We start from the raw sequence: 52,960 nt of genomic DNA, 5'->3' as shown, positions 1-52,960 counted from the left end.
CGGCCGGGAACACCGGGGCCCCGGTGTTCCCGGCCGGCGCTCGGCGGAACGGCGCACGGTCTCGCGCGGCACGCCCCCTCATGGCCCCGGCCTCACCGCGACCCGCCGGGCACCCGGGTCCGGACGACAGTGCTTCCGCGGGGCGAGGCGGCCGGTGCGGGCCGCCTACCGTACGGCGACGTGGTCCCCGGCCGACGACTTCGCCCCGGAGGTGGCGTTCCCGTAGTAGGTCCACCGCCATGTGCCCGGCACGGTGGCCTTCACCGTGGTCCTGAGCGCCCCCGTCCTGCCCGACGTCGCCTTCTTGACCGTCGTGTACGAGGAGGCGCCCGCCGCCTTGAACTGCAGGCTGACCGTCCGGCCCGCGTACCCCTGGTAGGTGTGAGTGTCCCAGTTCGCCCGGGTGACCCGCCCGGTCACGGTGATGGTCCTCCCCTTCGCGACCGGCTCCGGCGAGGCGTTGGCAGTGACGCGCGTTGCCCGCTTGAGCTGCAACGGAAGGTTCTTGTCATCGACGTCCTGGCCGTCACCGGCGAGGAAGAGCCGGGCGGCGGTCCGCCAGGTTCCGGCGTCCTCGTTCCCGAAGTCGCTGTTCCGCGGGTCGATGTAGATCCATTCCTCGAAGTCGCAGATGCCCTTGGAGCGGTCCACGACCTCGCAGTCGCTGGTGACGACCGCGGTGTGCATGGTGTCCATGTTGCTGAGCTTGCCCCGGTAGGGAAACACCGTCGGCCCGTACCCGTACTTCAGCCTGGTCGTCATCCGGAAGGTCGCATGCACCTCGACCTCCTCCTTGACTCCGACCACGATTGCCTTCCCGCCGTTCACCGAGACCCGGGAGAAGGCGACCCCGCCCTCCGCCGCCCCGGCCGGCACCGATGCCGCCATCCCGGTGAACACGGCCGTCGCCGCACCGGCCACCACCACTTTCCGCAACGTCTTTTCTGCCATCCGACCCGCCTCTTTCCCGCGCCTGGGCCGAACGCGCAGGCGCAAGTGCACCGGAGGTACGTCCTCGCGGCCGACTATGTGACAGGGGAGGGCTGTTCGCGGTTGTACGCGGGGCGGCAACGATCTGATCACCACGGCACCGGCCGGGTCCGGTTCCCGGAAGGGGACCCGACGGCGTTCCCCGACAGGTCCACACCGCCCCGGGCGCCGGCGCGGTACGCGGGCCTACGGCGCTGTGCGGAGTGTGCGGTTGCGGGCCAGCGGTGCCAGGCCGGCCATGAGGCCGACGGCCGCGAGCGGGATCAGGTCGAGGCTGACCGCGATCAGGGCGAAGGACACGAATACGAGCGCCGGGCTCCACACGGGCAGCCGCCTGGGCCGTACGGCTGCCAGCATGATCAGCAGGGTGAGCAGGCCGAGCTGGAAGGCGAGCGGGCCTGCCGACTCGAGGAGGTCGGGCAGCGGGGCGGAGTCGGCCAGGCCGGAGAACAGATCGCCGAGGATGACCCACACGAAACAGCCTGCGCCGAATACCCCGGCGACCACGGCGGCACCGGCGGCGGTCCGCATCCGGACGGTGGCCGCGGGAACGAGGCGGCGCAGTTCCACGACGAAGGCACCGAGCAGGAGAAAGGCGGTGAGGAAGAACGTGTGGCCGAGGTTCCAGGCCGGCCCCGGGCCGTGGTCGCCGTCCATGCCGTCGATCAGACGAAGCACGCCGTAGCACAGCAGCAGGAAGGGGATGAGGACGGAGAGCAGCCGGGTTCTGCGTGCCATTGAGGTCATGCCCATACAGTCCCTGTCCGGTCCGGCTGTGAGGTATCGGGAGGATCCCCCAGCGCACCCGGAGGGCTGCCTTAGGGGTTGGGCCGCTCAACGACCGGCGCTCTCGGGGTGCGGTGCTCCCACGGCGTGACGACGCAGCCGGGTCGGCGAGATCCGCGGTCGGGCGGAGCTGGTCAGAGGGCCGTGTCGCTTCGGGGCGATGCTTCTCGGAATTCCCAAATGGCATGGCATGAGCGGAAGTTGGGCTCGCCGTATAGCCGTACCTGTGGCTGGAGCGTGGAACGCGGTAGAGGGTTGCTGCGTTTCAGCGGTATGAGAAGCACTCTGCTTGTGGTGACAGTCGGCGTCGCTGCCGGTATCTGCCTGATCCTGGCGGATCGCGCTCTGCTGTGGGCGGAGCGCCACGGATGGATCTACTACCGCAGGACGAAGGGGCGTGGCGCGGCACTGGCGGAGGAGTTCTCTCCGGCAGCACAAGCGGTGAAGCGGGCGATGGAGCAGGAGAGGGTCCGCAAGAACGTCCGCCCCGCCGAGGGTCCGCCACTTGGCGTGGACCTGGACAACGGCGTCGTACGGATCCGTCACTCACGGCCCGGGCGGCAGGAATCCGCCGACCCGAATGAGATCGAGTGAGAGTCCGTCGGCCGCGATCCGACGGGTCACACTTCGCGGAGTGACCACGGTGGCGACCGGTCGCGCCGCAGGCTCTGACCGGGGCTCCGGAATCACCCGTCCAGGGCCCAGGCGACGTCCCGGAGCAGGGCGTGACGCCAGCCCGCCCGGTCGTGGGCCGAGGCCGAGCGGGAGACCCGCACTGTCGCCCCGGCCCGCGCGGTCAGGGTCTCGACCAGTTCGCAGTGCGGCAGCATCCGGGGCTCGTGCTCCCCGACGTCGAACGCGCACCGCAGCCCGGACAGCCCCGTCACCCCGCGCAGCCGCTCGGCGAGGGCGCCGCCGAGCGGCCCGCCCAACGGGTCCGGGAGCCCCGCAGCACCGGGGGACCACCACAGCGAGGCCGACTGGACGGCGATCCGCCGGACCAGGCCGGGGAACTCCAGCGCCGCGTACAGCGCGCTCAGCCCGCCCAGGCTCTGCCCGGCGACGACGAGCCGGTCGGGATCGGCCGGGACTCCGGACTTGGCCAGGAGCGGCAGCAGTTCGTCGCGGACCGCCTCCCAGAGAGCGGGACGGCAGGCGTACTCCGCCTCGCGGTCCCGGGCGGGCAGGAAGACCAGGGTGACGGGCGGCATCGCGCCCGCGGCGGCGGCCGACTCGAACGCGGTCATGGCGGGGTGCAGATACAGCCAGTCGTCCCCGTCGAGCAGCAGCACCACCGGCCCGCCACCGTTCACCGGATGCACCCGCACGGTGCGCCGCCCGCCGAGGCGCCCGCCGGTCCAGCGGAGCCGGGTCCCGGGGAGGGGCGGTACGTCCTCGGCGCCGACGACGGGCCAGTGCGGCTGCGCCGGGGCGTCCGGGGTGGTGGCGAGGGACCGGTCGGCCCCGGCCCCGGCCGGGTTGAGCGGGTCCGCGTGGGCGGCGCCGTCCGCGAGGACGCGGTAGGTGACCCGCAGCCGAGCGGGCATCCGGACCTCGGCGTACCAGCAGTCCGTTCCGGCCCAGCGGCGCAGCGGGAGAGGGGGTGACCAGCTCTCGAAGTCCACGACGGCCTCGTGGCCGCGCCACAGGAACAGCGTCCGCCAGCCGCCGTCGCCGTCCGGCACCGACACGGGCGTGCGCGCCGCCGCCCAGAACGCGTCGGTGCCGATGGGGCCGGGCAGCCCGAACGGGGCGAAGGGTGTGCACTCACCGGGGGCGCGAACTGCCGCTTGTGAGGGGGAGGGGGAGGAGTTAGGCTCATCCTGCATTAGGTGAGCCTAACCTAAGTAGATGTGATCGTTCCATCCCCGTACACCGTCCGACGCACCATCAGCAATCTGCCGTCGGCGGTCCGTTGGGCCCGAGGAGGCACCGACAGTATGAGCACCAACCCGTTCGACGACCCCGAAGGCCGCTTCCTGGTCCTGGTGAACGAGGAGGGTCAGCACTCGCTCTGGCCGTCCTTCGTCGAGGTCCCCGGAGGGTGGACGGTCGCCCTCGCCGAGTGCGACCGGGCGGCCTGTCTGGAGTACATCGAGGCCAACTGGACGGACCTGCGCCCCCGTTCGCTCTCCGCCTCCGCCGGCTGAGAGCGGTGGGGAGCGCCATGACCGCCGCGGGCACCTGCCCCGCCCCCCTGTCCGTACCGCTGCCGACGGTGCCCGGTGTGCGGCCGGCCCGCCGGGAGGACGCCGCCGAACTGGCCGCGCTGTCGGGTCCGTTCGCGCGCTCCGGTGCGCTGCGCGAGCGGCCCGTCTCGCTCTACGCGGCCCACGCCGACGAGTTCCTGGTGGTGCGGGCTTCCGGCGGCCCGGTCGAGGGCGCCGTGGGGTTGCGGGTGCACCCGGGCGGGTCGGGGCCGGTGGGCGTCGTCTACAACTTCTGCGTGGCCGGGCACCGTCAGGGGTTCGGGGTGGGCGCCGGACTGCTGCGCGCCGTGCTCGACCGGGCGCGCGACCGGTCGCTCGACGCCCTGTTCACGGCGACCATCGGCAGCGGCAGGCTGTTCCTCCGGCACGGCTTCGCGCCCACGGCCGCACACCTGGCGCCGCCGGCCTGGACGAGGTCCCTGGACCCCCGCCGCGGCGCCCGGATTCTCGCCCGGCCGCTCTGAACGCGACGGTGTCCGGCCCGTACCGTGCGCGGGCCGGACACCGTACCCGGGGCGGGTCAGGCGCCGTCGGGGATCACGGTGGTGCCGGAGCCGTCCCCGTCGAGAACGCTCCGCAGTACCGCGTGCGGCACCCGGCCGTCCAGCACCCGCGCCGCGCGCACCCCGCCGCGTACCGCGCGCAGACAGCCCTCCATCTTCGGCAGCATCCCGCTCGCCAGCCCCGGCAGCAGTCCGGCCAGGGTGTCGGCCGTCAGCCGCTCCACCACCTCGGTGCTGTGCGGCCAGTCGGCGTACAGCCCCGCCACGTCGGTGAGTATCACCAGCCGCTCGGCGTCCAGGGCCACCGCCAGCGCCGAGGCCGCGAGGTCCGCGTTGACGTTGTAGACCTGCCCGTCCGCGCCGCGCGCCACGGGGGAGACCACCGGGATGTGGCCCCGGTCCAGCAGTGCGCGCACCGTGCCGGGGTTCACGTCCACGACGTCACCGACCAGCCCGATGTCCACCGGCCGGCCGTCCACCCAGGCCGGTCGCCGCACCGCCGTCAGGGTGTGCGCGTCCTCGCCGGTCATCCCCACGGCGTAGGGGCCGTGTTCGTTGATGTGGCCGACCAGCTCCCGCTGGACGCGCCCGCTCAGCACCATCCGCACCACGTCCATGGCCTCCGGGGTCGTCACCCGGAGCCCCGCCTCGAAGCGGGACTCCAGGCCGAGCCGGCCGAGCATCGCGCTGATCTGCGGACCGCCCCCGTGCACCACGACCGGGCGCAGTCCGCCGCGCCGCAGTTCCACTACGTCCCGGGCGAACGCCCGCTGAAGGTCCGTGTCCACCATGGCGTTGCCGCCGAACTTGACGACGACCGCGCCGCCCCGCACCGAGTCCATGAAGTTAGCTTAGCCTCACCTAAGTCTCCTCGGGTGGGTGATGGTATGCCGGGCCGTCGGACGGTGCCGGGCGTCACTGAAAGGGTTCGGCGGCGCGCAGCAGATCCTGTGGCAGGTACGGGGATTCGACGCGGACGGCCCAGCCCCGACGGCGGGCCCGGCAGGCGAGGGCGAGGATGTCGAGATTCAGGTGGGCGTCCGGGCTGTCGGCCCGGTCGGCGACCCGGAAGTGGTCGCGGTGGGCTTCGAGCGCGTCGGCGAGAGCCAGATCGAAGCTCTCCTCGTCGCCCTCCACCAGCTGGGACAGCAGCACGGTCGGCGGCTTGGGGAAGCCCCAGTCCTTCGCCTTCTCGTCCAGCTCCAGCGCCTGTTGCACGGCCGGTACGGGATCGGCGCCCTTGAGATGGGCGTGAAGGGCTTCGTGGTACCAGCGGAAGGCCGAGCGGTCCGGCCGGGCGAAGGCGGGACCGGTGCGGATGAGCGGGGCGAGATCCTCGCGTACGCCGGATATGAGCGCGAAGGCGGTGGCCTTCCGCCACGAGATGGCGCCGGCCCGCTCGCCGCGTTCGGCCCGGTAGCGCAGGGTGCGGCCGTCGACGGTCACCTCGGTCTCGGTGCCCGGCTCCGCGAGGGCGATGCGGAACAGGGCCGCCCCGATCCGGGACGCCAGCCGGAGATGGGCGAGCTGGGCGGCCGACACCCGGCCGGAGTCCTTCGCACGCCACTTGAAGAGACGTTCCTGGTCGTCCATGACACCGCCGAGCCGCCGGAGGGAGAGGGGTTTTCCGCCCTCGGAGGCGAACGCCTCCCGGACGTGCCGCTCGCATGCGGCCGCCGCCTTCGGCGTCACCGTCCGTTCGCCGACCGGTCGATCCACCACCAGCGGGCCGGCGGCGAGCGCGGCGACCGCGTCCGGCCGCCGGTCCCGGCCGAACCCCGCGACCCGCGGGCCCGCGGTCTCGAAGCCGGTGACCAGCGCGTGCGGAAGATAGTCGGTGCGCACGGCCGGGACCCAGCCCAGCCTCCGGTACGCGAACGCGGCAAGGGCGTTCGGGACGAGAGGCAGCAGCGTGGCAGGGGAGGCGGAAGGGCCGTGCAGGGCGCGCTCCTCGGCCAGGAGCCCGGCCAGGGCGCCGTCGAAGGCGTCCCGGTCCTCGGCGGCCAGGGCGCGCAGCGCACGCAGCGCCGCACCGTCCCGCCGGTCCGGGAGGGGGTCGCCGGTCTCCTCGGCACGGACCCGGACGCGTTCCAGGGCCGCGTCGACGGCGGCGAGCCTGGCCCGCGCGCTCGGCGGGCACTCCTCGTCGTCGCCGGTGTGGTCGAGAACCACGGCCGTCAGCCCCGTGGCCAGCTCTCCGGCGGGTGTTCCCCGCGCCGCCCCGGCGAACTTCCGCCGGGCGAAGTGGAAGGCCACGCCGTGCCATTCGGTCTGGTCCGTGAGGACCGCCAGACAGAGCGCGCCGGTCCACTGCGCGGGCGTGACGCTCTCCGCGGGGGCATTCTCGCCCGGCTCGTAGTCCATGCCGAAGTTCACGTACTTCAGGAAGACCTGGAAGCCGCAGTGCGGGTGGTATCCGGCGTACGAGACGGCGCCCGCCGCGGCCTCGGCGGCGTCCTCCAGGACGGCCCTGGCCTCCGGAGTGGCCAGATCGGGCGACTCGACGGAGAGCGCGCCCAGGTAGTCGAGGAATTCCGCGGAGAGGATCCGCCACGCGTGGGTGGTCATCCGGTCGGCCCTCGACATGGTCCGAACCCGTCCCCCGATGCGGTTCGGGAAGTCCTCCAGCGCAGCCGACACGGCCGCCCCGTCCACCTGGTGACGCTCTGTCCGCACTGCTCTGCTCCTTGGTCGGTGTCCGCGCCACACACTAGGACCTTTCGTTCGGGCCGGGCCGGGGAGCGACGTGGGGGCGCCGGCCCGAGCGGAAGCCCTCGGCCGCGTTCGTCCTGCGGGCCGCCGCCCCGGCCGGACCCGGCTCATAAAACCTGGACTCGCGGCGGGAAACCATGAGTCCATGGGATCCGCGCGGGCCGGATCGGCTTGTCGGGGAAGCGGAGGAGGCCGTCCATGTCCAGGCGTCGCGTACGGGTTCCGAGTGGCCGGCTGTGCGCGGGCGTCGTGGTCGGGGTCGCTGTCGGGCTGCTGACGCTGTGGCTGCTCATGCTCCTCGGGCGCGCCCTCTACACCAGGAGCGGCGCGTGGGGGTTCTTCCTGATCGTGGGGGCCGGAATCGTCGTGGGCTGCGCCGTCGCGTTCGCGCGCAGGGGTGCCGAGATCGGGGTCTCCTGGGGGCTGCTGGCCGCGATCGCGGCCATGTTCTTCTGCTCGATACACATGGAGTACCTCACCTCCAACGCCCTGCACGACCGGGGCCGGGAGGTCTACGGCCTCATACAGAAGGAGACCGGCTCCGCCATGCCCACCCCGGGGGACGGCGGCCCCGCCGTGTACTCCTACGCCGTCTCCTGTCCGGGAGTCCCCCGACAGCGTGACCTGTCCACCACGGGAAGGGAGTTGGAGGTCGGCAAGGTGTACCTGATGACCATCGACCCGCAGAGCACAGTGCGCCCCGCCCTCGGCCCGAGGCCCGGCACGGACGTCGTTCACCTCGTCTGGCAGATCATCTGCGCGGTCTTCGTCATGTTCTTCTGGCTCGCCGCCGTCGTCGTGGGCTTCGATCCGGACGAAGTCGCCTGGTGACGCGCCCGGACGCGGGCGGCGGACGACCGCTCCGGCGGAGCCGGCCGTCCGGCGCGTGACCGGCACCTGCAGCACCGGCACGCAGAGGGCCGCGAGGTGTTCCGGTGCCGGAAGACGGCGCCGAGGCCGCGGAGGTGACCGGCGATCAGCCCGGCGCGCGGCGCGGACCCGGGACCGTGCGTACTGAGGGTCCCCTGCGGATGGTGTCCGGTGGAACGCCGGCCAGGGCCGATCGGCCCTAGTGGCGGAGCAGCCGCGCTGGGTTCACTGCGTTGCATCGCACGCCGCTGGTGCGCGCGGGAGGGAAGCATGGTGATCGCAGTCGTCGGGCACAGGGACCTCGGCAGCCGAACCCTGGAGCTGGTGGAAGCCGAACTGAGAACGCGGCTGGACCGATTGGCGGAGGGTGCCGCCGCCCTGGTGCGGGCTGGGGCGGGGCTGCCGCTGGTGTTCGGACGGGCCGCCCGGGAGGCGGGCCGGAAGCTGACGGTGCTGCTGCCGTCCCAGGGCACGGTGCCCGCTCCGCTGCCGGAGCCGGACCGCTCCGCCGCGGGTGAACTCCTGGTGCTGGCCGAGCAGGTACGGCTGCTCGCCTTCGACCCGGGCGACCGGGACGCGTGCGTCGGTGCGGACGAGCGGCTGGTGGCGACCTGCCGGACGGTGCTCGCGGTGTGGGACGGATCGCCGTCGGACGGCGGGGACGCCACCGCGCACCTGGTCGCCTTCGCGCGGGCCCGCGGCATCGCCGTGGAGGTCGTCTGGCCGGCCGGTTCGGTACGGGGGCGGCGGTGAAGCTGTCGGAACGCGACCCCCGGGCGCAACGGGCGGCGGGAGGCCTGTGCCGTGCCACCGCCGGTGAGGCCGGTCACGACGAAACCGGGCACGACGAAACCGGTCGCGACGACACCGGCCACGACCTGGCCGGACATCACGAGGCCGACCACGACCAGGCCGGACACGACCGGGAGTGCGCCGGAGCGCGGCGGGGATTGGGCTGGCTGCTGATCGTCACCGCCGCGCTCGGGCTGCTCGCCTCGTTCGTCATCACGGTCGACAAGATCGAACTTCTCGTCGACCCCGGCTTCGTCCCCGGCTGCTCGCTCAGCCCCGTGCTGTCCTGCACCAGCGTGATGACCAGCGACCAGGCGTCGGTCTTCGGCTTCCCCAACCCGCTCATCGGGCTGATCGGCTTCGCCGTGGTGCTGGGCACCGGCGCGGGGCTGCTCGCCGGTGCCCGCTACCGGCGCTGGTACTGGCTCGGGCTGAACCTCGGCACCCTGCTCGGCGTCGGCTTCTGCATGTGGCTGATGACGCAGGCCCTGTTCGAGATCGGCGCCCTGTGCCTGTGGTGCATGCTCGTATGGGCGGTCACGATCTTCATGTTCTGGCACATCACGATGCACAACCTGCGCCACGGGGTACTGCCCGCACCGCGCGCCCTGGTGGCGGCGGTGCTGGAGTTCCCGCTGGTGGTGCCGGTGACGTGGTGCCTGTGCGTCGTCATGCTGATAGCAGTCCGGTTCTGGTCGTACTGGCGGACCTTCCTGTGACCGTTCCCCGGCCGGCGGTGTCGAGATGAAGGTGCGTCTGCGGAATTCCGGCGGCGGCCAGCCGGGCGACGACCTCCTGCTCCGGTCCGGCCCCGGTGGTCCCGGCGGCCTCGGGGGAGAGGGCCACGAAGGCGTGCTGCCGGGCCGGGGACCGCGCCCCGGTGTCCTCGAACCGGGCGCCCCCGGCGTCCGCCGTGACGACGGTCAGCCAGGGCCGGTTGCGCCGGAAGGCCTCCAGGCCCGCCGCGTCGTACATCTCCTCGCCCGCACTTCCCGGACCGCCGTGCCCCAGCAGCAGCCGTACCCGGTGCACACCGGAGCGGTCGGCGTCGATCCGCTGGAGCAGCGCCTTCATCGGGGCCCAGCCCGTGCCGGAGGCGATCAGCAGCAGATCGGCCGAGAGCAGATGGTCCGGCAGGGCCAGCGCACCGCGCGGCGCACCGAGGCGCACAGTGCCGCCCGTCCGCGTCCCGTGCACCAGCGCGTCGCTCACCCCGCCGGCGCCCCGGGCCCGTACGTGGAACTCCAGCTCGCCGTCCGGGTGCGGTGCGCGGGCCAGGTAGTAGGGGCGCCAGGCCTGCTCCAGCAGCGGAGACTCCAGGGAGGCGTACTGCCCGGCCGCGAAGGTGTACGGCTGGTGCGGCCGTACCCGCAGCACCGCGAGGCCGGGGGCGCGCAGCTCGTGCGAGGTCACCGTCGCCTCCCAGCTGGGCGGCTCGGAGATCGCCTCGTCGGCGCCCCTGACCATCGCCGAGACCGCCAGGTGCAGCATCCGCAGCCAGGCGTCCTCCAGCGCACCGGTCCACCGGATCCCGGCCCGCAGCCGCAGCGCCTCGATGAGCGCCTCCTCGAACGCCCCGAACTGCGCCGGACGCACTCCGAGCTTGCGGTGGTCGCGGCCCAGCTGGCCGAAGACGCGGATCAGCTCGTCCGTGTGGTGCAGGTTGCCGATCAGGTAGTGGAAGATCGACGCGAGGTGGTCCTGCTGGAACGCCATCGACTCGGGGAACAGCGCCCTCAGATAGGGGTGCCGCTCGAAGAGGACCCGGTACAGGTCCGCGATCAGGTCCTCCATCGGGGCCACCAGCGGCAGCGCGTCGCTGATCAGCAACTGGTCGGCGGTGCCGTCGTAGGCCCGGGGGGCCTCGGCGGTCCACCGGTCCGTACGGGTGTCGGCCGGGGCCAGGATGCGTCGGCGCAGCCGCATCGCGTCGTGCCGCGCGAGCAGTGCGTGGTAGTCGTCGCCGGGGGTGTTCATGGGCCGGTTGCTCCTTGGTGCAGCGCAGTGGGGGTGGCCGGAAGAGAGACGTCCGTGAGCGCCCGGACGATCTTGGCGGCGTCAGTATGGCACCGGGCCCCACCCGCTGACCGGCCCCCGGCCACAGGGTCTTTCGGCCCTGTTCAGATGCTGTTCACCATGCCTTCGTACCCCGCCAGAACCGTCCCCGGAGCCGGGCACATACTGTTCCCGGCCCTCTCCCCGAACCGATCGAGCCTGATGTGAGTGAGTTCGCGAATACCGCACCGAGCACGACCCCGCAGCACCCGTCCGCGGCCCCGTCGCCGTCCACGGCCCCCGTACGCGTCTTCATCCTCGACGACCACGAGGTCGTACGGCGCGGTGTGCGCGACCTGCTGGAGGCCGAGGACGACATCGAGGTGGTCGGCGAGGCGTCCACCGCGCGGGAGGCGCTGGCCCGGGTGCCGGCCACCCGGCCGCAGGTCGCCGTGCTGGACGTACGCCTCGGCGACGACCAGGGCGGCGACCACGCCGGAATCGAGGTGTGCCGGGAACTGCGCGCCCTGATGCCCGAGTTGGCCTGCCTGATGCTGACGTCCTTCGACGACGACGAGGCGCTGTTCGACGCCATCATGGCGGGGGCGGCGGGCTATGTGCTCAAGCAGATCAACGGCGCCGATCTGATCACCGCCGTACGCCGGGTCGCCTCCGGCAGCTCCATGCTCGATCCGCGCACCACCGCCCGGGTGATGGAACGGCTGCGCGGCGCCGGGCAGCAGCCGCCGGCCGAGCCGTCCGAGGCGGCGCAGCTCGACGGACTCACCCCCCGGGAACGGCAGATCCTCGACCTGATCGGCGAGGGGCTCACCAACCGGGAGATAGCCGAGCGGCTCTTCCTGGCCGAGAAGACCGTGAAGAACCGCATCTCGTCGATCCTCGCCAAACTGGGCGTGGGCCGCCGCATCCAGGCCGCGATGCTCGTCGGCCGTGTCAAGGAGGGCAGGGGCTGACGGGCCCGCGCGTCCCGGCCGGGGCCGGCTGACCGGCCCCGGCGCTCCGCCCGTTCCGCTCCTGCCGCCCCGGCCATACGCGTCCCTCAGTCGTGCAGGGGGGCGCGCCAGACGATCCGGGTGCCGCCGTCCTCGGGCCGCTCGACCAGGAGCGAACCGCCGCACAGCTCCGCCCGGGTCCGCATGTTGGCCAGCCCGCCGGAGCGCCCGGCCCCCGCCAGCACGCCGTCCGGGATTCCGGCACCGTTGTCGGTGACGGTCAGGGCCACCGTGTCGTCCGCCGCGAGCTCGATGCCGATCCGGGTGGCGCGGGCGTGCCGGGAGGCGTTGGACACCGCCTCGGCGGCCACCGCCACCAGATGCTCGGCCAGCTCGTCGGGGACCGTGGTGTCCACCGGTCCGTCGATCCGCAGCGAGGGCTGGAATCCCAGGGCGGCCGCCGCGGTACGGGCGGTCTCGGCCATCCGGTGCCGCAGCCCGCCGCGCCCCGCCCGTTCCGCGGTCCGTAGGTCGAAGATGGTGGACCGGATGATCCGGATCGTGGTGTCCAGGTCGTCCACCGCCCGGCTGACCCGCTCCGCCGCGCCGGGCCGGTCCGCGATGGCCCGGGTGGTGCTCTGCAGCGTCATCCCGGTCGCGAAGAGCCGCTGGATCGCCAGGTCGTGCAGATCACGGGCGATCCGGTCCCGGTCGTGCATCACGGCCAGCTCCTCGGACTCGGCCCGCCTGCGGGCCAGCTCCAGGGCGATGGCCGCCTGGTCGGCGAAGCCCGAGACCAGCGCGATCTCGGTCTCGTCGAACGGCGGCCGACCCGCCGGCCGGCCCAGCCGCAGCGCGCCGCTCGCCCCCGTGTCCACCCGCAGCGGCACGGTCACCACCGGCCCCAGCCCGTCCTCGGCCCCGTCGCCGAACGGATGAGCCCGGGGGTCGGTCCGTACGTCGGCACAGTGCACCGGCGTCCCGGTGCGGGCCGCGAGGCCGGCCAGTGACCCGCGCGCCGGGACGGACAGCCCCGTCACCCGCCCGGCGTCCCGGCCGTGGGCGACCGCGACCGTCAGCCGCGCCCCGTCCCCGTCGTCCCCGGACGCGGAGACGGACGCGGCGGGCGGTGACGGCAGCAGGATCGCGGCCCGGTCGGCCCCCGCCACCTCCATCGCCCGCTCGGCGATCAGATGCAGTACCTCGTCGGCGTCCGTCCCCGACAGCAGACTGCGGGTGATCTCGCCGAGCGCCTCCAGCCGCCGTTCCCGGCGCCGGCTCTCGTCGTACATCCGGGCGTTGTCGATGGCGACCCCGGCCGCGATCGACAGCGTCGTGAGCACCGCCTCGTCGTCGGCGTCGAAGCCTGTCCCGTCCCGCTTCTCGGTGAGGTACAGATTGCCGAACACCTCGTCCCGTACCCGGACCGGCACCCCGAGGAAGGTACGCATCGGCGGATGGTGCGGCGGGAAGCCGAAGCTGCGCGGATGGCTGCTCAGATCGGTGAGCCGCAGCGGCTGCGGATGGTGGATCAGCTCACCGAGGATGCCGCGCCCGCATGGCGTCTGACCGATCTCGGCGGCCAGCTGCTCCGATATGCCGACCGGCAGGAACTCCAGCAGCGTCTGTCCGTCCCCGACGATGCCCAGCGCCCCGTACTGGGCGTCGGTCAGCGTCACCGCGGCCTCCACGATGCCGCGCAGCACCTCGGGCAGCTCCAGCCCCCGGCCCAGGCTCATCACCGCGTCCAGCAGGCCGCTCATCCGGTCCGGCCGGCTGGGCTGCGGCCAGGCGGCCGACACCGCAGAGGCGGGGCAGTGGGTCCCGTGCGGGGCGGTGGCGGAGGGGACTTCGCCGGGGGAGCCGGGCACGGTGGGTGCTGTCTTCGTCATCGGGGTGCTGCTCTCAGGTTCCGTGTGCCGTAGGCGTACGCCGGGGGTAATCGCTCACCGGATCACCGCGGGGCTGGGACCGGTCCACGGACGGTCAGCCTACGGCAGCCGCCCGGCCGGGGCCCGGGCCGCACCCGCGCACCGGGGCCGGCCGGTGGGGCCGGTCGGCCGTGCGGCGGCCCGGCGAGTAGGGCCGGTCGTCCCGGTGAACGGTACCCGTCGGTCCCTGGAGGCTCTCCGGCGGCACGGCCAGCATGGTGCGGCCGGGAAGGTCCGGCCCGTCCCCCCGTGAACCACCGGACCTTCCCGACCGCTCTCCCCGCCCCGCACGGCGGGGGAGCGCTCGAAGAACCGCAAGAGCTGGAGGACACGGTCCGGTGGACGCAATGGAAAAGCAGGGCAGTCTGGACGCCCCCGCGCAAGGGCCCCTGCCCCCCGGCCCCGACCGGCCCGGCCGCCCCTCCCGCGGCCGGATCGTCGTCTCGTGGCTCACCACGACCGACCACAAGCAGATCGGCACGCTGTACCTCGTCACCGCGTTCCTGTTCTTCCTCATCGGCGGCGTGATGGCGCTCGTGATGCGCGCCGAACTCGCCCGCCCCGGCACGCAGATCATCTCCAACGAGCAGTTCAACCAGGCGTTCACCATGCACGGCTCGGTGATGCTGCTGCTGTTCGCGATGCCGCTGTTCACCGGATTCGCCAACTGGCTCATGCCGCTCCAGATCGGCGCCCCCGACGTGGCGTTCCCGCGGCTGAACATGCTGGCGTACTGGCTGTTCCTCTTCGGCTCGCTGATCGCCGCCGGAGGGTTCCTCACCCCGCAGGGCGCCGCGGACTTCGGCTGGTTCGCCTACGCCCCGCTGTCCGACGCCGTCTATTCACCCGGAATAGGCGCCGATATGTGGATCATGGGCGTGGCGCTCTCCGGATTCGGGTCCATTCTCGGCGCGGTCAATTTCATAACCACGATCATCTGCATGCGGGCACCCGGAATGACCATGTTCCGGATGTCCATCTTCACCTGGAACGTGCTGCTGACCGCCGTACTCATCCTGCTGGTCTTCCCGGTCCTGGCGGCGGCGCTCTTCGCCCTGGAAATGGACCGGAAATTCGGTTCGCACATATTCGACGCGGCCAACGGCGGCGCACTGCTCTGGCAGCACCTCTTCTGGTTCTTCGGCCATCCCGAGGTCTACGTCCTGGCCCTGCCGTTCTTCGGGATCGTCTCCGAGATCATCCCGGTCTTCTCCCGCAAGCCGATGTTCGGCTACATCGGCCTGGTCGCCGCGACGATCGCGATCGCCGGACTCTCCGTCACCGTCTGGGCCCACCACATGTACGTGACCGGCGGTGTACTGCTCCCCTTCTTCTCCTTCATGACCTTCCTGATCGCCGTACCGACCGGGGTGAAGTTCTTCAACTGGATCGGCACGATGTGGAAGGGGTCGCTCTCCTTCGAGACACCGATGCTGTGGACCACCGGATTCCTCGTCACCTTCGTGTTCGGAGGGCTGACCGGCGTCATCCTGGCCTCACCGCCGCTCGACTTCCACGTCTCCGACACGTACTTCGTCGTCGCGCACTTCCACTACACGCTCTTCGGCACGGTCGTGTACGCGATGTTCGCCGGATTCCATTTCTGGTGGCCGAAATTCACCGGAAAAATGCTGGACGAGCGGCTCGGAAAGATCACTTTCTGGACGCTGACAGCCGGATTCCATCTCACCTTCCTGGTCCAGCACTGGCTCGGCGCCCAGGGAATGCCGCGCCGGTACGCCGACTATCTCGCCGCCGACGGCTTCACCGCCCTCAACACCCTCTCCACCATCGGATCGTTCCTGCTCGGACTCTCGTTCCTGCCCTTCTTCTACAACGTCTGGAAGACCAGCCAGTACGGCGAGAAGGTCACCGTCGACGACCCCTGGGGCTACGGCCGTTCCCTGGAATGGGCCACCTCCTGCCCGCCGCCCCGGCACAACTTCACCTCCCTGCCCCGCATCCGCAGCGAGTCCCCGGCCTTCGACCTGCACCACCCGGAGATCACCGCACTCGAATCCGCCGCATCGCACTGACCCGTACCCGTCCGCCCCGCGAACCGCTGCCCGAGGAGTTCCACCGATGTCCCACGGAGTACTGGCGGGAGGAGTCGTCGTGCTCCTCGCAGCCGGAAACGTCTGGTACCTGCCCGCCTACATCGACCTGCGGGCGGGCCAGGACCGGCCGCGCTCGCGGCGGCCCGCCGCGGCCGCCGTACTGACCGGGTGGGGCACGGTGCCCCTCACCCTGCTCCTGCTGCTCCTGCCCGTGGCCCCGGGCCTGGCCGTACTGCCCGCGGTGGCCGGTGTCACCGCGGTGATCTGCCTGTCCGTCCAGTCCCGGCTGCTGCGCGCCCAGGAGCAGCGCGAGGAGGAGGCCCGCTGGTCCACCCTCTTCCCGGTACGGCCGCGGGGAGGCGGGGCGGCCCAGGCGACCACCGAGCCCCCGGGCCGGTGACGCCCGGGGCCCCCGGGGCGCCGCGGACCACGGGAGACCGCCGCTGAGGCGGCCTTCGCCGCACGGCAGGCGGCCGGCACCGGTCACGGCGTCCGACGGTCAGGGCCGGGCCGCCGCGCTGCTGTCGTGCTCGCGGACGGCGATCCGGGCGAGCTTCGTCAGCATCATGCCGTTGCGGATGGAGACGAGGTAGTCGACGGGGAGCCCGTGCATACGGGTGCCCGGGCCCCGCAGGGGATGCCATTCGAGCAGGAAGAGGGTGTTGTCGCCCCACGGGATCAGGTTCATGGCGATACGGGCCGCGCCGAAGGGGTCGGCCCTCGCCTCCAGCTCCAGGCGGCGCCCGGGTTCGCAGATGCGGACGGTGCAGGTGTCGTCCAGGGTGACGGGACCGAGTCCCACCCGGAACCGCAGCCGGGCGCCCACGTCGGGCCAGTGCGGGTCGGCGGCGATGATCTGCTGCGTTCCCGAGACCCACTCCCCGTAGCGGCTGCTGTCGGCCAGCAGGCTCCACACCGTGGACGGCGGGCTCAGGATCAAGCGGCGATTCCGGGACACTGCGACCGCCTTCGTTCTTCCGTCGGGACAGCCCCCCGGCCGACGCTATCCGCAACGCGCCGCCCCGGCACGCGCAGTGCACCGCGTGTCGCCGGACCGGACCCCCTCCACACGGCCCGCCGCTCCGGACCCGCCCCGCCGGACGCCGACGCCCCGGCAGCGGACGCCATGCCGTCCGCGCTCCCGCACGACCGGCCCGGAACGGTGCGCCGGTCCAGGTGGTACGAGACCGTGGCCGATGCCGGCCCGGCGCTGTCCGAGCGGCTTCCCCGCCATGGGGGTGCGGGGACGGTCCGGCGCGGAGCCGAGACCGGACGCCGGACGGAGCGAGGCGAAGTCGCGGAGCCCTCCAGCGGTACGCCGACATCCGGGTGAAGGGTGTCGGGGAGATGACTTCCCCGTGTGCTTTCCGTCCCGCGCGGCGACGTCCGCTTCGAGGCGACGCGACGGATGAGGGTTCCGCTCGGTGACAGCGGCGAGAGTGCCCCTCGCATCGTGCGACAACCGGCTCGAAGGCCACCCGGACCCTGATCGGTCGTCGCGGAATGCCCGGCAGGTGTCAGCCCACGGTCCAGCGAATCATCCAGGCCTCGTTCTGGATCGAGATGACGTGCTCGCACTGCGACACGAAGGCGCTGTTGCTTTCGTCGGTGTGCGCGGACTGGGTCCCTCGCCGGTCGAGAAGGTGCTGCAGTTGCTCGGCCGTTCGTAGGAACTCGAGATGCTGGTAGGCATAGCGCTGGGCGATCGTGTGGGCGGACACCGCGATGGAGACGGAGGCGATCACGGCGGCCCAGGCGGCGAGTTGTTCTGCGGCGAAGACGCCGGCGACCGCGGCGAGCAGGGCGCTCAGCCCTCCGAAGGCGAGCTCGATCCTGCCGAGAGTCTCCACCCTGTTCTGCATCCAGACCGCCTTGGGGCGGTAGTACGTCTCCACCTGCTGCCGCAGCCGGTGTTCGGTATAGGTGTCGATGTCGGTCACGGGCGGCAGTGTGCGGGGCTCAGGGGCTATTCCCGCTGTATGGCGGACGAGGTCGACGGCGTCCAATCGGAATCGGTGTGCCCGCTCCGCGAGGAACCCGGCGGCGTTCGTGCGGTCCGCGTAGGGGCCGACACCGGAAAGGCAGGTGTAGATCTCCCCCTTCAGGGCCTCGGACACGGCTCGGGTCCGGATCCATTCGCTCATCTGGGCGGGGCCGCCACGGCGGGCGAGCAGGGGGGACATCCCGGCGGCGGCGGAAGCGACGAAGGCCAGCGCCGAGCCCAGCCAGGTGCTCGATTCCATCACCTGCGAGGCGGCTGTTCCGAGGAGTGCCGCTGCGACGGCGAGCATGAGTGCCCTCGACCGTGCCTTCTCCACCGACCTCTTGAGCCGATTCGCGCTCTGGGACCAGACGCTCTGCTGATCCCACACCTGCTGCAACGTCTCCTGCCCCTGCATCAATGTCACAGGGACGATTCTGATGGCTGCCACGATCCGGCGAAACCCCTTTCCGTGCGCGAGAGTTGACACGATCGGGGCGGCTGTGGCGTGTGGAGAGCTTCACCGCCGTGCGTGATTTATCTATCGTGAGGAACGAAGTGGCTCGTGGGGGACGGAGTCGAACATGCTGATACGCCGACGCCTTTGGTGGCTGTGCTCGTGCCTTCTTGCCTGGGGCCTGTGCTTTCTGTTCGTGGGCCCGCTGCCTGCTCTGGCCGGACTGATCCTCCCCGCCGTCATCTTTGTCCGCTTCGAGCCCCTGCGCGAGCGACGACTGCTGCGTGAGTACCGGGCGCGGAACGGCGGCACCGAACATCCGCGCCTGGTCGTCGTACGGAGGAACCTGGCGGATCCCGAGAGGCTCCTGTTCATCGCTGTCGCGGCCACCCTGCTCGGCGGGGGATCCTGGCTGGGGTACCCACCCACGGAACACGCTCTGTACTGGATCCCGCAGGCTGCCGTCCTTCTTTTGCTGCTGCGCTGGACGGGTGTGCTGGCCCTGCTTCCCCCGGGCGTCGGGCCGGATCCGGCGGAAGGGCCCGTCCCCGCGTCCCGCCCCGAGCTCTTCATCGCCTGGTGGGCCGCGTTCGGTGCCGCTCTTTACGGTGGGACGGCCTGGTACGTGCAGTACTGCACCGTGCCCCTCGGCCGGCGCACCAGATCGTTCGTCGACGAACTGCACATGCTGGAGGGCTTCTACCGGTTCCTGGGCGACCGGATCGCGGGCAGCCCGTTCGGGGTGTCCGCCGGCCGGCCGTACTGGCCGTTCCTCGCCGCCGGTGCCGGACTCGTCGTCGGAGCGGCGGCAGCCGCTGCCCATGAGACGGTGCTGCGCTCCGCGGCCGCCGGCCGGGTTTTCGACGAGCTGACCGAGGCCCAGCAGCAGGGCCCTCAGCGTGATACGAGCGGCAAGGTGTTCGTCAGCTACTCCCGTCGTGACGCAGAGCTCGCTCATCGTCTCCGCGAGGGGCTGACCCCGCTTCTGCGGGAGGTGTGGGTCGACTGGCTGCACATCGATCCGTCGACGCGGTGGCGCGAGAGCATCGACGAGGCGATCCGCAGTTCCGACGCACTGATCGTGCTGGTCAGCCAGGATTCGCTGCGCTCCAAGTACTGCTGGATGGAATGCGAGCGTGCGCTGGCACTGGGCAAGCGGATTCTTCCCGTCGTCATCGACCCGCAGCTGGAGAGGGGAGTCAGCGGCGCCCTCCGCGACAACGGATGGGGTCCGCTGGCCGAGTACCAGTTCTTGCGGATGACCCGCCCGGAGCAGTTCGCGGAGGGGGTGGAGGGCATTCACGCATTCGTGCGGAGCAGACACCGCTGGACCGCCTTCCACACCCGGATCGGACTGCGCGCGTACGAGTGGCACAGCAGCGGCCGCAGCGGAGCACTGCTGCTCCGCGGCCATGAACTGGTCGTCGCCGAGGCGTGGCGGCAGCAGCCGTCCGACGAAGAGGACGGCCGCGCGGCGTTCACGGACGAGCAACTGGAGTTCCTCCGGGCGAGCCGGGCGGCGGCACGCCGTCGTGGAGTCCGGTTCCGTGTGGGGGCGGTGGCTGTGAGCGTGGCTCTGGCAGCCCTCGCCGCCCTCGTCGTCTCCAGCGAAGTCGCGACCGTGGCCCAGCGCAGGGAAGCCGCCTCCCGCCGACTGGCTGCCGCAGCCGCCGAACGTACAGGGGGCGATGTCCGACAGGCCGCCCTGCTGAGCGCCGCCGCATACTCGCAGGCCGACACGGCCGAGGCCCGCGAGTCGCTGGTGCGGCAGCTCGGCCGCTTCGACAAGGTGCGAGGGGTCGTCCCGGCAGGACGAGCCCTTGTCTCCGGGGTGACGTTCAGCCTGGACGAGTCACTGCTCGTCATCTGGCGGAAGGATTCCACTGCCGAGGTCTGGGACACCGTCAGGATGCGCTCCCGCGGAATCGTGGAGGGAATCCCCATGGCGAGGACGGAGAGCGGCGACATGAGCGCCGACGGCAGGACCCTCGGGGTGCTGCGGAAAGGCGTCGCCGTTCTCATCGACACCCGGACGATGAAGGAAGTCGGGCGGGCGGACCTGCGGTCCTTCGGCGTGAGCGGCATTTTCAGCTGGGCGGATCTGAGCAGGGACGGGAAGACCCTGACAGTCGTACCCGAATATCGGTACGGAGTGGAACCGCGGGTCCTGGTATGGAACATCGCCTCCGGATCGGTCTCCGCCGAGGTACCGGGGAGCTTTATGGCGGGCGGCGCCTACGGCAGGGCGACGGACATTCCGGCAGCGGAGAAGGGCGACAGGCCGCCCGGCATGGGCAGCCTGACCGACCCGGGGAAGGCGCCGGTGAGACTTCCGGCCGGCAGGCTGCTCGGCGTGACGGAATCCGGGGCGCCCGTCATGATCGAGGGCGGGACCATTCGGGTGCTCACTGCCTCCGGACACACCGCCTGGACAGTGGGCAACGGACTGACCTTCGAGAAACTGACTCCCAACGGCCGCTATCTCGCGGCCAGGCACACCTCCGAGCCCGGTCGGTACGAGGTGTGGGACCTGCGCTCCCGCAAGCGGCTCGGTTCCATCGCCGTCCCACCCACCGGAGGGTACGGCCCACAGGTGTCCCTCAGCGGTGACGGGAGGTGGCTCGCCGTCGCCAACACGTCCTTCTCGATCTACCAGGAGACGGCGCAGTACACGCTCTACGACACCCGGTCCGGGCGCAAGAAGGCGGATCTGCCCGGTCACGAGATCGCCCTCGGCGCGCGGGGGCGGTCAGCGGCCGCGGTGGGGTCGAGCGGAACGGTCACCCTGTGGGACTACGGTCCGGTGGGACGACTGCTGACGCACTACGAGCCGGCGGGCAAACAGGTGGACCAGGCAACAGTCGCCTCGCACGGTGACACCGTGGCGGTCCTCGGGGCCGGAGGCCAGGTGCGCGTCCTCCGCAGATCGGACGGCCGGCTCCTGCGGACCCTCCGGCCCGGCGCGGAGACATCCCGCATCGCCCTCTCACCGGACGGGACCCGCATCGCCGTCGCCGAGGTACGCGGCGTCGAATGGGAACGACGCGCCCAGGTGGAGGTCTTCGACACGGGTACCGGGCGCAGTCTGGCCAAGCTGGAGACACAAGGCATCGGATCTCCCCAGATCCAGCCCACTGTCCTCAGGTTCGCTCCGGACGGGAAGCGCCTGTACCTCGCCGAAGCCCACGGAAGATCCGTGTACAGCTGGCACACGGACTCCTGGAGGCCGGGCCACCGGTTCGGCCCCGACTACGACGTCGGCATCGTCGAAGCGGTCGCCGTGAGCCAGGACGGCTCGCTGATCGCAGTGGGCGGCGGCCAGCAGACGGTGCAGGTCTGGAACACCAGGACGGGCAAGCGGGTCGGGAAGCCTGTCGCACATTCGGTCACCGTCGCGTTCACCCCTGACGGCCTCCTGGTCCTCGGTGGCGTGGGTGAGGGGAACCCGGCCCTCGTCCTGTGGAACCCGCTCACCCGCCGTGTCGTACGAGCGGCCCCGGATTCCGGTGAACGCACCGTCGGAATTGCCGTCAGCGCCGATGGGCGCAGCGTCGCTTCCGTCACGGGCGACGGACGCCTCCTGCTCTGGGACCAGGACCTGGAGCGCAGCATCGTGGTCCCAGGGATGTCGTTGGACTCCGGTGACGTCATGTTCAGCGGGGTGGGGGACCGGCTCTTCGCGATCAGGGACGGTGGTCTCTACTCCGTGCTGAACGGCCCACGCCACTGGCTCACGGAGCTCTGCTCGATCACGGGCAGTCCCATGACCGCCCAGGAGTGGCAGGCCGCGGCGCCCGGCGAACGCTATCGGCGGATCTGCTGAGATCCGGTCGGCCCCGGCCCTCTGGGCCCGGCCGCGGGCCGGAGGAACCGTCGGGGCCGGCAGCGGTTTCTGCGGCCCAGGGTTCCAGGAGATTCGGCAACCGCCTCGTGGCCGTCGGGGACTGGTACGCCGAACCGTGGCACGAGTCACGTCGGGCAGCCGAACGCCGGGGCCCTCGGCCCTGGGCGGAGATCCCCGGGCGCGATATGGGAGCGTGGAAGGGTGAGTGAGACGACGACTGAAACCCTCCAGTACCGCTTCGACGGACCCGAGGACGCGCCGATCCTGGTCCTGGGACCCTCGCTCGGCACGTCCTGGCACATGTGGGACCGGCAGATACCCGAGCTGACCCCGCACTGGAGAGTCCTGCGCTACGACCTTCCGGGCCACGGCGGCGCCCCCGCCCGCCCCGCCATCGCCATCGGCGACCTCTCCGACCGGCTGCTCGCCACCCTCGACGGCCTCGGCGTCCAGCGCTTCGGGTACGCGGGCTGCTCCATCGGCGGCGCGATCGGCGCCGACCTCGCGCTGCGCCACCCGCACCGGGTCGCCTCCCTGGCCCTGATCGGAGCCTCGCCCCGGTTCGGCAGCGCCGACGAGTTCCGCCAGCGCGGCGTGGTCGTCCGCACCAACGGGCTGGAACCGATGGCCCGAACCGCCCCCGAGCGCTGGTTCACCCCCGGCTTCGCCGCCGCCCAGCCGGCCATCGTCGACTGGGCCGTCCAGATGGTCCGCACCACCGACCCCGGCTGCTACATCGCCGCCTGCGAGGCCCTCGCCGCCTTCGACATCCGCGGCGAGCTCGGCCGTGTCACCGCCCCCACGCTCGTCCTGGTCGGTGCCGAGGACCGGGTCACCGGCCCCGGCGACGCCCGCACCCTTGTCGCGGGCATCCCCGACTCCCGGCTCGCGCTCGTCCCCGGTGCCTCCCACCTCGCCCCGGTCGAGCAGCCCGCCGCCGTCACCGACCTGCTGCTGACCCACTTCTCGACGGCCTGGCAGGACACCCTCGCCGCCATCCCCGTCCCGGCCCCCATTCCGCAGCTCTCCGCCCCCGTGCTGCCCGTCGCGGAGATCACCGCGGCCGCACCGCAGCCCCCGAGCGCCACCGGACGCCCCGACCCCTACGAGCCCGGCCTGAAGATCCGCCGCGAGGTGCTGGGCGACGCCCATGTGGACGGGGCCCTGTCCACCGCGGACGAGTTCACCGAGGACTTCCAGGAGCTCGTCACCCGCTACGCCTGGGGCGAGGTGTGGAGCAGGGAGGGCCTGGACCGCCGCACCCGCAGCTGCGTCACCCTCACCGCGCTGATCGCCTCCGGCCGCCTGGAGAGCCTGGCCGCGCACGTCCGGGCCGCGCTGCGCAACGGCCTCACCCCGGCCGAGATCAAGGAGGTGCTGATGCAGACCGCTGTGTACTGCGGTGTGCCCGCCGCAGGTGCCGCCTTCTCCGTCGCCCAGTCCGTGATCCAGGAGGAAACCCGGCCCCGGCCGTAGCAGGATGGCCCCATGGACGCCGTGAACCCCGTGCACCCGACCCTGACCAAGAAGACGCACTCCTGCATCCGCCTGGAGAAGGGCGGGCGCACGCTCGTCATCGACCCCGGCGCCTTCTCCGAGGCGGACGCCACCGCCGGTGCCGAGGTGCTGCTGGTGACGCACGAACACCCCGACCACTTCGACGAGGGGCGGCTGCGCGCGGCCCTGGAGGCCGACCCGGCCGTCGAACTCTGGACCCTGCGCAGCGTCGCCGACCGGCTCGCCGCCGCCTTCCCCGGCCGCGTCCACACCGTCGGCCACGGCGACACGTTCACCGCGGCGGGTTTCGATGTGCAGGTCCACGGCGAACTGCACGCGGTGATCCACCCGGACATCCCGAGGATCACCAACATCGGCTTCCTGGTGGACGGCCCGGACGGCGCGCTCTTCCATCCGGGCGACGCGCTCACCGTCCCGGACCGCCCGGTCGACACCCTGATGGTTCCGGTGATGGCCCCCTGGAACAAGATCTCCGAGGTCATCGACTACGTACGCGAGGTCGCCCCGCGCCGCGCCATCGACATCCACGACGCCCTGCTCACCGATCTGGCCCGCCCGATCTACGACAGCCAGATCGGCTCCCTCGCCCCCGCCGACCACGGACGGCTGGCCCCCGGCGAGTCGACCGCCCTGTGACAGCCGCCGGTCCGGCGGCTGTCGGTGCCAACCGCTAGGTTTACGTACATGCGCATCGCCACCTGGAACGTCAATTCGATCACCGCCCGGCTCCCGAGGCTGCTGGCATGGCTGGAGAGCACCGGCACGGACGTGCTGTGCATCCAGGAGACCAAGTGCGCCGCCGAGCAGTTCCCGGCGGACGCGCTCCGTGAGATCGGCTACGAGTCCGCGGTCCACGCCACGGGGCGGTGGAACGGGGTGGCGCTGGTCTCCCGGGTCGGCCTGGCCGATGTCGTCGAGGGGCTGCCGGGCGGCCCGGAGTACGACGGGGCGCAGGAGCCGCGGGCGATCTCCGCGACCTGCGGTCCGGTCCGCGTCTGGTCGGTCTACGTGCCCAACGGCCGCGAGGTCGAGCACCCGCACTACGCGTACAAGCTGCGCTGGTTCGAGGCCCTGGGCAAGGCCGTCGCCGGGGACGCCGCCGGCGCGCGGCCGTTCGCGGTGCTGGGTGACTTCAACGTGGCCCCGACCGACGAGGACGTGTGGGACCCGGCGCTGTTCGAGGGCGCCACGCACGTCACCCCCGCCGAGCGCGCCGCCCTCGCCGCGCTGCGCGAGGAGGGGCTGTCCGACGTCGTGCCCCGCCCGCTCAAGTACGACCGCCCGTACACCTTCTGGGACTACCGCGAGCTGCGCTTCCCGAAGAACAAGGGCATGCGCATCGACCTGGTCTACGGAAACGCCCCGTTCGCCGCGGCGGTCAAGGACAGCTACGTCGACCGTGAGGAGCGCAAGGGCAAGGGCGCCTCCGACCACGCCCCGGTGGTCGTGGACCTCGACGTCTGAGCCCGTTGTCAGTGCCGGGGGCTAGCGTGGGACGCGTCCTTAATCCCGCTGGCTGGCTGCTTGCTGCGACCGAGGACGGCCCCGCCCGTTCAGCGCCGGGCGGGGCACCATGATCCTCGCGGTCAGGCCGCGGGAGCCCCGGCTCCCACCCCTGCCCGCGCCCCGGCCATGACCCGCACGGCGGGCCCCAGTGCCAGGACCATCAGCAGCGCGCTCACCCACAGCGGCGAGCGGAAGCCGAGGTCCGCGTCGATCGCCAGCCCGCCCAGCCAGGGGCCGAGCGCGGCCCCCACGTTGAACGCGGCCGTGGCGAACGAGCCGGACAGCGTCGGCGCCCCGGGCGCCAGCCGGAAGACCCAGGAGATCAGCGCCGTACCGGTCCCGAACGCGAGCATCCCCATGACGAGCACCAGCGCCACCGTCGCGCAGGTGCTCCCCGCGGTCAGCGCGAGCCCGGCCCAGCCCGCCGTCAGCGCCACCAGCCCGGCCGCGGTGAAGACGACCGGCCGGGTGTCCGCGAACCGCCCGGCGGCGGTGACGCCGAGGAACGAGCCCAGCCCGAAGAGCGCCAGCAGCCCGGGAACCCGGTCCGGGCCCAGCCCGGTGACCCGGGTGGCGAGCGGCTCGACATAGGAGAACGCGCAGAACGTCGCACCCTGTACGAGCGCCATCGTGACCAGGGTCAGCGGCAGCCGCGGGGCGGCCAGGGCCCGCAGCTCCTGACGTACGGGCACCGGGTCCGACGCGGGCCGCCCCGCCGGGACGCTCCGCGCGATTACCAGGACGGCCGGTACGGAAACCAGGGCCACGGCCCAGAACGCCGACCGCCACCCCCACTGCCCGCCCAGTGCCGCCCCGGCGGGCACCCCGGCCACACAGGCGAGGGTGACGCCCCCGACCACCACCGAGGTGGCGCGGGCCCGGGCCCCGGGACCGGCCAGGGAGACCGCGGTGACCAGGGCCACCGCCCAGAACCCGGCGTTGGCCACCGCCCCGACGACCCGGGTCGCCAGCAGCAGTCCGTAGCCGGGGGTGAGCGCGCCGACGACATGGACGGCGCAGAAGACGCAGAGGAAGAACACCAGCGCCCGGCGGCGCGGCCAGTTCCGGCTGAAGAGTGCCATCAGGGGCGCCCCGACGATCATTCCGACGGCGAAGGCCGAGGTCAGCAGACCCGCGGCGGGGATGGACACATGCAGGTCGGCGGCGATGTCCGAGATCAGTCCGGACAGCATGAATTCGGAGGTGCCCTGGGCGAAGACCGCGAGCCCGAGCGCGTAGACGGCGAATGGCATGAAGAGACCCCATGGAAGTCTGACGGAGGGACCGAACAGGGGGTGTGGGCCCGCACCCGCCCCGTGGAAACGGGCGGCAACGTGGAAGAACGCCCGGCATGTTCACGGACGTGACCCGGCGGATGCGCGCGGGAGGAACGCGGGCCCACACGGCGGTGGTCCTGCGGCAGTGGCCTGTCGACTGCGGATCGGCCACCGGCGGACCGGTGGCTAGCCTCTGTCGGACTCGGGGCTGGACATGCGGGTGACGGTACCAGCCCGGACCGGACCGCCTCGACCCGGTTCCCGGTACACCGGCGGTTCACCCCGGTGCCACCGGCGAGCCGGCCGGCCGGCGGACCGCGCGCCCTGTGGTGCGTGGTGTGGCCGGGATGCGACCCTGAGCGGTATGAACATCCCTTTCCTGGACAACTGGCGTAAGCGGCACGGCGGGGTGGAGGGCGTGGGGCTCTCCGCCGCGTTCGCGGACGATCCCGAAGGCGTGGCCGAACTCCTGGCCGAGTGCGAGCTGCTCCGGGTGCGGGCGGGGCAGCTCGGGCTCCGACTGGACGACAGCCCGGCGTCGTTGGCGGGCCTGGACCAGCTGCCGCCGCGCTGGCGCGACGACCCGGAGGAGCTGCCCTGGCTGGGCAACGACGCGGGGCTGTACCTCGGCACGGTCCTGGTGCGGAACGTCCCCGGAGCGGTCTGGGGCATCCGACCCGGCGGCCGGCCCGTGGTGCGGCTCTCCTCCGGGCGGGAGATCGACGTGGTCGGTGCCGGGCTGGACTGGGCGATGGCGGGCAGCCCCGAACTCTCCCAGGTCTACTCGGAATCCGCCGAAGCGCAGGGTCCGCCGACGACAAGCACATAAGACGCCTTATGTCCTGTTTACGCGTGTCGGGGGCGAAGTCCCTTTCCGGGCTGGATAGTTTGCGCTGACCTCGGCACACGGAAAAGTGGGTAGGGCAGCGTATGGCCGTCGATCCGTTGATCGAACTGCGGGACGTCAACAAGTACTACGGGCAGTTGCACGTACTGCGGGACATCAATCTCACCGTGGGCCGCGGGGAGGTGGTGGTGGTCATCGGCCCCTCGGGCTCCGGCAAGTCGACACTCTGCCGGACCATCAACCGGCTGGAGACGATCGAGTCCGGCCGGATCGCGATCGACGGCAGACCCCTTCCCGAGGAGGGCAAGGGCCTGGCCCAGCTCCGTGCCGAAGTGGGCATGGTCTTCCAGTCGTTCAACCTGTTCGCGCACCGCACCGTGCTGGCCAATGTCTCGCTCGCCCAGCTCAAGGTCCGCAAGCGGAAGAAGGACGAGGCCGACCGGCGCTCCCGTGAACTGCTGGAACGGGTCGGACTCGCCGCGCACGCCGACAAGTTCCCCGCCCAGCTCTCCGGCGGCCAGCAGCAGCGCGTCGCCATCGCCCGCGCCCTCGCCATGGACCCCAAGGCGCTGCTCTTCGACGAACCCACCTCGGCCCTCGACCCGGAGATGATCAACGAGGTGCTGGAGGTCATGCAGCAGCTCGCCCGGGACGGCATGACCATGGTCGTCGTCACGCACGAGATGGGCTTCGCCCGCTCCGCCGCCAACCGCGTGGTCTTCATGGCCGACGGGCGCATCATCGAGGACCGTACCCCCGAAGCGTTCTTCACCGCTCCGGAGAGCGAGCGCGCCAAGGACTTCCTGTCCAAGATCCTCAAGCACTGACGGGGGTTGCGTGTTGCGCACCGTACCGCGTACGAGAAGAGTCCTGACCGTCTGCACCGTTCTCGTGCTGGCCGTGCTCGCCGCCGCCTGCGGCAAGGAGGGCAGCCCGCCGGTCAAGGGCCCCAGGCCCGATCAGCTCCCGGTGTACAAGGTCGACACCGCCTTCCGGCTGCCCGCCTCGCCGACCTGGACGAACGCGAGGAAACGCGGCTACCTCCGGGTCGGGGCCAAGGAGGACCAGCCCTATCTGGGCGAGAAGGACCCCGCCACCGGCGTCTACTCCGGATTCGACATCGAGATCGCCAGAATGATGTCGGCCTCGCTCGGCTTCGACCCGAAGACGATCCGTTTCCGGACCATCGCCTCAGCCAACCGCGAGACCGCCCTGCAGAACGGCCAGATCGACTACTACGTCGGCACCTACACCATCAACGCCATGCGCAAGAAGCTCGTCGGCTTCGCCGGGCCCTACTTCATGGCCGGGCAGGGCCTGCTGGTCCGCACCGACGAGCACGGCATCGACGGCCCGCAGGACCTGGCGGGCAGGACCGTCTGCTCGGCCGCGGGGTCGACCCCCTACCAGCGCATCGCCGCCGACTTCCCGAAGGCGATCCTGGTCTCCTACGACACGTACTCGATCTGCGTCGACAACCTGCTCACCTACCAGGTCGACGCCGTCACCACCGACGACGCCATCCTCCTGGGCTTCGCGGCCAAGGCGCCCGACGAGATGAAGGTCGTGGGCAAGCCGTTCTCCCGGGAGCCGTACGGCATCGGCGTCCCGCGCAGTGACAACGCACTGCGGTTCGCGCTCGACGACGCGCTGGAGGCCAACCAGAAGAACGGCAACTGGAAGAAGGCGTTCGAGGCCACGCTCGGCCTGTCCGGCGTGCCCGCGCCGAAGCCGCCGCCCATCGACCGCTATCCGGCTGCCTGAGGGGGCGGCCATCGCACATGAACGTACTCACCGACAATTTCTCGCTCTACGGCAAGGGCTTCCTCGGCACCGTCGAACTGACCGTCTACTCCACCGCCCTGGCCCTGGTCCTCGGTTTCCTCATGGCCTCCTTCCGGGTCGCCCCGGTCGGCTCGCTGCGGGTGATCGGTACGGTCTGGGTGACGGTGCTGCGCAACACCCCGCTGACCCTGCTGTTCTTCGCGGTCCTGCTCGGACTGCCCCGCTTCGGCCTCGTCCTGCCCTTCAAGCTCTTCGCGGTCCTCGCGCTCGGCTGCTACACCTCCGCGTTCATCTGCGAGGTGCTGCGCTCGGGCATCAACACCGTGCCCACCGGGCAGGGCGAGGCCGCGCGCAGCCTGGGCATGACGTTCGGACAGACACTGAGCACCGTGGTGCTGCCGCAGGCCTTCCGCACGGTGATCCCACCGGTCGGCTCCACACTCATCGCCCTGGCCAAGAACTCGGCGATCGCCGGGGCGTTCAGCGTCACCGAACTGCTCGGCACCTACAAGACCCTCAATGAACTGGGCTACAGCATCATCTGGTCGTTCGTCTGGATCGCCGTCGGCTACCTGATCATCACCCTGTCCATCAGTGCGCTCTTCAACGTGATGGAGAAGCGCTGGGGAGTCGCCCGATGACCACCCGCACCGCACCCGCGGCCACCGCGCTGTACGACATCCCGGGCCCGGCGACCCGCAGACGCCACCGGCTCTACGGGATCGCCGCGACGGCCCTGATCCTCGCCCTGGTCGCCTGGGTGATCTATCTGCTGGTCGACACCGGCCAGTTCGCCGCCGCCAAGTGGGCCCCCTTCGCCTACAAGGGCATCCAGGAGCTGCTGCTGCGAGGTCTGGGCAACACCCTCAAGGCGTTCGCCTGCGCGGCGGTGCTCTCGCTGCTGCTCGGCGCCGTCCTCGCGGTCGGCCGGCTCTCCGTGCACCGGGCGGTGCGCTGGATCGCGACGCTGCTCGTGGAGTTCTTCCGGGCCATGCCCGTACTGGTGATGATCTTCTTCATCTTCGTGGCACTGAAGGTCCAGCCGCTGCCCGCCCTGGTCACCGGGCTGACCCTGTACAACGGCTCGGTGCTCGCCGAGGTCTTCCGCGCCGGGATCAACTCCGTGGAGCGCGGCCAGTCCGAGGCCGCGTACGCCCTGGGACTGCGCAAGACGCAGGTCACCACCTTCGTACTGGCGCCGCAGGCGGTACGCGCCATGCTGCCCACCATCATCAGCCAGTTGGTGGTGGCGCTGAAGGACACCTCGCTCGGCTACCTGATCACCTACGAGGAATTTCTGCACGCGGGCAAGCTCATCGCGTCCAATCTGGACTACGATCTTCCCTTCATCCCGGTGGTGATGGTGATCTCGCCGATCTACATCGGGATGTGCATGCTGCTCTCCTGGTTCGCGACCTGGGTGGCCAAGCGGGAACGGCGCAATCCGAAGATGAAGGCCGTGGAGATCGCACCGGCCGAACCCGGGACGCTGCTGCCGGGGGTGCAGTAGCCGGGGCCGCCGCGAGGCGGACCCAGCGGAGCGGTGCCCGCCCGGCAGCAGCCGGTGATCACTTCTCGTACGGGACGACGGGCCCGTGCACCGGGCCTTCCCGGGCGAGAAGAAGGTCAGCTGCGCCGGGCCGGGCGGTGCTCGACCGGCTGCCTTCCCGCCCGAGCCGGAGGGGAAGGCAGCGGTTCGGCCCCTCCACGCGGCCGCCGCAACCGGCTCCTACAGCGCGCTCTTCGACTGCCAGTCGGCCCACGACACGTTCCACGCCCCGTAGCCGTTGCCCTCCGCGACGGTGCCCTTGGCGTCCGCTCCGGTGATCTCGAACGGGTCGCCGACCCGCACCTGCTGGTACACCGCGCCGGCGTTCGCGTCGCTCATCCCGACACAGCCCGAGCTCCGGTTGGCGACCCCGAAGTAGGCCGCGTTCCACGGCGCCGCGTGGGCGTACATCCCCGACCAGGTCAGCCGCATCGAATAGTCGACCATCTTGTCGTAGGCGTCGCCGAGGCCCACCGTCTCGGAGCGCATGTTGATCGTGCCCTCCTTGGACATCAGCACCGCCGTGCCGCGCCAGGACGCCTTCTCGCCGCCGGGGGTGCCGGCCGACATGGGCACGTCCATCACGGTCTTCCCGTCCCGCTTCAGCGCCAGCCGGTGACGGTCGAGGTCCACCTTCACGACCTGCTCGGCGCCGATCGTGAAAGTGGTCCGGTAGTCGCGTACGAACCAGCCGCCGGACGGGCCGGAGTCGATGCCGTTGAGATCGGCGTCCAGCGTGACCTTCGTACCGGACTTCCAGTACTCCCTGGGCCGCCAGTCGACGCGGTCCTTGCCGGAGTAGTCCTGCAGCCAGCCCCAGGAACCCTCGGTGTTGTTCGAGGTGGAGACCTTCAGGGCCTTCTCGACCGCCGCCCGGTCCTTGACCGGGTGGTCGAAGACGATCGACAGCGGCTGGGCGATGCCGACCGTGGTGTCCTTGCCGGGGGCCAGCGTCAGCTTGTTGACCTGCTCCGCGGCGGCGGTGGTGAACCCGGCCTTCGCGCTGCCGCCCGCCGCGGTCCTCGCCTCGACCCCGTACGTGGTGCCCGGCGCGGCAGGGCGCTCGGATGTCCAGGTCCGGCCGTCGGCGGATATCCGGCCGGTCAGTGCCGCGCCGCCGTCCGCGCTCACCGTGACCGCCTTCAGCTTTCCGGTGGCGAGCGTCACCTTCACCGGCTTGCCCGGGGCGGCCCGGTCGCCGTGCAGGTTCACCGAGATCGAGGCCTCCTTGGGGGCGGCCCCGGAGCCGCCGCCCTTCCCCGAGTCCGAGGCGGCGGCCCCGGAACACGCGGTGAGCAGGGACCCGGCCACCGCGCAGCCGGCGACCAGGGAGAGCCGGACCGGACGGCCGAGCGGAGCGGAACGGCGTACGGGCCGACGTGCAGCGATCAACGGAAAAACCTCCAAGGCATTGCTCTTCACAGAGAAAGATGCGCCCATCCGACGAAAGGTTTCGAAATCCTGCTGAAAACCACGAAATGCCCTGTGTGACATATGTCGCAGTGCCGCAGCCACCGCCCGGCCGCACACGCCGCCCCGCGTCCCCCGCACCGGTGCGCGACGGGCGCGAGGTAGTCTCCACGCCTGACCGGACGGCCACAGGGCGGGGAACAACGGTGGGTACAGCGGCGAACCATGTGGAGACCGCGGCGCCCGGGCCCCGCCCGGCACCCCGCTCGGCGCTGCGCAACGGCGCCGTCATGGCGGCCGGGTCCCTCGTCTCCCGGGCGACCGGCTTCATCCGCTCGGCGGTCGTCGTCGCCGCACTCGGCACCGGACTCCGGGCCGACGGGTACAACGTCGCCAACACCGTGCCCAACATCCTCTACACCCTGCTCATCGGCGGTGCGCTCAACGCCGTCTTCGTCCCCGAACTGGTCCGCGCGGCGAAACAGCACGCCGACGGCGGAGCGGCGTACACCGACCGGCTCCTCACCCTGTGCACCGCCGGCCTCCTCGCCCTCACCGGCCTCACGGTCCTGGCCGCCCCCTGGATCGTCGAGATCTACGCCCCCGGCTACGACGGCGCCCAGGCGGACATGACCGTCGCCCTGGCCCGCTACTGCCTGCCGCAGATCCTCTTCTACGGGCTGTTCACGCTCCTCGGTCAAGTCCTCAACGCCCGGGACCGGTTCGGCGCGATGATGTGGACCCCGGTCCTCAACAACCTGGTCATCATCGGTGTGTTCGGGCTCTACCTGGCCCTCGCGGCGGGCTCCGACGGGGTGCTCACCCCGGAGCGGACCCGGCTGCTCGGCTGGGGCACGACCGCCGGGATCGTCGTCCAGACCCTCGCCCTGCTGCCCGCCCTGCGCGCCGCGGAGTTCCGCTGGCGGCCCCGGTTCGACTGGCGGGGCAGCGGACTGACCCGGCCGCTGCGCGCGGCCGGCTGGCTGGTCGCGCTGGTGCTCACCAACCAGATCGCCTACTGGGTGGTGACCCGGCTCTCCACCACCGTCGGCCTGCGCGCCGAGCACCAGGGGGCGGCGGGCGGCGCCGGGTACACCGCGTACAGCTACGCCTTCCAGCTCTGGGTGGTCCCGCACGGCATCGTGACCGTCTCGCTGGTGACCGCGCTGATGCCCCGGATGAGCCGGGCCGCCGCCGACCGGGACCTGCCCGCGCTGCGCCGCGACGTCTCGTACGCCCTGCGCACCTCGGCCGCCCTGGTGATACCCGCGGTGGCCCTGCTCTTCGCGCTGGCACCGTGGGCGATGGGCGCGGTCTACGGGTACGGGCGGACCGGCGACGCCGACATCGCCGTGATGGCGGGCATGACCATGGCGTTCGCCCCCGGCCTCGTCGCCTACTCGGGGCAGTACGTGCTCTCCCGGGCCTTCTACGCGATGAGCGACACCCGAACGCCCTTCCTCCTCAACCTGGTGATCGCCGCGCTCAACGCCGGGCTCGCGGCCGCCGCGTATCTGCTGCTGCCGCCCCGCTGGGCCGTCACGGGAATGGCCGGGGGCTACACCGTGGCACTGTTCGCGGGCTTCGCCGCAACCGCGTACGTGCTGCACCGAAGGCTCGGCGCCGGGACCTCGCCACTGCGCTCGGCAGCGCTGGCGGCACAGCTGCGGCTGGTGGTGGCGGTGGTGCCCGCGGGACTGCTGGGATACCTGACGGCGCGGGCCTGCGCCGGGGCCGGGGACTTCGCGGCGCTGGGCGCGGGCACCCTCGTCCTGCTGCTCACCGTGGCCCTGCTGGCCCGCCCGTTGCGGCTGCGGGAAGTCAGTGCCGCGATCGGGGCGGGCCGGGCGCGGCTGCGGCGGGCCTGAGCCCGCGCTCCGGTCCGGCGGTGCGCTGGACCGGGACCGCCGGGCGGTCAGGGAGCCCGGTGCGAGTTGCGCGGAGCCGGTACGGGGGACTGCGCGGCGCGGGTCACGTCCGCGACCACCTCGACCACATCGGGGCCGTACGCCTGGGAGTTGACCACCTTCAGCAGCAGGCAGAAGCTGTTGTTGCCGTGCTTGCGGGCCAGCTTCTCGTAGTTGCGGGAGAGGTAGCGGGAGGCCGCCTGGTTGGTGATGGCCTGCTGCCCGCAGAAGAGGAAGACGGGCCGCGTGTCCTGACCGGCCGTCAGCCGCGCCAGCAGCACGTACTCGGCGACCCCCTTCTCGACCCGGTAGCGCTCCGAGCCGATCTGGAAGGCGTTGCGGTCGGGGCCGGGCGCGGGGTCGGTGTTCACCCTCACCCCGGGCAGCAGCGAATGCAGATGGGCGGCCATCCGGCGGTTGGAGACCGGGCCGCCCACGCAGAATTCGGTGCGCTCGCCGAAGCCCTGCTGCGCGACGTCGTGCGAGAGGATCTGCGCGTGGGCCGAGCAGTCCTTGATGAGCGCGGAGAGCTCCAGCAGCGCGAAGACGTCGTGACGGTGGACGGAACCGTCGCCGCCCGCGTCGCGGTTGACGACGAGCAGACACTCGGAATTGCCCGGCAGTCCGAAGAAGGCCTGCTTGCGCCGGAGTCTGCGGCGCCAGAGATAGGTGCGGGCGAGCCAGCCCAGCGCGGCACTGACGCCGGCGGCTATCACGCCCAGCACGATGTTGCGTACGTCGTCACTCATGGGCGGGCATGCTAGCGGGCGCCGGGAAACGGCATCACGGCGGACCTGACGGCGCGGGCGGCCCGGCGTTACCCTGCGCGGACGACCCCGCACTGGAGGTGGGTATGAGACGTTCCATCGCGCGAAATGTCGCTTTACCGGCTGTTCTCGCCACTGTCGCCGCCATGGGCGCAGCCGCCCCGGCCGCGTCCGCGCGGGCGCCCGAGGCGCCGCCCAAGTCGCCCGTGGCGGTGGGGTACGGAGGCGCGGTGGCCAGCGTCGACGCGGACGCGTCGGCGGCCGGCATCGAGGTGCTGCGCAAGGGCGGCAACGCGGTGGACGCGGCGGTGGCGACCGCGGCCGCGCTCGGCGTGACCGAGCCCTATTCGGCAGGCCTCGGCGGTGGCGGCTACTTCGTGTACTACGACGCCGGGCGGCACGCCGTGGAGACGATCGACGGCCGGGAGACCGCCCCACGCAGCGCGGACTCGTCACTCTTCCTGGAGAACGGCAAGCCGCTCTCCTTCGACCAGGCAGTGACCAGCGGACTGGCCGTGGGCACCCCCGGCACCCCGGCCACCTGGGACACCGCGCTCCGGACCTGGGGCAGCAAGCCGCTGCGGCAGGTCCTGAAACCGGCCGAGCGGCTCGCCCGGGACGGCTTCGTCGTCGACAGCACCTTCCGCTCGCAGACCGAGGGCAATCAGGCCAGATTCGCCGACTTCCCGGCGACCCGCAAGCTCTTCCTGCCCGGCGGCGAACTGCCGGTGGTCGGCTCCGTCTTCAAGAACCCCGACCTGGCCCGCACCTATGAGCAGGTGGGCCGCGAGGGCGTCGACGGGCTGTACCGGGGCGAGCTGGCCGACGACATCGTACGGACCGTCCGCAAGCCGCCCGTCGACCCGGACGCCACCCGCGTGGTGCGCCCCGGCGACCTGACCGCGAAGGACCTGCGCTCCTACCGGGCGCTGCGGCAGGCACCGACCAGGGTCGGCTACCGGGGCCTCGACGTCTACGGCATGGCGCCCTCCTCCTCCGGCGGCACGAGCGTCGGCGAGGCGCTCAACATCCTGGAGTCCACGGACCTCTCGAAGCTGAGCGAGGCCCGGTACCTGCACCGCTACATCGAGGCCAGCCGGATCGCGTTCGCGGACCGGGGCCGCTGGGTGGGCGACCCGGCCTTCGAGGACGTGCCGACCCGGGAACTGCTCGGTCAGCGGTTCGCCGACGCGCGGGAGTGCCTGATCAGGGACGACGCCGTACTGACCAGCCCGCTCGCCCCGGGCGACCCGAGGCACCCGGCCGACTGCGCGAGTGGAGGCAGGGCCGCCCCGACCACGTACGAGGGGGAGAACACCACCCATCTGACCGTGGCCGACAAGTGGGGCAACGTCGTCGCGTACACGCTGACGATCGAGCAGACCGGCGGCAGCGGCATCACCGTGCCGGGCCGCGGCTTCCTGCTCAACAACGAGCTCACGGACTTCTCGTTCGCGCCCGCCGACCCCGCGGTGTATGACCCGAACCTGCCCGGTCCGGGCAAGCGGCCGCGTTCGTCCATCTCGCCGACGATCGTGCTGAAGCACGGCAGGCCGGTGCTGGCCCTGGGGTCGCCCGGTGGCGCCACGATCATCACGACGGTGCTCCAGTCGCTCCTCGGCACCGTCGACCGGGGGCTCCCGCTGGTCGACGCCATCGCGGCGCCGCGCGCCAGCCAGCGCAACGCGCCGACGACGGAGCTCGAACCGGAGCTGTGGAACAGCCCGCTCCGGGCGCAACTGGAGTCGCTGGGCCACGCTTTCAAGCTCAACCCCGAGATCGGGGCGGCGACGGGCGTGCAGAGGCTGCCGGACGGGCGCTGGCTGGCGGCCGCGGAGAAGGTGCGCCGCGGCGGCGGATCGGCCATGGTCGTGAGGCCGGCCGGACGTCCCTGACGGTACGTCAACAAGGTTGAGCGGCAAGGGGCTGGTTCCGGGCGTTGACGCGCACCGGAACCAGCCCGCGGTCTTGACGGCGGCGGCCGGCCGGGGCCATGTTGTGGCCCGCCGGTAAGGAAAGTTTCCTATTGAAGGGGCACCCCCACTGTGCGTACTCGAACGCTCGCCCTCGCCGCCACCTCCGCCGCCGCCCTGCTCGCCACCGCGGCAATGGCCCCGGCGGCCCACGCCGGTCCGGGCATCAAGGAGGGCACCGTCAGCGCGGCCGACCTGCTGGCCAAGGTCACGTCCTGCTCGCAGATATCCAACGGCAAGTACCGCACGGACGAGGAGACGTCGGCGACCGTCCCGGTCTGCGGCAAGAACGGCGCCGTGTTCTGGAAGGCCGACATGGACATCGACTGCGACGGCGAGATCACCGCCGCCTGCAACGAGGACACCGACCCGTGGTTCCAGAACGGGACGGCGTTCGAGACCTCCGCCGGAAAGCCGCTGAACGCCGAGAAGCTCCCGTACGTGGTCGTGCCCAGCGCCAGCAGCATCTGGAAGTACGGCGACTCGGGCATCAAGGGCGGCGGCGTCGTCGCCGTGATCTACAACAACAAGGTCGAGTACGCGGTCGTCGGCGACACCGGCCCCAGCCAGATCATCGGCGAGGCGTCCTACGCCACCGCCAAGGCCCTCGGGATCGACCCGGACCCGGAGACCGGCGGCGCCGAATCCGGCGTCACGTACATCCTGTTCAAGAACTCCCAGGTGTCGCCGATCGAGAGCCACAGCGCCGCCGTCACCGCCGGGGACGCCCTGGCCAAGCAGTTCCTCCAGAACAACTAGATCCGGCGCCCCGGGCCGGGGCGGTCACAGCGCGGTGAGGACCCGCGGGCCGTCGTCGGTGATCGCCACCGTGTGCTCGGCGTGCGCGGCGCGGCTGCCGTCGGTGGTACGCAGCGTCCAGCCGTCCCGGTCCGCGTAGTAGTCGTCCGTTCCGCCGCCGATCAGCATCGGCTCGATGGCCAGCGCCATCCCGTGCCGCAGCGGCAGGCCCCGGCCCGGCCGTCCCTCGTTGGGGACGGCCGGGTCCTCGTGCATCGACCGGCCGATGCCGTGGCCGCCGAAGCCTTCCGGGATGCCGTATCCGGCGCTCCGGCAGACCGTGCCGATCGCATGCGCGATGTCGCCGATGCGGTTGCCGACGACCGCCGCCGCGATGCCCGCCTCCAGCGCCGCGAAGGCCGTTTCGACGAGCCGGGTGTCGGCGGGCCGGGCCCGGCCGACGGTGAAGCTGACCGCCGAGTCACCGGCCCAGCCGCCCAGGGTCGCGCCCGCGTCGATGCTGACCAGGTCACCGTCGCGCAGCCGCTGGTCGGTGGGGATGCCGTGGACGATGGCGTCGTTCACCGACGCGCAGATCACGGCGGGGAAGGGCGTGGGCGCGAAGTGCGGCCGGTAGTTCAGGAAGGGCGAACCGGCGCCCGCGTCCCGCAGTACCTCGCGGGCCACCTCGTCCAGTTCGCGCAGCGGGACGCCGACCGTCGCGGCCTGCCGTACGGAGGTCAGGAGCTGGGCCACGACCCGGCCGGTCTCGCGCATGGCATCGATGGATGTGTCCGTCTTGAGTTGCACCATGCCAATTACTATACCGGTCTAAGCGGTATTAGAATGACGGCATGGTTCGAACTCCCCTGACCCCGGAAGAGCGCCGCCGCGGCGAGCGCCTCGGCGAGCTGCTGCGCGCGGCGCGCGGCGGACGCAGCATGGTCGAGATCGCGGCGAGCGCCGGAATCTCCGCCGAAACGCTCCGCAAGATCGAGACGGGCCGCGCCCCGACCCCGGCCTTCTTCACCGTCGCGGCCCTGGCCGGTGCGCTCGGCCTGTCGATGGACGAGATCCTCACCCGCTGCGCCCCCGAGCCGGACGTGGTCCCGCTGGCGGGATAGGAACGGCCCCGGCCCCCGAAGCGCACGGGAGCCGGGGCCGGTCGCGGCCGAGCGGGGCCGGTCTCAGGACACCTCGACCCCACCCGGCTGCTTGATCAGGTCGATCAGCGTCGTCCGTCCGCCGTCCGCCGGTGCCGGGTAGAACCGGCGCGCCCAGCGGCGGAACGGGCCGATCGGGCCGTCACCGGCGGCCAGCCCGGGTGGCTGCCGGTACTCCTTGTGGTGCCAGATCGGGAAGTCGGCGGCGGTGAACTCGCAGCTGGAGCGGAAGACGGCCCGGTCCAGCAGCCGGGCCGCGGTCCGGCTCACCGTGCGTGCGAGCGGACCCGGCAGCCGGGACGGCTCGTCGAAGGCGATGCGATTGAGCTGCCGGAACTGCATCCGGTTCGGCGCGATCGCCGTCGGCAGCACCATCGTGCACATCCGCAGCCCCAGCCGGGGTGTGTACACATCGGCGTGCAGGCAGCCGAGCCCGTAACCGTCCACCTCCACGTGGACGACGAAATCGCCCAGCATCGGCGCCGACTCATGAGCGCGCATCGAGACATGGAACTTCGCTTCGTCGTACTCCACGGGGCCGCCGATCTCGGCCTTGCTCCAGCCGTGCAGGGTGGCGAAATGCCCGAGGTCCACCGAATTCTCGATGACCTCCTGGACATTGCCGGCCAGCTCCCAGGCCGCGCTGCGCGAAGGCCGGTGACCGATCACATGCCACTTCGGAATCGACCAGTCCGGCTCGCGGCCGTCGTGGTGCCGCCAGACGAACACCGCCCCGTTGACCTCCATCACCGGCAGCTGCGACAGCGGCGACCTCGGCGGGGCCGTGTCGTACCCCGTGCGCACACAGCTGCCGTCCGGGCCGAAGGCGAAGAAGTGGAAGGGGCAGACCAGATCGTCCCCCTCGACCTTCGCCAGCCCCAAGTGGGCCCCCAGATGCGGACAGTACGGCCGGATGGCCCGCACCGCGCCCGAACCGAGCCGGTAAAGCACCACGTCCTGGCCGGCCAGCGGCCGGGTGAGGACGGTGCCTGGCCGCAGCTCGTCGGAGAACGCGAGCGCGGACCAGCCGCTCGGATACGGCAGAGCGGGCGCGCCCGCAGCGTCGGCCGGTGTCGGCCCCTCGCTGATGGCGCGCCCGAGATCGCGTGACAGTCCCACCACTTCCCCTTCTTTTCCGGATTTCGGTCCCCTGGAGAACTGCCCAGGCGGCCCCGGATACTCCGTGCGACACCACACATCACCCGAACGGGAGGAAATGTCAGGAGAGTTGACGAAGGGGGAGGGTGGGGGCGGGCTCAGCCGGCCAGCTTCTCGTACCCCACCAGACGCACGCAGACGGTCAGCCCCTCGATCGCCTTCTCCAGCTCCGCGAGCCCCGGGTAGCTGGGCGCGATCCGGATGACCGCGTCGCGCGGGTCCTCGCCGTACGGGTGCGTGGCACCGGCGGGGGTCAGTACGATGCCCGCCTCGGCGGCCCGGCGCACGACCTCCCGGGCGCAGCCGTCCGGCACCTCCAGGGTGACGAAGTAGCCGCCCCCGGGCGAGGTCCAGGACGCGAGTCCCGTGCCGCCGAGCTCCGCCTCCAGAATCCGGGCCACCGCCTCGAACTTGGGCTGGAGCAGGGCGCGCTGGCGCTCCATGTGGTAGCGCACCCCGTCGGCGTCACGCAGGAACATCACGTGCCGCAGCTGGTTCACCTTGTCCGGGCCGATCGAGCGCTTGGCGTTGTTGCCGAGCAGCCACTGGACGTTCGCCGGGGACGAGCCGAAGAACGCGACGCCCGAGCCCGCCGTGGTGATCTTCGAGGTGGAGCCGAAGACGAAGGCCCGGTCCGGGGTGCCCGCCCCGGCGCAGGCGGCGAGCAGATCGGCGATCTCGACGGGCTCGTCGGTGAGGTGGTGGGCGGCGTAGGCGTTGTCCCAGAAGATCCGGAAGTCGGGAGCGGCGGTGCTCATCGCGGCGAGCCGGGCCACGGTCGCGTCGCTGTAGCAGACGCCGTCGGGGTTGCTGTACTTCGGTACGCACCAGATGCCCTTGACCGCGGGGTCCTCGGCGACGAGCGCTTCGACGACGTCCATGTCCGGGCCGTCGGCGGCCATCGGGACCGGGATCATGTCGATGCCGAACCGCTCGCAGAGCGCGAAGTGCCGGTCGTAGCCGGGCACCGGGCACAGGAACGCGATCCGCTCCTGGTCCACCCACCGCGAGGCCGCCCCCGGCAGCACGCTCAGCAGCGCGTGCACCAGGCAGTCGTGCATCAGCTCCAGGCTGGAGTTCCCGGCCGCGAGCAGCTGGCCGGCCGGCACCTGGAGCACCCCGGCGAAGATCTCCCGCAGCTCGGGCAGCCCCTGGAGACCGCCGTAATTGCGTACGTCCGTGCCGTCGGCGGCGGTGTGGTGCCCGGTGCCGGGCAGGCTCAGCAGCTCCTCGGAGAGGTCCAGCTGGGCGGGGGCCGGCTTGCCGCGGGTGAGGTCGAGCGAGAGCCCGAGTCCCACCAGGTCCCGGTGGTCCTGCCGGGCCCGTTCCAGGAGTCCGGGCAGTGCGTCGGGGGTCGGTTCGCTGGTCATGGTGGATCCTCTCGCGGGTACCGCTCGTACGGGGGCTCCGGCCGAGAATACAAACCGGTGCGCGGGCTCGGTGGCCCGGGAGCGGGGAGGGACACGCATGTGGACCGCACGGGTGTGAAACATGATCGACTCCGCCGGTTCGCGGCGATGGTCTTGCCCCGCTGTGGGACGGGGCTTACGTTCTCCTCTACGCACGTGTCTACGGGCGTAGAAATGCGTTGAGGCTCTCTGACGCCGTGTCGAAGGAGCAGCTCATGTCCCCAGTCGTTCGCGCCGCACTCGTCCAGGCGACCTGGACCGGCGACACCGAATCCATGATCGCCAAGCATGAGGAACATGCCCGCGAGGCCGCCCGGCAGGGTGCGAAGATCATCGGTTTCCAGGAGGTGTTCAACGCCCCCTACTTCTGCCAGGTGCAGGAGGCCGAGCACTACCGCTGGGCCGAGGCCGTCCCGGACGGTCCCACCGTCAGCAGGATGCGGGAGCTCGCCCGCGAGACCGGCATGGTGATCGTCGTACCGGTATTCGAGGTCGAGCAGTCCGGCTTCTACTACAACACCGCCGCCGTGATCGATGCCGACGGCTCCTATCTCGGAAAGTACCGCAAGCACCACATCCCGCAGGTCAAGGGATTCTGGGAGAAGTACTACTTCAAGCCCGGCAACGTCGGCTGGCCGGTGTTCGACACCGCCGTCGGCAAGGTCGGCGTCTATATCTGCTACGACCGCCACTTCCCCGAGGGCTGGCGCCAGCTCGGCCTCAACGGCGCCCAGTTGGTCTACAACCCGTCCGCCACCTCGCGCGGCCTGTCCGCCTACCTGTGGCAGCTGGAACAGCCCGCCGCGGCCGTCGCCAACGAGTACTTCATCGCCGCGATCAACCGCGTCGGCCAGGAGGAGTACGGCGACAACGACTTCTACGGGACCAGTTACTTCGTCGACCCCCGCGGACAGTTCGTGGGCGAGACCGCTGGGGACAAGGAGGAGGAACTCGTCGTACGCGACCTCGACTTCGGCCTCATCGACGAGGTCCGCCAGCAGTGGGCGTTCTACCGCGACCGCCGCCCCGACGCGTACGAGGGACTGGTGGAGCAGTGAGCAGTCTGCACCACCGCCATCTCGCCGTCAGCCCCGACTGGCTGGCGCTCTACTACAAGCAGCCCCTGGAGATCACGCACGGCGAGGGCCGCCACGTCTGGGACGCCGACGGCAGGCGCTACCTCGACTTCTTCGGCGGCATCCTCACCACCATGACCGCCCACGCCCTGCCCGAGGTGACCAAGGCGGTCTCCGAGCAGGCCGGCCGGATCATCCACAGCTCCACGCTCTACCTCAACCGGCCGATGATCGAGCTGGCCGAACGCGTCGCCACGCTCTCCGGCATCCCGGACGCCCGGGTCTTCTTCACCACCTCCGGCACCGAGGCCAACGACACGGCGCTGCTGCTCGCCACCGCGTACCGCCGCTCGAACCAGATCCTCGCGATGCGCAACAGCTACCACGGCCGGTCCTTCTCCGCGGTCTCCATCACCGGCAACAACGCCTGGTCGCCCACCGGTCTCTCGCCGCTCCAGACGCTCTACGTGCACGGCGGCGTCCGCACCCGGGGCCCCTACGCGCACCTGAGCGACGCGGAGTTCATCCAGGCATGCGTCGCCGACCTGGAGGACCTGCTCGGGCACACCCGGACACCGGCCGCCCTGATCGCCGAACCCGTCCAGGGCGTCGGCGGCTTCACCTCACCGCCGGACGGCCTGTACGCGGCGTTCCGGCGGGTCCTGGACCGGCACGGGGTGCTGTGGATCTCCGACGAGGTGCAGACCGGCTGGGGCCGCACCGGCGAGCACTTCTGGGGCTGGCAGGCACACGGCGAGAACGGGCCGCCGGACATCCTCACCTTCGCCAAGGGCATCGGCAACGGGATGTCGATCGGCGGTGTCGTGGCCCGCGCCGAGGTCATGAACTGCCTGGACGCCAACTCCATCTCGACCTTCGGCGGCTCGCCGGTCACCATGGCGGCCGGGCTGGCCAACCTCTCGTACCTGCTGGAGCACGACCTCCAGGGCAACGCCCGGCGCGTCGGCGGTCTGCTGATCGAGCGGCTGCGGGCGGTCGCCGCGGGCTCGGAGCGGGTACGCGAGGTGCGGGGCCGGGGCCTGATGATCGGCATCGAGCTGGTCCGGCCCGGCACCGATGAGGCGGACCCGGCGGCGGCCGCGGCGGTGCTCGAAGCGGCCCGCGAGGGCGGCCTCCTGATCGGCAAGGGCGGTGGCCACAACACCAGCGTGCTGCGGATCGCACCGCCCCTCTCGCTCACCGTCGCCGAGGCGGAGGAAGGCGCGGAGATCCTGGGGGAGGCGCTGCGGGCCGCGGACTGAGCCGGAGGGCCGGGCCCCGGAGAACGGTTCCGGGGCCCGGCCGGGTGGTCAGCCGCGGTTGCCGGTGGGACGTGCGAGGTCCAGGGTGCGGACCCGGTCCAGCTCGCCGTAGTAGGCGAGGTCCCGGTAGCGCACCTCGGTGATCTTCAGCGAGGCCTTGGCTACGCCCCGGGGCACCGTGGTCTTGAACCGGACCGAGCCGTCCTTCTTCGTGCTGCCGGTCAGCCGCTCCACCCGGCCGCCGGCCGTCAGCTCCGCGGTGACCTCGGCTCCCTTCACCGGCGCGCCCTGGGCGGTGCGCACCACGCCGTTGGCGGTGACCTTCCAGGGCGAGTCGGAGCCGGGGCGGCCGAGGAGCACGGTGTCGGCGCCCAGCGACGCGACGGCGAGCTGCGAGGGCGGGTTGGGCTGGCCGAAGGCGACCTGGTCGACGGTCCAGAAGGCGCTGTTCGTGCCGGTGTAGCGGAAGCTCAGCCGGGCGGTCCGCGCGCCCGCCGGAACGGCCAGCTCCAGGCGCTCGACCGTGTTGGCGTTCGCCCGGTACGACTTCACGAGCCGCGGGGCGCCGCCGTCGTACGAGACGTACACATCGCCGGTCTGCGGGCCGTCGACCCGGTAGTTCGTCGCGTACGAGACGGTGGCCGTCGCCGCCCCGTTCAGCGGGTACGCGGGGCTGACCAGGGTGGAGTCGAACTGTCCGGTGCCGTGTGCCTTGTCGTCCCACTCGTCGGAGTCGGCGACCGCGAACACGTCACGGGCGCGGACGTTGGTCTCGCGGCCCTGGCCGCGCTCGGCGTTGGTCCAGAACTCGTCCGTGGCGAAGGCCCAGCCGCGCCACTCGGTGACGCCGCCGGACGGCATCTTCGTGTTGTCGATGGACCAGCCCTCGGGGGCGGTGTTCGTCCAGCCCTTGGCGTCGGCCGGGAGCTTGGTCTCGTCGACGGGCCCGCGCAGCGCGGGGCGCAGTGCGTCGAAGGCGTCCGTCCTCGGCTCGGCGAGCGAGGTGCCGTCCAGGTCCCAGGCGGGGTCGGTGGCGACGCCCTCGTGGCGCAGTACGGTGGGTGCGATGTCGGTGATCTTCACGTCGTGGCGCACCGAGCCGGGGGCGATGCCCTTGCCCTTGGCGATCACGAACGTGCCGCGCTCCAGCGGGGAGTTGCCGCCGTGGCCGCCGGTGGGGGTGTGTCCGTGGTCGGCGGTGACGACGACGAGCCAGTCCTCCTGCGCGTACGTGGGCCGCGAGGCGACGGCGTCCAGGAGCCGGCCGACCTGGGCGTCGGCGGTGCCCAGGGCCTTGAGGTAGGCGGCGCTCGACGAGCCGGTGCTGTGGCCCGCTCCGTCGACCTCGTCGAGGTGGACGAAGGTGGAGTCGGGGTTGCCCCTGGCGAGGTAGTCGGCGGCCTTGGAGGTGGTGCCCTCGTCGTTGCCGCCCGCGATGCGCAGATCGGTCTTCGCGCCGAAGACGGTCTGGGGGATGGGGTTCCAGGTGCCGACGACCAGGGTGGAGGTGGCCGGGTCGGCGGTCTCCAGCCGGGTCGCGTAGTCCGGGTAGCGGCCGTAGTTCGGGTTGGTGAAGTTGTTGTCCTTCACGTTGTGCTTGTCGGGCCAGACACCGGTGGCGATCGACGACCAGCCGGCGCCGGAGACGGTGGGGGCCATCGGGTCGGCGTAGAGATTGCTCCGGGCGGTCAGCCCCTGGGTCATCAGCTGTTCGATGCGCGGGACGTCGGCGCGCGAGAAGGCGTCGAAGGTGGCTCCGTCGATGCCGATGACCAGGGTCTTCGCCTGCTTGGTGCCGGACGGCAGACCGGCGTACGGGGAGGCGGCGGCCGGGGCCGCCCGGTCCTGGGCCTGTGCGGTGGTGGCGGCGAGCGGAAGGGCGACGGCGGCGACGGTGGCGGCGGCCAGCACCGTACGCGCGGAGCGCGGCAGTGACACGTGATCCTCCGGGATCGGTCGGTGGCACCGGACGAACGGGGGAGTCCGGTGATGGGTCCGAGACTCGCCCCCGGTGGTGAGCGGACCACCCCGGACAAGGGACGGGCGTGTGAACCGTACCCAACATCTGGACCAGACCCGTCACCATTCCGTTATCTTCTGGCGGCCCCGGCCGCGTCCGCGGCTGTGGGCCGGTGGAGTGCCGGACGCGGGAAACAGAAACGTCTTCAGCGGTTGTCGGCAGCGGTATTGCCACAGTGGGTAACCCACTTCTACGTTCTTCACACGCACCACTTCTACGTGCGTAGACCCATTCCGCCACAGTGAGGAGGGGTACATGAGCCGCACCGTCATCCACGGCGGTCTCGTCATCACCGCGTCCGACGAAATCCACGCCGACGTACTCATCGAGGGCGGCCGCGTCGTGGCGCTCGCCGAGCACGGCAGCGACGCGGCCGACGGCTGGAGCGCCGACCGGAGGATCGACGCCACCGCCAGATACGTGATCCCGGGCGGTGTCGACGCGCACACGCACATGGAGATGCCGTTCGGCGGCACCCAGGCCGCCGACACCTTCGAGACCGGCACCCGGGCCGCCGCCTGGGGCGGCACCACCACCATCGTCGACTTCGCCATCCAGTCCGTGGGCCGCCCGGTCCGCGAAGGGCTCGACGCCTGGTACGAGAAGGCCGACGGCAAGTGCGCCGTCGACTACGCCTTCCACATGATCCTCTCCGACGTGAACGAGTCCTCGCTCAAGGAGATGGACCTGCTCGTCGCGGAGGGCGTCACCTCCTTCAAGCTGTTCATGGCCTACCCGGGCGTCTTCTACAGCGACGACGGCCAGATCCTGCGCGCCATGCAACGGGCCTCCCACAACGGCGGCCTGATCATGATGCACGCGGAGAACGGCATCGCCATCGACGTACTCGTCGAACAGGCCCTCGCCGAGGGCCGCACCGACCCGCGCTACCACGGCGACGTGCGCAAGGTCGCACTGGAGGCCGAGGCCACCCACCGCGCCGTGCAGCTCGCCCGGGTCGCCGGGGCCCCGCTCTACGTCGTGCACGTCTCCGCCGACGAGGCCGTCGCCGAGCTCGCCGCCGCCCGTCACAAGGGACTTCCGGTCTTCGGCGAGACCTGCCCGCAGTACCTCTTCCTGTCCACCGACAACCTCGCCGAGCCGGACTTCGAGGGCGCCAAGTACGTCTGCTCCACCCCGCTGCGGCCCAAGGAGCACCAGGAAGCGCTCTGGCGCGGGCTCCGGAACAACGAACTCCAGGTCGTCTCCACCGACCACTGCCCCTTCTGCTTCTCGGGGCAGAAGGAGATGGGCCGAGGCGACTTCTCGAAGATCCCCAACGGCATGCCCGGGGTGGAGAACCGGATGGACCTCCTGCACCAGGCGGTGGTGGAGGGCCGCATCTCCCGCCGCCGCTGGATCGAGATCGCCTGCGCCTCCCCGGCCCGGATGTTCGGCCTCTACCCGAGGAAGGGCACCATCGCCCCGGGTGCCGACGCCGACATCGTCATCTACGACCCCACGGCCGAGCAGACCATCTCCGCGAAGACCCACCACATGAACGTCGACTACTCGGCGTACGAGGGAAAGCGGGTCACCGGCCGGGTCGAGACCGTCCTGTCGCGCGGCGAACCCGTCATCGCCGGACGGACGTTCACCGGCCGGTCCGGACACGGCGTCTACACCCCGCGCGCCACCTGTCAGTACCTCGACTAGGAGCACCGCATGGACTTCGGAATCGTCCTCCAGACCGACCCGCCCGCCTCGGCAGTCGTCGAGCTGATGCGCCGCGCCGAACACAACGGCTTCCGCTACGGCTGGACCTTCGACTCGGCGGTGCTCTGGCAGGAACCCTTCGTCATCTACAGCCGCATCCTCGAGCACACCGAGCGGCTCGTCGTCGGCCCCATGGTCACCAACCCCGGCACCCGCACCTGGGAGGTGACCGCCTCCACCTTCGCCACCCTCAACGACATGTACGGCAACCGCACCGTCTGCGGCATCGGACGCGGCGACTCCGCCATGCGCGTCGCCGGCCGCAGGCCCAACACGCTCGCCCGCCTCGGTGAGGCCATCGACGTCATCCGCGACCTCGCGGAGGGCCGCGAGACGACCGTCGACGGACAGCCGGTCCGCATCCCCTGGGTGAAGGACGGCCGGCTGCCCGTCTGGATGGGCGCCTACGGCCCGAAGGCCCTCGCGCTGGCCGGGCAGAAGGCCGACGGCTTCATCCTCCAGCTCGCCGACCCGTTCCTGACCGAGTGGATGGTCAAGGCGGTACGGGACGCCGCGGCACGGGCGGGCCGCGACCCGGACGCCGTGACCATCTGCGTCGCAGCCCCCGCCTACGTCACCGCCGACGACTCGCCGGACGCGCTGGCCCACGCCCGGGACCAGTGCCGCTGGTTCGGCGGCATGGTCGGCAACCACGTGGCCGACCTGGTCACCCGGTACGGCGAGCACTCCGGCATGGTCCCGGAGGAACTCACCGCGTACATCAAGGACCGCCAGGGCTACGACTACAGCCACCACGGCCGGGCCGGGAACCCCGACACCGCCTTCGTGCCGGACGAGATCGTCGACCGGTTCTGCCTGCTGGGCCCCGCCGAGGCGCACATCGAGAAGCTCCGCCATCTGAAGGACCTGGGCGTCGACCAGTTCGCCGTGTACGACATGCACGACGCGCGGGAGGAGACCATCGACGCCTACGGCGCACGGATCATCCCCGCCCTCACCGACTGACCTCCCCCGCACCACCGCCCCCCACGGTTGTACGCGCCCCGCCCGCCCCGCACGGCACCGCTCCCGAGCGAAGGGTCCAGCCGCCATGACCTCGACCGTTCCACCGCCCCCGCCGCAGGGTCCGATACCCGGCGCCCCCGGCCCCACCGGGCGCGTCGGGCTCGACCCCGGCGCCGTTCCGGCCGACAACCGGTTCGTCAACGCGGACCTGTTGCCCGTCCCCCTGGAACGGCGCCGCTGGACGACGTACAACTTCGCCGCACTCTGGGTGGGGATGGCCCACAACATCCCCTCCTGGTTGCTCGCCTCCGGGCTCGTGGCGCTCGGCATGGACTGGAAACAGGCCGTGTTCACCATCGCCCTGGCCAACCTGATCGTGCTCGGGCCGATGCTGCTCACCGGGCACGCCGGGCCCAAGTACGGCATCCCCTTCCCCGTGCTGGCCCGCGCCTCGTTCGGGCTGCGGGGCGCCAATCTGCCCGCGCTGATCCGGGCCGCGGTGGCCTGCGCCTGGTTCGGCATCCAGACCTGGATCGGCGGCGTCGGCATCTTCACCCTGCTGGGAAAGATCTTCGGCGGCTGGGCGAAGGCGTCCGAGATCGGCGGCCAGCCGTGGACCCTCTGGCTCTGCTTCGTGCTCTTCTGGGCGCTCGAACTCGCCATCATCTACCGGGGGATGGACGCCCTGCGGCGGTTCGAGAACTGGGCGGCGCCGTTCGTGATCGTCGGTGCCGTGGTGCTCCTGGTCTGGATCGCGGTCAAGGCGGGCGGTTTCGGTCCGCTGCTCGACCAGCCGTCGAAGCTCGGCTGGGGGCGGGAGTTCTGGCCGGTCTTCTTCCCCTCGCTGATGGGCATGATCGCGTTCTGGGCCACGCTCTCGCTGAACATCCCCGACTTCACCCGGTTCGGGGCCGGGCAGCGCGCCCAGATCCGGGGCCAGGCGCTCGGCCTGCCGACCACCATGACGTTCTTCGCCCTGCTCTCGGTCCTGGTCACCTCCGGATCGCAGGCCGTCTACGGCGAGGCGATCTGGGACCCGGTCCAGCTGGTGGCACGCACCGACAACGTCTTCGGGCTGCTCTTCGGCCTGGTGACGGTGCTGGTCGCGACGGTCTCCGTGAACATCGCGGCGAACGTGGTGTCACCGGCGTACGACCTGGCGAACCTCGCGCCACGGCTCATCAGCTTCCGTACCGGGGCGCTGATCACGGGGGTCGTCGGCGTCGTCATCATGCCGTGGAAGCTCACCGAGACCCCCGAGCTGTACATCTTCACCTGGCTCGGACTGGTCGGCGGACTGCTCGGTACGGTCGCGGGCATCCTGATCGCCGACTACTGGATCGTCCGCCGCACCGTGCTCGACCTCCCGGACCTCTACCGCCCCGGCGGCCGTTACTGGTACGTCAACGGCTGGAACTGGCGGGCCGTCCTCGCCTTCGCCGTCGGCGGGGTCCTCGCGATCGGCGGCTCGCACTCCGCCCCCGGAGAGGGACCGTTCCCGGCCGACGGGATCGTCCCGTTCCTGAAACCGCTCGCGGACTACGGCTGGGCGGTCGGCCTCGCCTCCTCGCTGCTGCTGTACGCGGCACTCAGCGGCCGTTCCGACGTCACGCCGGAACCGGTCAGCGGCCCGGCGGCGCGCTGACGCCGCGCAGGAGCCCCGGCGGCCCGGCAGCCCGAGGAAACGATCGGTCGCACGGTTCCGGACCGGGGGAACGGACCTCTTCCGGCTGATTCGCACTCGTGCCGCTTCGCGCGACCGGAAGTCCCGGATCCGGGGGCGGGAGCGAGTCGGTCCCGGGGAAGGGCGCCGCGTCAGTGAGCTCCGACCCCGCCTCCGCCGGGGCGGACGCGAGCGGCCACCGGGGGCAGGCCGATCGAGCCTCGCCCCGAAGCCGTTCGGGGCGAGGCGCGGAGCACCGCGCCCCGGCCCGCGCCCCAGGCCGGCGGCCCGGCAGGGACCTCGTCCCTCCGGACCCGACCCCCATGTCCACCCACACGCCTTCCGGGGCCCGGAAGGGCCGTTCGCGACCGGACTCGCCGGACCATTCCGGTGTGTTTCCCGTGGCACCGCAGGGCGAGCGTCGTCCGATGCGGCAGGCGCGGTCGGCCCCGGGCTTCACGCGTTGCTCCCGCTCCGGGCCCGAAAGGCCGGGGAGTCTGGCGTGTTCTTCCCTGGCCACCCGGAACGGAGATCGCCTAGCGTCATCGATCGATCACCACGCGGAACCCGCGACCGAAGGGCTTGTGTGTCCGAGAAGACCACTCACGGCATGGATGTCCACGCGGTCGATGACCCGCCCGGCACCGGCAGGGTCTTCGGCCTCGAGGCCGAGGGGGTCGGGTGCCGGGCCGCCCGGGACACGAGGCGGGGTGCGTGACCGCCGGACCGTCGCGGCGCCCGCGCCCGCGGGGCGCTGCGGCCCGGATCGGTGGTGCGTTCATCGCCGCCCGCCGCGCCGGGCCCTCGGCGCATGCGTCCATGGGCGCTTCCCGTTCCTTCCGGTCGCGCCCCCTCCGCGCGGCGCCAGACCGGACCGGATGCCTCGCGGAGGCGTGCGCGCCCCGTGGCCGACATGCGGTGCGCGTGTTCCCGGACGAACTGGGCGGCTCGTTCCACTGGCTTGTTTACGGTCTGGCGGGCGGGGCCCCCTCCTGCAAGTATCACCGTCTGTTGCCGGACGGACGCATTGCGTAGCGTCCCGTTGGGGGGTGTGGTGTCCCGACGTCCCCTGCCGCCGCCGGCCGCGCCGAAGCGCCTTGTCGCGTTCCATTGGAGGAAAGCCGTCCATGACCGAGTCCGCACGTCCCACCCCGCAGCCGGCCACCGATCTCACCCGGTACCTGAATGCGACCGTCTCCGTTCCCGACCCGGCCACGGACGCCGAGAGGTTCTTCGCCACCGAGCGGCAGATCGCTGCCCTGCCCGCCGACTTCACCGTGGACAGGGAGAACGGCGAATTACCGGCCTGGTCCCTGAAGCCGTACGAGTTCCTGACCGGAGACGCCCCCGACACCGTCAACCCCAGCCTGTGGCGCAATGCCCTGCTGAACATGAACGCGGGCCTCTTCCGAGTCGTCGAGAACGCGGTCTACCAGGTCCGGGGCATGGACCTGTCCAACATCACTTTCCTGGAGGACCCTTCGGGCGACTCCCGGGAGATCGTGGTCGTCGACCCCCTCATCAGCGAGGAGACCGCGGCCGCCGCGCTGAAGCTCTACCGCGAGCACCGCGGCGAGGACCGTGCCGTCCGAGCGGTGATCTTCACCCACTCCCACGTCGACCACTACGCCGGAGTGCTCGGCCTGTGGGAGGACCGGACCTGCCCGCCGGACGTCGAGATCGTCGCCCCCGACGGCTTCCTGGAGCACGCCGTCAGCGAGAACGTCTACGCGGGCAACGCCATGCTGCGCCGCGCCCAGTTCATGTACGGCAACCTGCTGGAGCGTTCCGCGCAGGGCCAGGTGGACGCCGGGCTCGGCAAGACCACCTCCATGGGCACCTCCGGTCTGCTCGCCCCGACCCGCACCATCACCGCCGCCGACGCCGTCCGCAACGAGCCGGTCAGGGTCGGGCCGCTCCGCATCGAGTTCCAGCTCACCCCCGGTACCGAGGCCCCGGCCGAACTGAACTTCTACCTGCCCGATGTGCGGGCGGTGTGCATGGCCGAGAACGCCACCCCCACCCTGCACAACCTCTACAGCCTGCGCGGCGCCCAGGTCCGTGACGCCAAGGCGTGGTCGGAGTACCTGCGCCAGTCCGTCGAGTGGTTCGCGGACCGCTCCGACACCCTGTTCGCCTCCCACTTCTGGCCGCGCTGGAACACCCACGGGGCCCCGGACACGATCCGCACCTTCCTGACGTCCCAGGCGGACCAGTACCGCTACCTGCACGACCAGTCGCTGCGGCTGGCGAACCACGGCAACACCATGGTCGAGATCGGCGAGGAACTCGACGCGGCCATCCCGGAATCCCTGTCCGGCCAGTGGTTCAACCGGGGCTACTACGGCACCGTCAACCACGACTCCAAGGCGGTCTACCAGCGCTACCTCGGCTGGTACGACGGCAACGCCGCCCATCTGCACACCCTGCCGCCGGAGCAGTCCGGGGCCCGGTACGTGGACGCCTTCGGCGGTGCCGACAAGGTGATCGTGATCGCCCGGAACACCTTCGACAACGCCAAGAGCCAGCAGGACTACCGGTTCGCGGCCGAACTCCTCGGCCACGTGGTCTTCTCCGACCCCGCGAACAGCGAGGCCCGCGGTCTCCAGGCCGACATCCTCGAACAGCTCGGCTACCAGGCCGAGAGCGGTCCCTGGCGGAACTTCTATCTGGCCGCCGCCACGGAGCTGCGCGTACGTCCCGCCGACGGCGAGGCCGACCTTCCCTCTCCCGACATCATCACCGCTCCGGTGCTCGCGGCCATGCCGCTGAACATGCTCTTCGACTACCTGGGCATTCGCCTCAACGGCCCCAGGGCGGCCGAGGTGCCGCTCGCCATCGGTCTCAACATCACCGGTGGGATCGACGGCGATCCGAACATCTGCACCCTCCAGGTGCGCAACGGTGTACTCGTCCAGTACCCGAACGTCCTGGACCCGGCGAAGACCGACGCCGGCTACACGATCACCCGGGCAGGACTGAACAAGCTCGCCGTCGCCGCCGTCACCCCCGAGGAACTGGTGACTTCCGGAGACCTCACCACGGACCACGGTGACCTCGAACCGCTGAACGCCCTCAACGAACTCCTCGACACGTTCGGCTACTGGTTCGGCCTCACCACCCCCTGACGGAACCGGTTCGGCTCCGGCCCGCCCGGACGGGCCGGAGC

The 52,960-nt window shown here is 71.5% G+C and carries 44 protein-coding genes; 28 read left to right on the top strand and 16 right to left on the bottom strand.

Features of this window, described 5'->3' with window-relative positions; genetic code table 11:
• Nucleotides 1-165: 165 nt before the first annotated feature.
• Nucleotides 166-951 carry a hypothetical protein gene (locus tag ACFCV8_RS10155; RefSeq protein WP_376684835.1) on the bottom strand — a complete coding sequence of 262 codons (786 nt, stop codon included), beginning with the start codon at nt 949-951 and terminating at the stop codon, nt 166-168.
• 225 nt (nt 952-1,176) lie between these two features.
• Nucleotides 1,177-1,737 carry a hypothetical protein gene (locus tag ACFCV8_RS10150; protein ID WP_376684834.1) on the bottom strand — a complete coding sequence of 187 codons (561 nt, stop codon included), beginning with the start codon at nt 1,735-1,737 and terminating at the stop codon, nt 1,177-1,179.
• A 333-nt stretch (nt 1,738-2,070) separates the two neighbouring features.
• Here ACFCV8_RS10150 and ACFCV8_RS10145 point away from each other — a divergent pair, with 333 nt between their 5' ends.
• Nucleotides 2,071-2,370, top strand: a complete 300-nt coding sequence (locus ACFCV8_RS10145) for a hypothetical protein (protein WP_376684833.1) — start codon at nt 2,071-2,073, stop codon at nt 2,368-2,370.
• 92 nt (nt 2,371-2,462) lie between these two features.
• Here the strand turns inward: ACFCV8_RS10145 and ACFCV8_RS10140 are convergent, their stop codons facing one another.
• The gene (locus ACFCV8_RS10140) at nt 2,463-3,605 is read right to left on the bottom strand and encodes an alpha/beta hydrolase-fold protein (RefSeq protein ID WP_376684832.1); all 1,143 of its coding nucleotides are present in this window, start codon (nt 3,603-3,605) and stop codon (nt 2,463-2,465) included.
• Nucleotides 3,606-3,716: 111 nt separating this feature from the next.
• Between ACFCV8_RS10140 and ACFCV8_RS10135 the strand changes: the two genes are divergently transcribed.
• Both ACFCV8_RS10135 and ACFCV8_RS10130 read left to right on the top strand, forming a co-directional pair.
• Complete coding sequence (locus tag ACFCV8_RS10135; protein ID WP_376684831.1) at nt 3,717-3,926, top strand: MbtH family protein; 210 nt, start codon at nt 3,717-3,719, stop codon at nt 3,924-3,926.
• Nucleotides 3,927-3,943: 17 nt separating this feature from the next.
• Nucleotides 3,944-4,450 carry a GNAT family N-acetyltransferase gene (locus tag ACFCV8_RS10130; RefSeq protein WP_376684830.1) on the top strand — a complete coding sequence of 169 codons (507 nt, stop codon included), beginning with the start codon at nt 3,944-3,946 and terminating at the stop codon, nt 4,448-4,450.
• A 56-nt stretch (nt 4,451-4,506) separates the two neighbouring features.
• On the opposite strand, the gene argB is transcribed toward ACFCV8_RS10130, so the two are convergent.
• Both argB and ACFCV8_RS10120 read right to left on the bottom strand, forming a co-directional pair.
• On the bottom strand, nt 4,507-5,331 hold the full coding sequence (gene argB, locus ACFCV8_RS10125) for an acetylglutamate kinase (protein WP_376684829.1): 825 nt from the start codon (nt 5,329-5,331) through the stop codon (nt 4,507-4,509).
• Between the two features lie 73 nt (nt 5,332-5,404).
• Nucleotides 5,405-7,165: an Imm49 family immunity protein gene (locus tag ACFCV8_RS10120; RefSeq protein WP_376684828.1), complete on the bottom strand. Its 1,761-nt coding sequence runs from the start codon at nt 7,163-7,165 to the stop codon at nt 5,405-5,407.
• Nucleotides 7,166-7,399: 234 nt separating this feature from the next.
• Here ACFCV8_RS10120 and ACFCV8_RS10115 point away from each other — a divergent pair, with 234 nt between their 5' ends.
• From ACFCV8_RS10115 to ACFCV8_RS10105, 3 genes are all read left to right on the top strand, one after another.
• Entirely contained in the window at nt 7,400-8,032 is a 633-nt protein-coding gene (locus tag ACFCV8_RS10115; protein ID WP_376684827.1) for a hypothetical protein, read from the top strand.
• A gap of 312 nt (nt 8,033-8,344) precedes the next feature.
• On the top strand, nt 8,345-8,824 hold the full coding sequence (locus ACFCV8_RS10110; RefSeq protein WP_376684842.1) for a hypothetical protein: 480 nt from the start codon (nt 8,345-8,347) through the stop codon (nt 8,822-8,824).
• 125 nt (nt 8,825-8,949) lie between these two features.
• Complete coding sequence (locus tag ACFCV8_RS10105) at nt 8,950-9,582, top strand: vitamin K epoxide reductase family protein (RefSeq protein ID WP_376684841.1); 633 nt, start codon at nt 8,950-8,952, stop codon at nt 9,580-9,582.
• Here the strand turns inward: ACFCV8_RS10105 and ACFCV8_RS10100 are convergent.
• Complete coding sequence (locus ACFCV8_RS10100) at nt 9,533-10,840, bottom strand: globin domain-containing protein (protein ID WP_376684826.1); 1,308 nt, start codon at nt 10,838-10,840, stop codon at nt 9,533-9,535. The two genes, ACFCV8_RS10105 and ACFCV8_RS10100, sit on opposite strands and share 50 nt — an antisense overlap.
• A gap of 332 nt (nt 10,841-11,172) precedes the next feature.
• Here ACFCV8_RS10100 and ACFCV8_RS10095 point away from each other — a divergent pair, with 332 nt between their 5' ends.
• The gene (locus tag ACFCV8_RS10095; protein WP_376684840.1) at nt 11,173-11,832 is read left to right on the top strand and encodes a response regulator; all 660 of its coding nucleotides are present in this window, start codon (nt 11,173-11,175) and stop codon (nt 11,830-11,832) included.
• A gap of 86 nt (nt 11,833-11,918) precedes the next feature.
• Here the strand turns inward: ACFCV8_RS10095 and ACFCV8_RS10090 are convergent, their stop codons facing one another.
• Nucleotides 11,919-13,574: a GAF domain-containing protein gene (locus ACFCV8_RS10090; protein WP_376684839.1), complete on the bottom strand. Its 1,656-nt coding sequence runs from the start codon at nt 13,572-13,574 to the stop codon at nt 11,919-11,921.
• A gap of 515 nt (nt 13,575-14,089) precedes the next feature.
• Between ACFCV8_RS10090 and ctaD the strand changes: the two genes are divergently transcribed.
• Together ctaD and ACFCV8_RS10080 are read left to right on the top strand one after the other, a co-directional pair.
• Nucleotides 14,090-15,778 carry a cytochrome c oxidase subunit I gene (gene ctaD / locus ACFCV8_RS10085; protein WP_376684838.1) on the top strand — a complete coding sequence of 563 codons (1,689 nt, stop codon included), beginning with the start codon at nt 14,090-14,092 and terminating at the stop codon, nt 15,776-15,778.
• A gap of 46 nt (nt 15,779-15,824) precedes the next feature.
• A complete protein-coding gene (locus ACFCV8_RS10080) occupies nt 15,825-16,199 on the top strand; it encodes a hypothetical protein (RefSeq protein ID WP_376684825.1) in 375 nt (124 codons plus the stop codon).
• Nucleotides 16,200-16,298: 99 nt separating this feature from the next.
• On the opposite strand, the gene ACFCV8_RS10075 is transcribed toward ACFCV8_RS10080, so the two are convergent.
• Both ACFCV8_RS10075 and ACFCV8_RS10070 read right to left on the bottom strand, forming a co-directional pair.
• Nucleotides 16,299-16,757, bottom strand: a complete 459-nt coding sequence (locus ACFCV8_RS10075; protein WP_376684824.1) for an SRPBCC family protein — start codon at nt 16,755-16,757, stop codon at nt 16,299-16,301.
• A gap of 559 nt (nt 16,758-17,316) precedes the next feature.
• A complete protein-coding gene (locus ACFCV8_RS10070; RefSeq protein WP_376684837.1) occupies nt 17,317-18,198 on the bottom strand; it encodes a DUF4231 domain-containing protein in 882 nt (293 codons plus the stop codon).
• A gap of 166 nt (nt 18,199-18,364) precedes the next feature.
• On the opposite strand from ACFCV8_RS10070, the gene ACFCV8_RS10065 reads away from it, so the two are divergent.
• From ACFCV8_RS10065 to ACFCV8_RS10050, 4 genes are all read left to right on the top strand, one after another.
• Nucleotides 18,365-22,060, top strand: coding sequence for a toll/interleukin-1 receptor domain-containing protein (locus tag ACFCV8_RS10065; protein ID WP_376684823.1), 3,696 nt, complete (start codon nt 18,365-18,367; stop codon nt 22,058-22,060).
• Nucleotides 22,061-22,282: 222 nt separating this feature from the next.
• Nucleotides 22,283-23,557, top strand: coding sequence for an alpha/beta fold hydrolase (locus ACFCV8_RS10060; RefSeq protein WP_376684822.1), 1,275 nt, complete (start codon nt 22,283-22,285; stop codon nt 23,555-23,557).
• 12 nt (nt 23,558-23,569) lie between these two features.
• Nucleotides 23,570-24,235: an MBL fold metallo-hydrolase gene (locus ACFCV8_RS10055; RefSeq protein WP_376684821.1), complete on the top strand. Its 666-nt coding sequence runs from the start codon at nt 23,570-23,572 to the stop codon at nt 24,233-24,235.
• Between the two features lie 48 nt (nt 24,236-24,283).
• Nucleotides 24,284-25,063: an exodeoxyribonuclease III gene (locus tag ACFCV8_RS10050; protein ID WP_376684820.1), complete on the top strand. Its 780-nt coding sequence runs from the start codon at nt 24,284-24,286 to the stop codon at nt 25,061-25,063.
• Nucleotides 25,064-25,185: 122 nt separating this feature from the next.
• On the opposite strand, the gene ACFCV8_RS10045 is transcribed toward ACFCV8_RS10050, so the two are convergent.
• Nucleotides 25,186-26,358 carry a Cmx/CmrA family chloramphenicol efflux MFS transporter gene (locus ACFCV8_RS10045; protein ID WP_376684819.1) on the bottom strand — a complete coding sequence of 391 codons (1,173 nt, stop codon included), beginning with the start codon at nt 26,356-26,358 and terminating at the stop codon, nt 25,186-25,188.
• Between the two features lie 388 nt (nt 26,359-26,746).
• On the opposite strand from ACFCV8_RS10045, the gene ACFCV8_RS10040 reads away from it, so the two are divergent.
• From ACFCV8_RS10040 to ACFCV8_RS10020, 5 genes are all read left to right on the top strand, one after another.
• On the top strand, nt 26,747-27,211 hold the full coding sequence (locus tag ACFCV8_RS10040; protein ID WP_376684818.1) for a DUF6278 family protein: 465 nt from the start codon (nt 26,747-26,749) through the stop codon (nt 27,209-27,211).
• 101 nt (nt 27,212-27,312) lie between these two features.
• Nucleotides 27,313-28,056 carry an amino acid ABC transporter ATP-binding protein gene (locus ACFCV8_RS10035; protein ID WP_376684817.1) on the top strand — a complete coding sequence of 248 codons (744 nt, stop codon included), beginning with the start codon at nt 27,313-27,315 and terminating at the stop codon, nt 28,054-28,056.
• Between the two features lie 10 nt (nt 28,057-28,066).
• Nucleotides 28,067-28,993: a glutamate ABC transporter substrate-binding protein gene (locus ACFCV8_RS10030; protein WP_376684816.1), complete on the top strand. Its 927-nt coding sequence runs from the start codon at nt 28,067-28,069 to the stop codon at nt 28,991-28,993.
• 17 nt (nt 28,994-29,010) lie between these two features.
• Nucleotides 29,011-29,655 carry an amino acid ABC transporter permease gene (locus ACFCV8_RS10025; protein WP_376684815.1) on the top strand — a complete coding sequence of 215 codons (645 nt, stop codon included), beginning with the start codon at nt 29,011-29,013 and terminating at the stop codon, nt 29,653-29,655.
• On the top strand, nt 29,652-30,524 hold the full coding sequence (locus tag ACFCV8_RS10020) for an amino acid ABC transporter permease (RefSeq protein ID WP_376684814.1): 873 nt from the start codon (nt 29,652-29,654) through the stop codon (nt 30,522-30,524). The genes ACFCV8_RS10025 and ACFCV8_RS10020 overlap by 4 nt, the downstream gene beginning before the upstream one ends.
• A 219-nt stretch (nt 30,525-30,743) precedes the next feature.
• Here ACFCV8_RS10020 and ACFCV8_RS10015 read toward each other — a convergent pair whose 3' ends face one another.
• Nucleotides 30,744-31,955, bottom strand: coding sequence for an Ig-like domain-containing protein (locus ACFCV8_RS10015; protein WP_376684813.1), 1,212 nt, complete (start codon nt 31,953-31,955; stop codon nt 30,744-30,746).
• Nucleotides 31,956-32,041: 86 nt separating this feature from the next.
• Here ACFCV8_RS10015 and murJ point away from each other — a divergent pair, with 86 nt between their 5' ends.
• Nucleotides 32,042-33,841, top strand: coding sequence for a murein biosynthesis integral membrane protein MurJ (murJ, locus tag ACFCV8_RS10010; RefSeq protein ID WP_376684812.1), 1,800 nt, complete (start codon nt 32,042-32,044; stop codon nt 33,839-33,841).
• A gap of 47 nt (nt 33,842-33,888) precedes the next feature.
• On the opposite strand, the gene ACFCV8_RS10005 is transcribed toward murJ, so the two are convergent.
• Nucleotides 33,889-34,629: a hypothetical protein gene (locus ACFCV8_RS10005; protein WP_376684811.1), complete on the bottom strand. Its 741-nt coding sequence runs from the start codon at nt 34,627-34,629 to the stop codon at nt 33,889-33,891.
• A gap of 104 nt (nt 34,630-34,733) precedes the next feature.
• On the opposite strand from ACFCV8_RS10005, the gene ggt reads away from it, so the two are divergent.
• Together ggt and ACFCV8_RS09995 are read left to right on the top strand one after the other, a co-directional pair.
• Entirely contained in the window at nt 34,734-36,542 is a 1,809-nt protein-coding gene (ggt, locus tag ACFCV8_RS10000) for a gamma-glutamyltransferase (protein ID WP_376684810.1), read from the top strand.
• A 150-nt stretch (nt 36,543-36,692) separates the two neighbouring features.
• On the top strand, nt 36,693-37,379 hold the full coding sequence (locus ACFCV8_RS09995) for a glycoside hydrolase family 75 protein (RefSeq protein ID WP_376684809.1): 687 nt from the start codon (nt 36,693-36,695) through the stop codon (nt 37,377-37,379).
• A 24-nt stretch (nt 37,380-37,403) separates the two neighbouring features.
• Here ACFCV8_RS09995 and map read toward each other — a convergent pair whose 3' ends face one another.
• Nucleotides 37,404-38,171, bottom strand: coding sequence for a type I methionyl aminopeptidase (gene map, locus ACFCV8_RS09990; protein WP_376684808.1), 768 nt, complete (start codon nt 38,169-38,171; stop codon nt 37,404-37,406).
• Nucleotides 38,172-38,212: 41 nt separating this feature from the next.
• Here map and ACFCV8_RS09985 point away from each other — a divergent pair, with 41 nt between their 5' ends.
• Nucleotides 38,213-38,482 carry a helix-turn-helix domain-containing protein gene (locus ACFCV8_RS09985; protein WP_376684807.1) on the top strand — a complete coding sequence of 90 codons (270 nt, stop codon included), beginning with the start codon at nt 38,213-38,215 and terminating at the stop codon, nt 38,480-38,482.
• Nucleotides 38,483-38,545: 63 nt separating this feature from the next.
• On the opposite strand, the gene ACFCV8_RS09980 is transcribed toward ACFCV8_RS09985, so the two are convergent.
• Together ACFCV8_RS09980 and ACFCV8_RS09975 are read right to left on the bottom strand one after the other, a co-directional pair.
• The gene (locus tag ACFCV8_RS09980) at nt 38,546-39,640 is read right to left on the bottom strand and encodes a Rieske 2Fe-2S domain-containing protein (RefSeq protein ID WP_376684836.1); all 1,095 of its coding nucleotides are present in this window, start codon (nt 39,638-39,640) and stop codon (nt 38,546-38,548) included.
• A 137-nt stretch (nt 39,641-39,777) separates the two neighbouring features.
• Nucleotides 39,778-41,049 (bottom strand): aminotransferase class I/II-fold pyridoxal phosphate-dependent enzyme, encoded by a 1,272-nt coding sequence (locus tag ACFCV8_RS09975; protein WP_376684806.1) that lies wholly within the window; start codon nt 41,047-41,049, stop codon nt 39,778-39,780.
• A 254-nt stretch (nt 41,050-41,303) separates the two neighbouring features.
• Between ACFCV8_RS09975 and ACFCV8_RS09970 the strand changes: the two genes are divergently transcribed.
• Both ACFCV8_RS09970 and ACFCV8_RS09965 read left to right on the top strand, forming a co-directional pair.
• Entirely contained in the window at nt 41,304-42,146 is an 843-nt protein-coding gene (locus ACFCV8_RS09970) for a nitrilase-related carbon-nitrogen hydrolase (RefSeq protein ID WP_376684805.1), read from the top strand.
• Entirely contained in the window at nt 42,143-43,426 is a 1,284-nt protein-coding gene (locus tag ACFCV8_RS09965) for an aspartate aminotransferase family protein (RefSeq protein ID WP_376684804.1), read from the top strand. The genes ACFCV8_RS09970 and ACFCV8_RS09965 overlap by 4 nt, the downstream gene beginning before the upstream one ends.
• A gap of 48 nt (nt 43,427-43,474) precedes the next feature.
• Here ACFCV8_RS09965 and ACFCV8_RS09960 read toward each other — a convergent pair whose 3' ends face one another.
• Nucleotides 43,475-45,364, bottom strand: a complete 1,890-nt coding sequence (locus ACFCV8_RS09960) for an alkaline phosphatase family protein (protein WP_376684803.1) — start codon at nt 45,362-45,364, stop codon at nt 43,475-43,477.
• Between the two features lie 337 nt (nt 45,365-45,701).
• Here ACFCV8_RS09960 and hydA point away from each other — a divergent pair, with 337 nt between their 5' ends.
• The 4 genes from hydA to ACFCV8_RS09940 all read left to right on the top strand — a co-directional run bounded on the left by hydA (nt 45,702) and on the right by ACFCV8_RS09940 (nt 52,919).
• Nucleotides 45,702-47,102: a dihydropyrimidinase gene (gene hydA / locus ACFCV8_RS09955; protein WP_376684802.1), complete on the top strand. Its 1,401-nt coding sequence runs from the start codon at nt 45,702-45,704 to the stop codon at nt 47,100-47,102.
• Between the two features lie 9 nt (nt 47,103-47,111).
• Nucleotides 47,112-48,128 (top strand): TIGR03842 family LLM class F420-dependent oxidoreductase, encoded by a 1,017-nt coding sequence (locus ACFCV8_RS09950; RefSeq protein ID WP_376684801.1) that lies wholly within the window; start codon nt 47,112-47,114, stop codon nt 48,126-48,128.
• 85 nt (nt 48,129-48,213) lie between these two features.
• Complete coding sequence (locus tag ACFCV8_RS09945) at nt 48,214-49,773, top strand: NCS1 family nucleobase:cation symporter-1 (RefSeq protein ID WP_376684800.1); 1,560 nt, start codon at nt 48,214-48,216, stop codon at nt 49,771-49,773.
• A gap of 1,145 nt (nt 49,774-50,918) precedes the next feature.
• Nucleotides 50,919-52,919: an alkyl/aryl-sulfatase gene (locus ACFCV8_RS09940; protein ID WP_376684799.1), complete on the top strand. Its 2,001-nt coding sequence runs from the start codon at nt 50,919-50,921 to the stop codon at nt 52,917-52,919.
• Nucleotides 52,920-52,960: the final 41 nt, after the last annotated feature.

The sequence above is a fragment of the Streptomyces sp. NPDC056347 genome (assembly GCF_042262625.1).
Taxonomy (GTDB): domain Bacteria; phylum Actinomycetota; class Actinomycetes; order Streptomycetales; family Streptomycetaceae; genus Streptomyces.
Note: the sequence above shows the minus strand (reverse complement) of the source record. Positions and strands in the feature narration are given on the sequence as shown.

Excerpts from the sequence above, each read along its gene's own strand:
- ACFCV8_RS10115 (WP_376684827.1), top strand. The coding sequence starts at position 7,400 with ATGTCCAGGCGTCGCGTACGGGTTCCGAGTGGCCGGCTGTGCGCGGGC.
- ACFCV8_RS10025 (WP_376684815.1), top strand. The coding sequence starts at position 29,011 with ATGAACGTACTCACCGACAATTTCTCGCTCTACGGCAAGGGCTTCCTC.
- ACFCV8_RS09950 (WP_376684801.1), top strand. The coding sequence starts at position 47,112 with ATGGACTTCGGAATCGTCCTCCAGACCGACCCGCCCGCCTCGGCAGTC.
- ACFCV8_RS10005 (WP_376684811.1), bottom strand. The coding sequence starts at position 34,629 with ATGAGTGACGACGTACGCAACATCGTGCTGGGCGTGATAGCCGCCGGC.
- ACFCV8_RS10070 (WP_376684837.1), bottom strand. The coding sequence starts at position 18,198 with ATGCAGGGGCAGGAGACGTTGCAGCAGGTGTGGGATCAGCAGAGCGTC.
- ACFCV8_RS09975 (WP_376684806.1), bottom strand. The coding sequence starts at position 41,049 with ATGACCAGCGAACCGACCCCCGACGCACTGCCCGGACTCCTGGAACGG.
- ctaD (WP_376684838.1), top strand. The coding sequence starts at position 14,090 with ATGGAAAAGCAGGGCAGTCTGGACGCCCCCGCGCAAGGGCCCCTGCCC.
- ACFCV8_RS10040 (WP_376684818.1), top strand. The coding sequence starts at position 26,747 with ATGAACATCCCTTTCCTGGACAACTGGCGTAAGCGGCACGGCGGGGTG.
- ACFCV8_RS10135 (WP_376684831.1), top strand. The coding sequence starts at position 3,717 with ATGAGCACCAACCCGTTCGACGACCCCGAAGGCCGCTTCCTGGTCCTG.
- ACFCV8_RS09985 (WP_376684807.1), top strand. The coding sequence starts at position 38,213 with ATGGTTCGAACTCCCCTGACCCCGGAAGAGCGCCGCCGCGGCGAGCGC.
- ACFCV8_RS10055 (WP_376684821.1), top strand. The coding sequence starts at position 23,570 with ATGGACGCCGTGAACCCCGTGCACCCGACCCTGACCAAGAAGACGCAC.
- ACFCV8_RS10050 (WP_376684820.1), top strand. The coding sequence starts at position 24,284 with ATGCGCATCGCCACCTGGAACGTCAATTCGATCACCGCCCGGCTCCCG.
- ACFCV8_RS09940 (WP_376684799.1), top strand. The coding sequence starts at position 50,919 with ATGACCGAGTCCGCACGTCCCACCCCGCAGCCGGCCACCGATCTCACC.
- argB (WP_376684829.1), bottom strand. The coding sequence starts at position 5,331 with ATGGACTCGGTGCGGGGCGGCGCGGTCGTCGTCAAGTTCGGCGGCAAC.
- ACFCV8_RS10090 (WP_376684839.1), bottom strand. The coding sequence starts at position 13,574 with ATGAGCGGCCTGCTGGACGCGGTGATGAGCCTGGGCCGGGGGCTGGAG.
- murJ (WP_376684812.1), top strand. The coding sequence starts at position 32,042 with ATGCCCTGTGTGACATATGTCGCAGTGCCGCAGCCACCGCCCGGCCGC.
- ACFCV8_RS10065 (WP_376684823.1), top strand. The coding sequence starts at position 18,365 with ATGCTGATACGCCGACGCCTTTGGTGGCTGTGCTCGTGCCTTCTTGCC.
- hydA (WP_376684802.1), top strand. The coding sequence starts at position 45,702 with ATGAGCCGCACCGTCATCCACGGCGGTCTCGTCATCACCGCGTCCGAC.
- ACFCV8_RS10080 (WP_376684825.1), top strand. The coding sequence starts at position 15,825 with ATGTCCCACGGAGTACTGGCGGGAGGAGTCGTCGTGCTCCTCGCAGCC.
- ACFCV8_RS10100 (WP_376684826.1), bottom strand. The coding sequence starts at position 10,840 with ATGAACACCCCCGGCGACGACTACCACGCACTGCTCGCGCGGCACGAC.
- ACFCV8_RS10155 (WP_376684835.1), bottom strand. The coding sequence starts at position 951 with ATGGCAGAAAAGACGTTGCGGAAAGTGGTGGTGGCCGGTGCGGCGACG.
- ACFCV8_RS10130 (WP_376684830.1), top strand. The coding sequence starts at position 3,944 with ATGACCGCCGCGGGCACCTGCCCCGCCCCCCTGTCCGTACCGCTGCCG.
- ACFCV8_RS10035 (WP_376684817.1), top strand. The coding sequence starts at position 27,313 with ATGGCCGTCGATCCGTTGATCGAACTGCGGGACGTCAACAAGTACTAC.
- ACFCV8_RS10020 (WP_376684814.1), top strand. The coding sequence starts at position 29,652 with ATGACCACCCGCACCGCACCCGCGGCCACCGCGCTGTACGACATCCCG.
- ACFCV8_RS09970 (WP_376684805.1), top strand. The coding sequence starts at position 41,304 with ATGTCCCCAGTCGTTCGCGCCGCACTCGTCCAGGCGACCTGGACCGGC.
- ACFCV8_RS10045 (WP_376684819.1), bottom strand. The coding sequence starts at position 26,358 with ATGCCATTCGCCGTCTACGCGCTCGGGCTCGCGGTCTTCGCCCAGGGC.
- ACFCV8_RS10140 (WP_376684832.1), bottom strand. The coding sequence starts at position 3,605 with ATGCAGGATGAGCCTAACTCCTCCCCCTCCCCCTCACAAGCGGCAGTT.
- map (WP_376684808.1), bottom strand. The coding sequence starts at position 38,171 with ATGGTGCAACTCAAGACGGACACATCCATCGATGCCATGCGCGAGACC.
- ggt (WP_376684810.1), top strand. The coding sequence starts at position 34,734 with ATGAGACGTTCCATCGCGCGAAATGTCGCTTTACCGGCTGTTCTCGCC.
- ACFCV8_RS10150 (WP_376684834.1), bottom strand. The coding sequence starts at position 1,737 with ATGACCTCAATGGCACGCAGAACCCGGCTGCTCTCCGTCCTCATCCCC.
- ACFCV8_RS09945 (WP_376684800.1), top strand. The coding sequence starts at position 48,214 with ATGACCTCGACCGTTCCACCGCCCCCGCCGCAGGGTCCGATACCCGGC.